Origin of the sequence: Arthrobacter sp. NEB 688 (assembly GCF_013201035.1) — a bacterium.
In the GTDB taxonomy this organism is placed as follows: domain Bacteria; phylum Actinomycetota; class Actinomycetes; order Actinomycetales; family Dermatophilaceae; genus Phycicoccus.
The window spans coordinates 3,063,174-3,120,042 of record NZ_CP053707.1 but is presented as its reverse complement, the minus strand read 5'-3'; the positions used below and the strand labels follow the sequence as shown (position 1 = coordinate 3,120,042).

Here is a 56,869-nt window from a genome sequence, read left to right as displayed (position 1 = left end):
GCCGTGGCGCGCCGGCCACGGGTGCGCCGAGCCTAGCGCCGCGGCGCCGCCGGCCGACCGCGGGGCCGGAGGGGTCACAGGGGCGACCGGTGTCGGCGACAGGTGCGGCACAGGCCCGCCCGGGACCGTGGGTGCAGATGGTCCCCCCGACGAAGGAGCACCCCATGGACCGACAGACCCGCACCCTCGCGATCGGCGGCGTCGGCATCGCCGCCGCGGTCGCGCTCGGCCTGACCGGCGCGTCGCTCGCCGGCGCCGCCGACACCACGGTGAGCACCGCCACCCCGTCGGCGTCCGCCTCGGCGGGCACCGGCACCGACGCGAACGGCGGCGGCTCGACGAGCGGCACCCTCCCCGGCGGCGGTCAGGCCGGGGGCGGCCAGGCCGGCGGCGGCATGCCCGGCGGTGGCCGCGGCGGGATGATGGACGCCGGCGGGACGCTGACCGCCGAGGCCGCGAGCAAGGCGGTGGCGGCCGCGCAGGGCGCCGTCGACGGCGGCACCGTCAGCGGCGTCCGGGCCCTGTCCGACGGCAGCTACGAGGTGACCGTCACCTCCGACGCCGGCCGCGTCGACGTCCTCGTCTCGGCGCAGTTCGCCGTCACCGGCACCGAGGAGCACGGCGGCCCGGGCGGGATGCCGGGAGCCGACGGACAGGGTCCCGACGGCGGGACGGGCACCGGGTCGGGCGACCCGAGCGACGCCAACGGCACGAGCAGCGCGACGACGACGGGCGCCGCGACCGTCTGACCTGCGGCGGCGCCCCCGAGGCACCCGCACCACGAATCCGTGTGATCTCTGGTGCGGGTGCGTCGTGTGGGGCAGACTGTGCTGCAGACAACCGGCACGCGTGGCGTGCCCGCACACGCACGACACGACCGGCTCACGGATCGAACGGCGACGTTGGGGAAGACGTCCACCGCACGACAAGGAGACCGGGATGTCAGCGATGCAGCGCGCCACCACGCGTGGAGTGGTCTACGTCCACTCCACGCCCAAGGCGTTGTGCCCGCACGTCATCTGGGCGATCGAGGGAGTCCTCGGCGTCCGCGTCAGCATGGACTGGACCGCGCAGCCGGCCGCTCCGGGGATGGTCCGGGCCGAGCTCAGCTGGGCCGGCGAGGCCGGCAGCGGCGCCCGCATCGCGTCGGCGCTGCGCGGCTGGGAGCACCTGCGCTACGAGGTGACCGAGGAGCCGAGCCCCGGCTCCGACGGCTCGCGCTGGTCGCACACGCCGCGCCTGGGCATCCACCACACCTGGACCTCGGCGAACGGCGACGCCGTCGTCAACGAGGACCGGCTGCGCGAGGTCGTCGTCCTCGCGCAGGGCAGCCCCGAGGCGGTGCAGGACATGATCGAGGAGATGCTCGGCGTCGAGTGGGACGAGGAGCTCGAGCCGTTCCGCTACGCCGGCGAGGGCGCGCCCGTCCGCTGGCTGCACAAGGTCGGCTGACGCTCGCCGCGCGCTACACCGCAGGAAGGGTCGCCACAGCAGCAGCTCCTGCGGTGTAGCCGGCACCGGGGAGCACGCGAACGCCCCCGGACCCACGTGGGTCCGGGGGCGTCGCGCGTGGTCTCAGACGCTCTTGACGACGAGCGCGACGTTGTGGCCGCCGAACCCGAAGGAGTTGTTGAGCGCCGCGATGTCGCCGTCGGGCAGCGTGCGGTGCTCGCCCCGGATGACGTCGAGGTCGATCGCCGGGTCGAGGTCGTCGATGTTGATGGCGGCCGGCGCGGTGCGGTGGTGCACGGCGAGCACGGTGAGCAGCCCCTCGAGCGCCCCGGCGGCGCCGAGCAGGTGCCCGGTCATCGACTTGGTGGCGCTGACCGGCATCCCGTCGACCGCGTCGCCGAACGCGCGGCGGATGGCGTTGGCCTCGGCCACGTCGCCGACCGGCGTCGAGGTCGCGTGGGCGTTGATGTGCACGATGTCGGCGGCGGTCAGGCCGGCGCGCTCGACGGCGGAGCGCATCGCGCGGCTGGCCCCGGCGCCCTCGGGCTCCGGCGCGGTGATGTGGTGGGCGTCGGCGGACATCCCGATCGAGGCGAACTCGGCGTAGATGCGCGCGCCACGGGCCTTCGCGTGCTCGTACTCCTCGAGGACCATGACGGCGGCGCCCTCGCCCATGACGAAGCCGTCGCGGCCGGTGTCGTAGGGGCGCGAGGCGGCGGCCGGGTCGTCGTTGCGGGTCGAGAGGGCCTGCATCTGGCTGAAGCCGGCGAAGCAGATGGGGTGGGTGGCGCACTCGGTGCCACCGGCGACGACCATGTCGGCACGGCCGTCGCGGATCATGTCGTAGCCGGTGCCCATCGACTCCGCGCCGGAGGCGCAGGCCGAGACGGTGGTGTGCGCGCCGGCGCGGGCGCCGAGCAGCAGCGACACGTTGCCGGCCGAGGTGTTGGGCATGAGCATCGGGACCGCGAGCGGGAAGACCCGGCGGACACCCTTCTCGCGCAGGTTGTCCCACTGGTCGAGCAGCGTCCACACGCCACCGATGCCGGTGCCGATGGCCACGCCGAGCCGCTCGGGGTCGACCTCGGGCGAGCCGGCGTCCTCCATGGCGGCCAGCGACGCGATGACGGCGTACTGGGCGCTCGGGTCCATCCGGCGGACCTGCACCTTCGTGAGGACCTCGAGCGGGTCCTGCGCGATGGTGCACGCGAAGTGGACCGGCAGCTCGTACCGGTCGAGCATCTCCTGGGGCAGGGGCTTGGCCCCGGACCGTCCGGCGAGGATGCCCTCCCACGTCTCGGCGATCGTGCCGCCGAGGGGCGTGGTGGCACCGAGTCCGGTGACGACGACGCGACGCTCGCTCATGGGTGCTGAAGCTCCTTGTGGGTGCGGGTGGGGACCGGCGCGGCCTCCCGGTCGGGGAGGCCGCGCCCGTGGGGTCAGCCCTGGTTGGACTGGATGAAGTTGACCGCGTCGCCGACCGTCGTGAGGTTCTTGACCTCGTCGTCGGGGATGCGGACGCCGAACTTCTCCTCGGCGTTGACGACGATCGTCATCATCGACAGGGAGTCGATGTCGAGGTCGTCGGTGAAGGACTTGTCCATCTGGACCTCGGCCGGGTCGAGGCCGGTCTCCTCGTTGACGATCTCGGCGAGGCCGCTGAGGATCTCCTGCTGGTCAGCCATGTGCTGTCTCCTTCGGTGTGGGTGTGGTGGTGCGTCGGCCCGGGTGACCCGTGGGCCCGCGGGAGTCAGGGGATGACGACGACCTGCGCCGCGTAGGACAGACCGGCGCCGAAGCCGATCTGCAGGGCGAGGCCGCCGCTCGGGATCTCGCCGTGGCGGACCATCCGCTCCATCGCCAGCGGCACCGATGCCGCCGAGGTGTTGCCTGTGTACGCGATGTCGCGGGCGATCGGGAGGTCCTCGGGGAGGCCGAGCTTCTTGGCCATCGCGTCGATGATGCGGACGTTGGCCTGGTGCGGGATGAAGGCGTCGAGCTGGGCGGCGGTGATGCCCGCCGCGTCGAGGGCCTGCTGGGCGACGGGCGCCATGCCCCAGACGGCCCAGCGGAAGACGGTCTGCCCCGCCATGCCGATGTGCGGCCACTCGAGCTGTTGCTCGTGCACGTCGATCCAGGACTCGGTCTGGGAGATGGCCTCCCACTGCGCGCCGTCCGAGCCCCAGACGGTCGGGCCGATGCCGATGGTGTCGGACTGGCTGACCACGGCCGCGCCGGCGCCGTCGGCGAAGATGAACGCGGTGCCGCGGTCGTCGAGCGAGGTGAAGTCCGAGAGGCGCTCGACGCCGACGACGAGCACGTGGCGTGCGCTGCCGGCCCGGACCATGTCCGAGGCGAGCGAGATGCCGTGGCAGTAGCCGGCGCACGCGGCGGAGATGTCGAAGGCCGCCGCCTTGCTGCCGAGCCGCTCGGCGACGAGCGGTGCGGCGGCGGGGGTCTGGTAGGGCCAGCTGACGGTCGCGACGATGACGGCGTCGACGTCGGCACCGGTGATCCCGGCCATCTCGAGCGCGGGGGTCGCGGCGAAGACGGACATGTCGATGACCGACTCGCCCTCGCCGGCGAAGCGCCGCTCGATGATGCCCGACCGCTCGCGGATCCACTCGTCGGAGGAGTCGATGCGGTCGACGATCTCGCTGTTGGGCACGACCCGGCGGGGCCGGTACCCGCCGATGCCGGAGATGCGCGAGTGGGTGGTCGCGCTCGCGGTCAGGTGGCCTGCGCCGGCCTTGGGGGTGACGGTCATGCGGAGTGCTCCTCGATGAGGGTGCGTGCGGCGTCGAGGTCGTCGGGTCCCTTGACCGCGAGCAGCTCGACCCCCTTGAGGGCGCGCTTGGCGAGCCCGACGAGCGTGCCGGCGGGAGGCAGCTCGATGATCGCGGTGACGCCGAGCTCGGCGAACCGGTCGGAGCAGAGGTCCCAGCGGACCGGGTTGGACACCTGGGCGACGATCCGGTCGAGGACCTCGCGACCCTCGGTGACGACCTCGCCGTCGCGGTTGGAGACGAGCGGGACGCCGGCGTCGGCGGGGGAGAGGTCCGCGGCCGCGGCGGCCAGCGCGTCGACCGCGGGCTGCATGTAGTGGGTGTGGAAGGCGCCGGCGACCTTGAGCGGGATGACACGGGCCCGCGTCGGCGGCTCGGCCGCCAGGGCCGCGAGGGCGTCGAGCGCGCCCGCCGCGACGACCTGGCCGGCGGCGTTGACGTTGGCCGGGGTCAGACCGTGCGCCTCGATGGCCGCGAGGACCTCGGTCGGGTCGCCGCCGACGACGGCGCTCATCCCGGTGGGGGTCGCGGCGCTGGCCCGGGCCATCTCGCGCCCGCGCAGGGCGACGAGGCGCATCGCGTCGTCCTCGGCGAGGACGCCGGCCGCGGCGGCCGCGGTGATCTCGCCGACGGAGTGGCCGGCGAGCGCGCCGACGCCGGAGGTGCCGCCGAGCGCGCGCACGGCGAGGAGGCCGGCGCCGACGAGCAGCGGCTGGGCCACCGCGGTGTCCTTGATCGTCTCCTCGTCCGAGGTCGTGCCGTGGGCGACGAGGTCGACCCCGGCGGCATCCGACAGGGAGGTGAGGTGCTCGCGGGCACCGGGCAGCTCGAGCCACGGGGCGAGGAAGCCCGGGGTCTGGGAGCCCTGACCGGGGCAGACGATGATGATCACGGGTCCCAGCCTGCTACCCGGCGGGCCCTCGCCCCGGGACGGGCGGGGACGAACCTGCCGGGCGCGTCTTGTGGGATCCCCACAAAAGCCGTCAGGTTCTGCTCAGGGTCGGGTGGGCGTGCGCCCCGCCGGGCCGAGGCGGTGGAAGGCCAGGGCGAGCCGGACGGTCTGGGCGTCGTGCGCGTCGGTCAGGTCGTAGCCGGTGGCCCTGGCGATGCCCTGGAGCCGGTAGCGCACGGTGTTCGGGTGGACGATGAGCGCGCGCGCCGTGCCCTCGACGCCGAGCCCGCCGTCGAGCCAGGCCTGCGCGGTCTCGAGCAGCGACCCGCCGCTGGGCTCGAGGAGCGGGCGGACGATCCGGGCCGCGAGGGCGTTGCGGGCCGGGAGGTCGCCGATGAGCGCCCGCTCGGCGAGGAGGTCGTCGGCGAGGACCGGGCGCGGGGCCCCCGGCCAGGCCGGCGCCGCGGTGTGGCCGGAGATCGCCGCCCGGGCCGAGCGGCCGGCGGCGAAGAGGTGCGGCACGGTCGGGCCGACGACGAGCGGGCCGGCGCCGAGGTGGGGGTCGAGGGTCTTCGCGAGGGCGACCGGGTCCTGGACGCCACCGCCGATGCAGACCACCCGCGGCCCGTGGATGGCGACGAGCAGCTCGACCCCGCGACGGCGGGCCGTGCGGTGCAGCTCGCCGAGCACGGGTCCGGTGGCACCGGAGGGGGTCGAGCCGACGACGACGGCGACGCCGCTGACCGCCCCCCAGCCGAGCGCGGCGGCCCGCGACTGCATCGACTCGTCGGCCTCGCCGCGGATGACGGCGTCGACGACGAGCGACTCCAGGCGGGCGTCCCAGGCGCCGCGCGCCTCGGCCGCCTCGGCGTAGACCTCGGCCGCGGCGAAGGCGACCTCGCGGCTGTAGCGCAGGACGGCCTCGCGGGCGAGGTCGCCCTCGCCGGGGGCGGCGATGCCGGCGATCTCGCGCTCGACGACGCCGATGCTCGTGCGCAGCAGGTCGAGGGTCTGGGCGAGGCTGATCGAGCGGGTCAGCTCCCGCGGGGCGGTGCCGAAGACGTCGGCGGTGGCCGGCGCCCGCTCCTGGTCGCCGCCGAACCAGTCGATGAAGCTCGTGATGCCGGCCTGCGCGACGAGGCCGACCCACGAGCGGTTCTCGGCGCTCAGGGCACGGAACCACTCGTGGTCGGTCTCCATCTGGCGCACCGCGGCGGCGCCGAGGTCGCCGGCGGCCCGGGCGACCCGGGCGCGGGTGTCCTGCGAGGCGGTCGGCGGCATCCCGTGAGTCTATTTGTGCGGCCCGGACAAGGGGCGTCGCACGCGGCGGGAGCATCCGGCGCGGCAGGCCCGGCGGACCTCGGGGCCCGGGACGCCCACGAGACCCCGGAACGGATCTTGGGTCTCGTGCACGTCTCGGGGTGACCCCGAGACGTGGGGGCGGGAGGGGTCAGTCGGTGCCGGACTCCATCGCCGCGTGGTCGAGCGCCTGCTCGGCCTCGCCGGACGCCTGCGGGTTGTCGGTGATCCGGTCGTAGCCACCGGCGGGCAGCTCGCCGAACAGGGTGCCGTTCTCGACGAGGAGCTGGCCCTGGTCGTTCGGCTGCTCGGCGTAGAGCTCGAGCTTGGCGCGGCTGTCGGCGATGTCGAGGTTGCGCATCGTCAGCTGGCCGATCCGGTCCTGCGGGCCGAAGGCGGCGTTCTCGACGCGCTCCATCGACAGCTTGTCCGGGTGGTAGCTGAAGTTCTCGCCGCGGGTGTCGACGAGGGAGTAGTCCTCGCCGCGCCGCAGCCGCAGCGTGACCTGGCCGGTGACGACCGAGGCGATCCAGCGCTGGATGGCCTCGCGGAGCATGAGGCTCTGCGGGTCGAGCCAGCGGCCCTCGTAGAGCAGCCGGCCGAGGCGGCGACCCTCGTTGTGGTAGTTCGCGATCGTGTCCTCGTTGTGCACCGCGTTGAGCAGCCGCTCGTAGGCGACGTGCAGCAGCGCCATGCCCGGCGCCTCGTAGATGCCGCGCGACTTGGCCTCGATGATCCGGTTCTCGATCTGGTCCGACATCCCGATGCCGTGCCGGCCGCCGATGGTGTTGGCCTCGTGGACGAGCGCGACGGGGTCGAGCGCCTTGCCGTTGATGGCGACGGGGCGACCCTCCTTGAACGCGATCGTCACGTCCTCGGGCTCGATGGCGACGGCGGGGTCCCAGAAGCGCACGCCCATGATCGGCTCGACGACCTCCATCGACTCCTCGAGGTGCTCGAGCGTCTTGGCCTCGTGCGTCGCGCCCCAGATGTTGGCGTCGGTCGAGTACGCCTTCTCCTGGCTCTGCCGGTAGGGCAGGTCGCGCTGGGTGAGCCAGGCGCTCATCTCGTGGCGGCCGCCGAGCTCGTGGACGAAGTCGGCGTCCAGCCACGGCTTGTAGACGCGCAGGTTCGGGTTGGCGAGGAGCCCGTAGCGGTAGAAGCGCTCGATGTCGTTGCCCTTGAAGGTCGACCCGTCGCCCCAGATCTCGACGTCGTCGGCCTGCATGGCGCGCACGAGGAGGGTGCCGGTGACCGCCCGCCCGAGCGGCGTGGTGTTGAAGTAGGTCCGCCCGCCGGTGCGGATGTGGAACGCGCCGCAGGCGATGGCCGACAGGCCCTCCTCGACGAGCGCCGCGCGGCAGTCCACGAGGCGCGCGACCTCGGCGCCGTACTGGCCGGCGCGGTCGGGGACGGTCTCGATCTCGGGCTCGTCGTACTGGCCGAGGTCGGCGGTGTAGGTGCAGGGGATCGCACCCTTCTCGCGCATCCACGCGACCGCGACGGAGGTGTCGAGACCCCCGGAGAAGGCGATGCCGACGCGCTCGCCGACGGGCAGGGACGTGAGGACCTTGGACATGGTGCAAGGATATACAGAACACTGCATACATCCAAACTCGTATCAGGAGCGGGGGTCCGCGGCTCCTCCCGTCGTGGCCACTCCCTCGCGACCCGCTGCGGTCCATGTCAACGGCGTCCCCGTCGAGGTGCCGGACGGCGCCCGGCGACGGGGGTCCGGCCCGCGCGTCGTGGCCCGTCTCGCCGGCCCCGTGCTGGCGCACTGGGCTCCCGCGCTGCACCGCGCCGGCGCCGAGGTCGCCTTCTGGTGCCCGCCCCGGGGTGCCTGCCTCACCGTCCAGCGCGACACGGTGGCCGACGCGGTCGCGCGGCTCCCGTTCGTCGTCGGCTTCGTGCCCTACGACGAGCGGCTCTGCCAGAGGCGCCTCGCCCCACCGCCCGACGGCCCGGGCCGGGCCTGGCTCGACGTCGTCTGCTTCTCGCACGCCGTGCGCCCGCTCGTCGTCGCGCGGCTGCGGACCCTCGGCGCCACCGTGCTGGACCAGGGCCGCAGCAAGGTGCGCATCGAGTGGCCCGGCGACCCCGCCCCGGTCCGGGACCTCGTCGGGGTCAAGCTCGTCGAGCGCCCCCGGCTGCCGCGCGCCGCGACGGCCGGCCTCGCGCCGGACCTCGGCTGGGCCGAGGCGGGGACGTGGCGCGACGACCTCGACGGCGAGGGCGAGGTGGTCGCCGTGTGCGACACCGGGTTCGACACCGGCGACCCGCGCACGGCCGTCCCCGACCTGCGCGGCCGACTGCGCCACCTGCGCTCCTGGCCCCTCGGGCCGTCCTGGACGCCCTACGTCACCAACCCCGGCGCGGACGACGGCCCGGCCGACGTCGCGAGCGGGCACGGCACCTTCGTCACCGGCGTGCTCGCGGGGGACGGGGCGCAGAGCGGTGGTCGCAACCGCGGCGTCGCCCCCGGGGCCGAGGTCGTCGTCGAGGCCATCGAGCAGTTCGTCGACGTCGCGCCCGGGCACCCCGAGGTCGGCCCGTCGCGGCACGTGCTCGCGGGGCGCCCGACCGACCTGCGCGAGCTGTTCGACGACGGCCGCCGACGCGGGGCGCGCATCCAGGTGGCGGCGTGGGGCACGCCGGCCGCGGGCGCCTACGACAACGACGCCTTCGAGGCCGACCTCTTCCTGCGCGAGCACCCCGAGTCGGTGCTCCTCGTCGCCGCGGGCAACGGCGGCTCGGACCGAGGCGGCGACCGGGTGGCCGACCCGGGGTCGGTCGAGTCGCCGGCCAGCGCCAAGAACGTGCTCACCGTCGGCGCCACCGAGGGGTCGGCGCCGAACGGGTTCCCCGGCACCTGGGACCGGCTGCAGACCGAGGGCCGGCGATTCGCCGACGCCCGGGACCGGAGCGACGCGACGAGCGGGCAGCCCGACCGGATGGCCCCGCTGTCGGCGTCCGGCCCGACGCAGGACGGCCGCCGCAAGCCCGACCTCTGCGCCCCCGGCACCAACCTCGTCGGCCCGCGCTCGACCGTCGCCACCGGCCGCGGCTGGGGGCTCGCCTCTCCGGCCCCCCACTACGTCGTCGACGGTGGCACGAGCGCCGCCGTCGCGGCCGCCGCCGGCGCCGTGGCCCTCGTGCGCCAGGGATGGCGCCGGCACCGGGGCGGGCACGCGCCGTCCGGCCCGGCGCTCAAGGCGCTGCTCGTCGTCGGGGCCGCCCCTGTCCGCAGCCGCGACGGCTCGCGCCCCGAGGACCCGCGCTGGTGCGGGCACGGCCGGGTCGACGTCGACGGCTCCCTGCCCGCGCCGGCCGACGGCAGCCGGGTGCGCATCCTCGAGAACGCCACGGCCTCGCGCGCGCTGCGTACCGGCGGCACCCGCAGCTTCCGGGTGCCCGTGCCCGACGGCGGGCGGCTGCGTGCCGTCCTGTGCTGGTACGACCTCCCGGGGGAGCGGCTCGTCTGCGACCTCGACCTCTCGCTCACCGGACCCCTCCCTGCGTCGCCGCCGGTCCACGGCAACCACGAGCCCGGCCGACCCGACCGGCCCGGCGTCCCCGACCGCGTGAACACGGTCGAGGTCGTCGACGTCGGCGGGCTGGCCGGCGGCACCTGGGTGCTCGCCGTCCACGGCGCGAACATCCCCCAGGGGCCGCAGCCCTACGCCCTCGTCGTCAGGACGTGGCCGGCGGGCTGACCTCACCCCACCCACCGCAAGGAGAGCCACCATGGCCAGCACCACCCGCCGCCGTCCGGCCAAGACGGCCGCCCGGGCCCGCACGCCCGAGCGCGAACGCACCAACACCGTCCCGGTGACCCCGGCGCCGCGCACCGCGGCTCCCGTCGTCCCGGCGCCCGCCGCGGCCCTCGCCGGCCTCGGCGCCCCCGCCGGCCTCGGTGCCGGCGTCGCGGCCGCCGACGTCAGCGGGCAGCTGCGGGCCGTCGCCCCGACCTTCGGGGACGTCCTCAAGTCCATCGGCCTCGGGGTCGCGGACTCCCAGGCCGCGCTCGACCAGGGCGTCATCGACACGGTCAACGAGCTCGCCGACACCAACATCACGGTCGTCACCGACGTCATCCAGCACCTCGACGACGACGGCCTCCCGGTCGCCGCGGACACCGAGCTCGTGAGCACCGACCTGTCGGTCCTCAACTTCTTCATGCCGACCGTGCACGAGTGGAAGCGCGTCGCGCTCTCGATGGACCTCTCGTGCGGCGCCTTCAACGAGAGCGACGGGCTGACCTTCAGCGCCAAGCAGTCCGGCGGCGGCGTCGGGGGAGCGGGCCTGTTCTGGGGCTTCCTCGGGGTCAACTACGAGTACGGCTACGAGAACACGCAGGACGTGCGGACCTCGCACGAGCAGGAGGCCAGCTGGTCCTCCGGCGAGGTGCGGCTGGACGCCATCCTCGGCCCGCGCACGACGGGCAAGCTGCCCGTGCCGAGCCAGGTGGCCATCGGCCCGCAGGTCGTGTTCTCGCAGGGGCCGGTCAAGGAGACCGCCGTCGCCGGCGCCGGGGTCAACCGCTCCGTCGACGTCGTCGTCAGCGTCCGCAAGGCCGGTGGCGACGTCAACCCCGGTGTGCCGCTGCGGATCGAGGCCGGGGGGCTGCGCACCAGCTTCTCGACCACCGCGCCGTTCACCGGCAACAGCACCAACGCGCAGGGCCAGGTGCTCGTCACCGTCACCCGCAACGTCCCGAACGCCGGCGCCGCCGGTGCCTCGGTCACCCTCGTCGCCCGCCTCGGCGCGATGAGCCAGAGCTACGCGCTCACGATCTGAGAGAGGCGATTCCCATGGCAGACACCGACGTCAGCGGCCAGCTGAACACCGCCGGCATGGCCTTCGGCGACCTCGTCCGGCTCACCGGGCAGGCCGTCGCCAGCACCCAGCAGGAGCTCAACAGGACCGCCGCGGACACCACGTCCGCGCTGTCGCAGACCCTCGTCGACGTCATCGCGGTGCAGGAGGTCGAGTACGACGACAACGGCACCGTGACGGGCGCGCAGACCTTCACCCAGAAGCTGCCGCTCATCGACGTCGTCGACCCCGTGCTCTACGAGTGGAAGCAGGTGCGGCTGCAGGGTCGGTTCTCGGCCACGCAGTTCTCGACGACCCAGTCGAGCGACACCTACGCGCATGCCAACACCGACTCGCACGGCCAGGCCGGCATCGGCCTGATCTTCGGCGGGGGCTACAACAACTTCCAGTACGACTCCACGCAGGCGCACGTCGACTCGCGCTACCGCTCCGAGAGCTCGGTCGGCCTCCTGCGGATGAACGCCATCCTCGAGCCGCGCCACGACATCGGCGTGCCGCGCCCGCGCCAGGCGGTCGTCGGCCCGTCGATCAGCATCGACGCCGGCCCCATCACGGACGTCGGCGGACCGCCCGTCCAGTCGCGGACGATGGAGGTCGTCGTCACCTACGAGAACGCCGACGGCGACCCGATCCCGGGCAAGACGCTCGCCGTCGACTCCGCCGGCGTGGCGTGGGAGTACGTCGGGGGTGTCGACCAGACCGACGGCGACGGGCAGCTGACGATCCTCCTGACGCGGACCTTCGTCGACGACGCCGCCGACCGCACCCCGGTCGACGTCGTCGTCGCGGTCCGCAAGGGCATCGTCTCCGAGTCCACGACCGTCACGTTCTGACCGTGGCCACCGGCGACCCCTCGCCGACCGCGGGGAGCGGCACCCGGCAGACCGAGCTGGGTGCCCTCCTCGCGGGCACGGTCACCGCCGTCGTCGAGGCGCAGGACCTCCTCGACGAGCACGCCCGAGCCCGGGCCGCGGAGTACGCCGCCGCCGCACCGGGCAGCCTCGCGCTGCCGCCGCTCTGGTACGCGTTCGACGAGGCGTCGGTCGACCTCGAGCTCTCGACGGAGGCCGTCCGGGTCGCGTCCGACGACGGCGGCCCCGCCCGCACCCGCCTGCTCTGCCGCACGGTCAACCCGGTGACGGTCGGCGTCTACGGGTACCGCTCCGCCGCCGGCACCCGCGTCCGGCTCACCCTGACCCCCCAGCGCGTCGCCCCGACCCCGCTCCCGGCGACCGAGGAAGGACCCCCGTCGCCATGACCCCACCCCCGGTCCGCACGACGCTCGACCCCGCGCGCCTGGCCGCGCTCGAGCGCATCGGCCTCGACCGCCTCGTGACCGTCGACGGCATCACCGGCGTCTTCACCCCCGTGACCGGCGCCGACGCCGCCACCTCCGGCGAGAACCTCGAGAAGATCGTCGACGCCCTCCGCGGCGAGCTCGCGTCCGTGCGCGCCGAGAACGCCGCGCTCGAGGAGAGGCTCGCCGCGCTCGCCGACCCGCCGCGCTCGTCCGACGACCTCGCCGACGGCCTGCAGCACGCGCTCGACGGCATCGCCGAGCGGCTCGGCACGATGGGCAACGCCACCTCGAACTTCGCCGTGCGCGAGTTCACCCTCGAGTCCAGGGTGCACGTCGACGTCACCGCCGTCGGCACCATCGGCTTCCAGTTCGTCCGCCCGGGCGAGCAGGTCAACGCCGCCGCGCTCTCGACCGTCTCGATGACCGTCGTCCCCGTCCCGAAGCCGCCGCCCGACGAGGCGCCCGCCGCCTTGGTCACCGACCGCCCGGTCGAGGAGATCGACGGCCTGACCGACGCCCAGGTAGCGACGCTGCGGGGCGCGCACGTGACGACGACGAGCGGGTTCGCCCGGCTCGCGACCCGGGCGACGGCCTCGGCGAGCCTCGTCAGCCTGCTCGGGGTCGACCGCGAGGAGCTCGGCCGGTTCACCGTCCTGGCCGGTCTGCTCGGCGTGCCGGGCGTCGACCGGACGAATGCCGCGGTGCTGCACGACGCGGGCATCACCGACGTCGCCGCGCTGGCGGCCGCCGACCCGGCCGACCTCGTCGAGCGCTACCGGGTCGCGGCGCGGCCCCGGCGGGCGCTCGGCACGACACCGAGCCTCGCCGAGGCCACCCGCTGGGTGGAGGCCGCCGCCGCGGTGACGGCCTCCCCGACCGGCTAGGGCAGCGCCCAGCGGATGGTCGTCGTCGCCCCCGACCGGGTCGGGATGCGCGTGGCGTCGGCGCGGCTCGTCGCCCCGTCGAACCACACCTCGCGCGACGTGCCGGTGGACTCGTCGAGGACGTCGGCCCGGATGACGAGCCTCCCGGCGGGGAGCTGACGTGCGCTGATCCGGTGGTCGTTGAACGAGCCGGCGTCGAAGTCGCCGATGTAGTCGCCGGAGCCGGTGAACACCTGGCCGGCGACGTAGGTCGAGGCGGCCGGCGTCCCCGGGCCGAGGACGACCTCGCCGGCGATCGTCGCGCCGGGCACGAGGTGGAAGTCCAGGCGCACGGTCTGCCGCGTGCGGACCGTGACGGGCGTGGCGGTGGCGCTCGTGCGGGCGCCGCCGGACCACTGGGGCGCGAGGTCGGCGTCACCCGGGGGCATGACGAGCGGGGTCGTGGTGCCGGCCGGGGCCGTCGCGGTGTAGCGGCCGCGCGCGTCCGTCCGGGCGTTGAAGCGACCCTCGCCCGGCCCGGCCCGGCCGGGGTTGCGACCACCGACGTAGACCCAGGCCCCCGCCACCGGGCGGCCGGCCGGGTCGGTGACGACGCCGCTCACCTGCCCGCCCTCGACGAACCGCTGGGTCCGCAGGGTGGTCGTGCGGCCGAGCTTGACCGCGACGAGCTCGGCGGAGCGCTGGGTGGACGCGTCGCGGTACCACTGCTCGACGAACGACGAGGACCGGTCGGGGTCGAACCGCACGGTGAAGGAGCCGGGCGGCAGCGCGGTGACGCGGTAGGTGCCGTCCTTGGTGCTGCAGCGCGCGCCGTAGCCGTAGAACAGCCGGGCCGAGCGGTCGCGCCACACGGAGGGGCAGACGCCCTTGATGCTCGTGTCGCCGGCGCGGGTGGCGACGCGGCCGGTGAAGACCCCGCCCTTCGCGAGCTGCGCGTCGACCACCTGGTCGGTGCCGGTGGGCACGGTGGCGGCGCGGTCGACCCGGTATGCGCCGCCGGCGAACTCCGGAGCGTAGACGGGCCGCTCGGTGCTGTCGCGGAAGAAGACGGTGAGGCCTCCGGTGGTGGCGCCCCACGGGGTGATCTCGTAGCGGCCGTCCGCGTCGGTGCACCCGTTGCCGTAGTCGTTGCCGGCCTCGTAGGCGGCCTCGTCGAGGAGGCTGGCGCAGATGCCGGGCAGCGGCTTGCCGGTCGGGTCGGTCACGGTGCCGGTGATCTTCGGGACGCGGATGAGGCTGTCGTCGACGGTGGTCGTGGCGCCGGCCACCGCGTCGAGCACGTCAGCGTCCTCGAGGGAGGTCTTCTGGTGGGCCCACTGCTCGACGGGCCAGCTCGTGAAGTGGACGACGACCGGGCCCGGCGGCACGAGCGTGCTCCACGTGCCGTCCTGGTCGGTGGAGGTCGACCCCCCGGGCAGCACGTCGCCCTGCGGGTCGGTCACCTGGACGTCGACCCACGGCGCCGGCGCGCCGTCGGCGTCGGTGAAGGTGCCGCCGACGCGCGCACCGGTGGCCAGCACGGTGTCGGCGACCCCGGGAGCGTCCACCGGGGTGGCGGAGTCGAGGTCGGTGGCGTCGTCGAACCACTCGCCGACCAGGGTGTCGGTGCCGGAGACCTCGAGCCGGTAGCCGCCGTCGGCGAGCCCGGGCAGGGCCCAGCGGCCCGCCTCGTCGGTGCACGTGGAGTCGACGTAGGAGCCCTCGACGTCGTAGGCCGAGACGCAGGTCGAGACGGGGGCGCCGGCGTCGTCGAGCACGGTGCCCTCCAGCCCGGTGCCGGCGGCGGAGGCGGGCGCCGCGGTGAGCAGCCCGGCGGAGAGGGAAGCCGCGGCGACGGCGGCGAGAACGGAGCGGACGCGCACGGCGGGGGCCTCCGGGGACGGTCGGGACCGGCCCGGACGGGCTCGGCGACCGGAAACTAGCAGCGCCGGCCGACACCCCGGTACGGCCGTTGCGAGAACTCGCAGCGAGCGGGGGCTCAGCCCTCGCCGAGGACCTCGTCGATGCGCTGCACCTTGGAGGTGAGCATCCCCGTGTGGCCGGGCCGGACGTCGGCCTTGACGACGAGCGAGACGCGCGGGTGGCGCGCGGTCATCGCCTCGGTGCACCGCTTGAGCACGCCGAACACCTCGTCCCACTCGCCCTCGAGGTTGGTGAACATCGCGTTCGTCTCGTGGGGGAGGCCGGAGGCCCGGACGATGCCGACCGCCTCCGCGACGGCCTCGGCGTAGGAGCCGGTCTCGTCCGGGCTCGCGGGGGCGATGCTGAAGGCGACGATCATCGGGCTGCTCCTGGTGTGCTCACCCGTCGAGAGTAGAGAACACGCCGCCCGCGACGGTGCGCGGGCGGCGTGTCCTGTTCACTCGACGGGTGGGACGGTCAGCTGTCGCCGCCCTCGTTGCCGGACGCGCCGGCGGTCACGTCGTGCAGGCGGTAGCGCTTGGCCGCCTCGGCCGGGACGGACGCCTCGACCTCGCCGCGCTCGGCGAGCACCTGGAGGGCGCGCACCGCCATCGACGGGCCGTCGATGTGGAAGTAGCGACGGGCCGCGGGGCGGGTGTCCGAGAAGCCGAAGCCGTCGGCGCCGAGCGAGGAGAAGTCGCCGGGCACCCACTGCGCGATCTGGTCCTGCACCGCCCGCATGTAGTCGGACACCGCGAGGACCGGACCCTGCCGCCCGGACAGCTGCGAGGTGACCCACGGGGTGGGCGCCTCCTGCTCCGGGTGGAGGAACTTCGCCTCGTCGCAGCGCAGCCCGTCACGCCGCAGCTCGTTCCACGACGTCACCGACCACACGTCGGCGGCGACGTGCCAGTCGTTGCGCAGCAGCTCCTGGGCCTCGAGGGCCCACGGCATCCCGACACCCGACGCGAGCAGCTGCACGCGCGGGGCGTCGTCACCGATGCCCTCGGTCGAGCCCTCGGCGTAGAGGTACATGCCCTTGAGCAGGCCCTCGCGGTCGAGGTTCTCGGGCTCGGCCGGCTGCGACAGCGGCTCGTTGTAGACCGTCAGGTAGTAGATGACGTTGCGCTCGTCGTCGGTCAGCGACTCGTCGGTGCCGTACATCCGGTGCAGGCCGTCCTGCATGATGTGCGCGATCTCGTAGGCGAACGCCGGGTCGTAGTGCACGACGGCGGTGTTCGTCGACGCCAGCAGCGGGCTGTGGCCGTCGGCGTGCTGCATGCCCTCGCCGGTCAGCGTCGTGCGGCCGGCGGTGGCGCCGATGAGGAAGCCGCGCGTCATCTGGTCGGCCGCGGCCCACACCGAGTCACCGGTGCGCTGGAAGCCGAACATCGAGTAGAAGACGTAGATCGGGATCATCGGCTCGCCGTGCGTCGCGTACGACGTGCCCGACGCCGTGAACGCCGACATCGACCCGCCCTCGTTGATGCCGAGGTGGAGGATCTGGCCGTCCTTGGCCTCGCGGTAGGCGAGCATCAGCTCCGCGTCGACCGGCGTGTAGCGCTGGCCGTGCGGGTTGTAGATCTTGATCGTCGAGAAGAAGCTGTCCATCCCGAAGGTGCGCGCCTCGTCCGGGATGATCGGCACGATCCGCTTGCCGAACTCCTTGTCGCGCATGAGGTCCTTGAGCAGCCGGACGAACGCCATCGTCGTGGCGACCTGCTGCTTGCCGGAGCCCTTCTTGACCTGCGCGTAGGCGGAGTCGTCGGGCAGGTGGATCGGGACGTGCGTCGAACGACGCTCCGGCACACCGCCACCGAGCTTGGCGCGGCGCTCCATCGCGTACTGGATGACCTCGTCGTCGGCGCCGGGGTGGAAGTACGGCGCGTTGTACGGGTCCTTCTCGAGCTGCTCGTCGGTGACCGGGATGTTGAGCGAGTCACGCAGCTTCTTGAGGTCGTCGAGCGTGAACTTCTTCATCTGGTGCGTCGCGTTGCGGCCGGCGAACGAGGTGCCGAGGCCGTAGCCCTTGATCGTCTTCGCGAGGATGACGGTCGGCTGCCCGGCGTGCTCGACGGCGGCCTTGTAGGCGGCGTACACCTTGCGGTAGTCGTGGCCGCCGCGCTTGAGCTTCCACCAGATGTCCTCGTCGGACCAGTCGGCGACCATCTTGCGGGTGCGCGGGTCGCGCGCGAAGAAGTGGTCGCGGACGTACTTGCCGTCGTTGGCGCGGAAGGTCTGGTAGTCGCCGTCCGACGTCGAGTTCATGAGGTGCACGAGGGCGCCGTCGCCGTCGGCGGCGAGCAGCGGGTCCCAGCCGCGACCCCACACGACCTTGATGACGTTCCAGCCGGCGCCGCGGAAGTACGCCTCGAGCTCCTGGACGATCTTGCCGTTGCCGCGCACCGGGCCGTCGAGGCGCTGGAGGTTGCAGTTGACGACGAAGGTCAGGTTGTCGAGCTCCTCCTGCGCCGCGATCTGCAGGGCGCCGCGCGACTCGGGCTCGTCCATCTCGCCGTCGCCGAGGAAGGCCCACGTGTGCTGCTGGCTCGTGTCCTTGATGCCGCGGTTGTGGAGGTACTTGTCGAACTGCGCCTGGTAGATCGCGTTCATCGGGCCCAGGCCCATCGACACGGTCGGGAACTCCCAGAAGTCCGACATGAGGCGCGGGTGCGGGTAGCTGGGGAGCGCGAGCGGCGCGCCGTCGACGACGTGGCTGTGCTCCTGGCGGAAGCCGTCGAGGCGGTCGGCACTGATCCGGCCCTCGAGGAAGGCGCGGGCGTACATGCCGGGGGAGGCGTGGCCCTGGAAGAAGACGTGGTCGCCGCCGCCCGGGTGGTCCTTGCCGCGGAAGAAGTGGTTCATGCCCACCTCGTAGAGCGTCGCGGCCGACGCGTACGTCGAGATGTGGCCGCCGACCCCGATGCCGGGCTTCTGCGCGCGGTGCACGACCATCGCGGCGTTCCAGCGCAGGAGGGCGCGGAAGCGGCGCTCGGTGTCCTCGTCGCCGGGGAACCAGGGCTCCTGCTCGGGGCCGATCGTGTTGACGTAGTCGGTCGTCGTCAGCGACGGGACGCCCACCTGCATCGACCGCGCCCGCTCGAGGAGGCGGAGCATCAGGTAGCGGGCGCGCATCCGGCCCGGACCGTCGATGACGGCGTCGAGGCTGGCGAGCCACTCCTCGGTCTCGCCCGGGTCGATGTCCGGCAGGTGCGTCGGGATGCCGTTGAGGATGGGGCCGACGTCTTCGTGGAGGGCCACGCGCACGTCCTTTCAGCTCTCGCGGTTCCGTGCCCCGGTCGGGGGCCGGACCACCCATCCTTCACCCTCGCGCGGCCCGCGTCACATCCGGGTCGGGCTACTGGACGGTACGTCCAGCCGCAGGTCACGCCGTGGGGTCGGGCACGCGGTCCGGGCGCGTGTAGAGCGAGATGCGCCCCTCCCGCGCGAAGGCCGCGAGGGTGATGCCCGCGTCGGCCGCGAGCTCGACCGCCAGCGAGGTGGCGGCGCCGACCGCGACGACGACGGGGATGCCCGCGACGGCCGCCTTCTGGACGATCTCGAAGCTCGCGCGGGCGCTGACGACGAGGACGCTCCCGGCGAGGGGCAGCTCGCGCTCGCGGGCCAGCCCGCCGATCACCTTGTCGACGGCGTTGTGCCGGCCCACGTCCTCGCGGACGGCCAGCAGGGTGCCGTCGGCGTCGGCGATGCCGGCCGCGTGGACGCCGCCGGTGCGCTCGAACGTCGCCTGGTGGGTGCGCAGCGCGTCGGGCAGGCCGGCGAGGACGGACGCCTCGACCCGCACGGTGTCGGCGGCGACGTCGAAGCGGCTCGCGGTGCGCACGGCGTCGAGGGAGGCCGACCCGCACACGCCGCAGGCGCTCGTCATCGTCTCGGTGCGCTCGCGGGCCGGGCGCAGGAGGGAGACGCCGGGGGAGAGGGCGGCCTCGACGACGTTGAAGGTCGGCGAGCCGTCGGGGCCGACGTCGGTGCAGTGCATCATCGTCGCGACGTCGTGGGCGGAGGCGACCATGCCCTCCGTCAGCAGGTGGCCGAGCGCGAGGTCGAAGTCGTCGCCGGGGGTGCGCATCGTCGTCGTCACCGGCTGACCGTCGACGCGGACCTCGAGCGGCTCCTCGACGGCGACCGTGTCGGGCCGACGGTCGACGAGGGCGCGGCCGAGGTCCACCCGCGTCCGCGGCACCCGTGTCGTCACCCGTCCCACGGCCCCATTCGAGCACACCGGCCGCCGGCGTTGCGCGGAGCGGAACACCGGGTGCCCCGCCGACGGCCCCCGGCCTAGCGTCGACGGCGTGAGCGCGACGGAGACCACGACCCCGCCAGAGGTCGGCCTGCGGGTCGACGTCGACGGCATCGGCACCAACTACCACCGCGCGGGGGACGGACCGCCCCTGCTGCTCGTCCACGGCTCGGGGCCGGGCGTCAGCGCGTTCGCGAACTGGCGCCCGGTCCTGCCGGCGCTCGCGGAGCGCTTCGACGTCGTGGCGCCGGACGTCGTCGGGTTCGGGTACACCGACCGCCCGGACGGCTTCCCGTTCACGCTCGACGCCTGGCGCGGGCACCTGCTCGGCTTCCTCGACGCGCTCGGGCTGGAGCGGGTCTCGGTCGTGGGCAACAGCTTCGGCGGCGCCCTGGCGCTCTCGCTCGCCGTCCACGCACCCGAGCGCGTGGAGCGGCTGGTCCTCATGGGCTCGGCCGGCGTGTCCTTCCCGATCACCGAGGGCCTGGACCGGGTGTGGGGCTACGAGCCGTCCGTCGCCGCGATGCGCGACCTGCTCGACCTCTTCGCGTTCGACCGCTCGCTGGCCACCGACGAGCTCGCCCGGATGCGCCACGCGGCCTCGGTGAGACCGGGCGTGCAGGAGTCGTTCGCGGCGATGTTCCCCGCGCCCCGGCAGGAGGGCGTCGACCGGCTCGCGACCCCCGAGGAGCAGCTCCGGGGCATCCGGCACCGGACGCTGCTCGTCCACGGCCGGGACGACCGCGTCATCCCGCTCGAGAGCTCGCTGCGGCTGCTCCGGCTGGTCGACGACAGCCGCCTGCACGTCTTCGGGCGCTGCGGCCACTGGACCCAGATCGAGCACGCCGACGCCTTCGCCCGGCTCGTCACGGACTTCCTCGGCGCGCCCTGAGCGGCCGGGGTCCCGGGAGCCCGTCGGGGCGCTGGGGCAGACTGGGCGCGTGCCCGACATCCCGCCGCCCGCCGTGACCGCCGACCCCGGCGCGCCCTCCGGTCCCGTCACCCTGCGCGGTGGCGACCTGCCGTGGCGGACGGTGGCCCCGCAGCTCGCGACGGTCCGGCTCATCACGCTCGGTCTCGTGCTCGTCGTGCCGCTCCTCGCGACGGTCGTCGTCGCCCTGCTCGTCACCCCGTGGGTGTGGCTCGGCACCCTCGCGCTCGTGCTCGTCGGCGGGTGGGTCGCCTGGCTCGTCGGCCGCCAGGTCAGCGCCATCTCGTGGGTCGAGCTCGACGAGGAGCTCGTCATCCGCAAGGGACGCCTCTTCCGCAGCCTCGTGAGCGTCCCCTACGGGCGCCTGCAGTACGTCGACATCCAGTCCGGGCCGCTGGCCCGCGCCTTCGGCATCGCCTCGTGCGAGATCCACACCGCCTCGCCCGAGAGCGGCGGCTCCCTGCCCGGACTGCCCACCGAGGAGGCCGAGGCCCTGCGCGCCCGGCTGGCCGCCCGCGGCGAGACGCAGCGAGCCGGTCTGTGACGACACCGGGGGGAGCGCCCGGCCCGGTCGCGGCGGGGCACGACGGGGAGGACGGGGACGGCTGGCAGCGGCTGCACCCGCTCTCGCCGCTGCTGCGCGGCGGCGTCGTGCTCATCGCCGTCCTCGGCTACGGGGTCAGCCGGCTCGTCGACTCCGTCCTCGGCTCGCTGGACCCCACGGCCGAGCCCGACCCCGGCGCCGACTACGAGCTCGCGTGGACGAGCCACCCCCTCATCGCGCTCGCCGCGCTCGTCGTCGTCATCGCCGCGGTCGCCGGCGTGGGCTGGGTCAGCTGGCGCTTCTCGCGCTTCCGGGTCGCCGCCGGCCAGGTCGAGCTGCGCACGGGCGTCCTCTTCCGCCAGCACCGCCAGGTCCGGCTCGAGCGCGTCCAGGCGGTCGAGACCACCCGGCCGCTGCTCGCGCGGCTCGTCGGGCTCAGCCAGGTCGTCGTCCAGTCGGCCGGCGGCTCGGACTCGCACCTGACCCTCGCCTTCCTCGGCGCCGACCGCGCCGAGGAGGTCCGCGCCCACCTGCTCGACCTCGCCGGGCGCTCCGACGAGGCTGTCCGGCCGGGGCACGACCTCGCCCCGGCGCCCGGGGCCCCGGCGCCCGACGGGCTGGACCCCGCGGTGCGCCGCCCGGCGGCCGAGCCCGCGGCGCTCGTCGTGGTGCCCAACGGGCGCCTCTTCGTCGCGACGATCCTCCACGGCTCGACGATCGTCCTCGGGCTGGTGCTCCTCGGGGCGGCCGTCACGGTCGGGGTCGCCGAGGCGGGGCTCGCCGTCCTCGCCGGCGCCCCGGCCCTCCTGCCGGTCGTCTTCGGCCTCGGCGTGAGCCGGGTCAAGGAGCTCCTCGTCCACGGCAACTTCTCCATCGCCCGCACCGGCACCGCCCTGCGCGTACGCCACGGCCTGACCGACCTGCGCGTCTCGACCGTGCCCGTCCACCGCGTCCAGGCCGTCGAGGTGCTCCAGCCGCTGTGGTGGCGCCCCTGGGGGTGGTGGCGCGTGCGCGTCAACGTCGCGGGGGTCCACGGCGGCGACAACGACGACGACGAGACCGTGATGCTGCCCGTCGGCACGGCCGACGAGGCGCTCGCCGTCCTCGGCGCGCTCGGCGTCCACCCCGAGGACCCGGTCCTCCTCGAGGCACTGCACGGCGACGGGGGAGAGCCCGGATGGGTGGGGCCGCCGCGGGTCGCGCGCTGGCTCGACCCCTGGAGCTGGCGGCGCACCGGCTACGCCCTCGCCGCCCACGCCGTCTACCTGCGCACCGGCCGCTTCACCCGCCGCACCACCGTCGTGCCGCACGCCCGCATCCAGTCCCTCGGCCTGGCCCAGGGGCCGCTCCAGGCGCGGCTCGGCCTCGCCAGCGCCCGGCTCGTCTCGACGCCCGGCCCGGTGGGGCCCGGCGTCCCCCACCTGCGGCAGGACGCGGCCGAGGAGCTCCTCGAGCTCGTCGGGCGTCGGGCCCGTGACGCGCGCCGGCTCGCCGGGCACCCCCTTGCACCCGGCCACGCGCCGTTGGTGGACTTTCCCCAGAACGAGCCCCGAACGTGAGAGGTTGACACCGTGAACACCCCGACGCCGCCCCCGGTAGACCCCGGGTCCAGCGCCCCCGGAGCCGTCGAGCGACTCGGCTTCGCCCCCGAGCAGGTCGTCCAGGAGTTCGGCTGGGACGCCGACGTCGACGAGGCGCTGCGCGTCGCCGTCGAGACGGCCTGCGGCGGCGAGCTCGAGGACGACGAGTACACCGGCGCCGCCGATGCCGTCCTGCTCTGGTTCCGCGAGGAGGACGGAGACCTCGGCGACGCGCTCGTCGACATGGTCGGCGTCCTCGAGGAGGGCGGCTTCGTCGTCCTGCTCACCCCGCGCGACGGGGGCGAGGTCGACCCGACCGAGATCGACGAGGCGGCCGTGACGGCCGGTCTCCACCTCGCGGGGACGTACAACGCGTCCGGCGGCTGGCGGGCCCACAAGCTCGTCGCCCCGAAGGGCGCGGCACGACGCTGACGGGGGTTGCACACCGAGGGGGGTATTCGTCACCGGTCGGCCACGACCGCCCCTCGACTGGCAGGATGGACGCATGACCCCCGCTCCGAGCCCCCTCGCCGTCGGCGACGTCGCCCCGGACTTCTCGCTGCGCGACCAGAACGGCGCCGAGGTGACCCTCTCGGAGCTCACGGCGCAGAAGAACGTCGTGGTCGTCTTCTACCCGTGGGCGTTCTCGGGGATCTGCACCGGTGAGCTCGACGAGATCCGCGACCACCTCGAGCGGTACGTCACCGACGACCTCCAGGTGCTCTGCGTCTCGTGCGACGCGGTGTTCAGCAACCGGGCCTGGGCGGACATCCAGGGCTACTTCTTCCCGCTGCTCTCCGACGCGTGGCCGCACGGCGAGGTCGCCCGCGCCTACGGCGTCCTCAACGAGGCCAACGGGGCCTCGCTGCGCGGCACCTTCCTCGTCGGGCGCGACGGACGGGTGGCCTGGACCCTCGTCAACGGCCCGGGGGAGCCGCGCGACTTCACCGCCATCCCCTCGGCCGTCGCCGCCCTCGCGGGCTGACCCCGGCCGGGCGTCCGGGCCGGCGCCGCGGACCTGCCATGATGTGCGCGGTCGGTGGCGCCGCACGGCGGCCCGCCGCCCGGGGCCTGTAGCTCAGCTGGTAGAGCGCCGCGTTTACACCGCGTCGGTCGTCGGTTCGATCCCGGCCGGGCCCACATGAGCGACGACGCCCTGACCCTCCGCGAGGTGCTCGAGGTGCTCGAGCGCCTCTACCCGCCGGCCACCGCGCAGTCCTGGGACCGGGTCGGTCTCGTGACCGGCGACCCCGACCAGCCCGTGCGCCGCATCCTCCTGGCCGTCGACCCGACGCTCGCGGTCGTCGAGGAGGCGCGCGCCCTCGGGGCCGACCTGCTCCTGACCCACCACCCGCTGCTCCTGCGCGGCGTGCACTCCGTCGCCACGACCTCGGCCAAGGGCGCGACGGTCACGGGCCTCGTCGTCGGCGACGTCGCCCTCTACGTCGCGCACACCAACGCCGACGTCGCGCCCGAGGGCGTCTGCGAGGCCCTCGCGCAGGCCTGCGGGCTCGGCGCGACCGAGGCCCTCGCCGTCGTCGAGGGCCAGGCCCTCGGTCGGGTCGGGGACCTGCCCGAGGCGCTGCCGCTGCGCACCTTCGTCGAGGGGCTCGCGCGGCACCTCCCGCCGACCGCCGGCGGCGTGCGGGTCGCCGGCCCGCCGGACGCCCTCGTGCGCCGGGTCGCCCTGCTCGGCGGGTCCGGCGACGACCTGTTCGACGAGGTGCGGGACAGCGGCGCCGACGTGTACGTGACGGCCGACCTGCGCCACCACCCGGTCCTCGAGGCCCGCGAGGAGGCTCGTGGCGGCCCCCCGTACGTCGTCGATGCCGGCCACTGGGCGAGCGAGTGGCTCTGGCTCGCCCGGGCGCAGCGGGCGCTGGGTGCGGCCCTCGGGGACGACGTGACTAGGGTGGAGACCCACATCAGCACAGTGCGCACCGACCCGTGGACCTTCCTCGTCGGTGCCGACCTTGGAGGTACCCCGTGAGAGCCGAGTCGTCCCGTCAGCAGCGGCTGCTCGACCTCCAGGCCATCGACACGCGGCTCGACCAGATCGCGCACGCACGTCGCACCCTGCCCCAGCTCGCGGAGCTCGAGGACCTCGGGGGCAAGGCCCGCCTCCTCGAGGACCAGCTCGTCCGCTCCCGCACCGAGCTCGGTGACGTCCAGCGCGAGGTCGCCAAGGCCGAGGCCGACGTCCAGCTCGTCCGCGACCGCGCGGCGCGCGACCAGTCCCGGCTCGACTCGGGCACCGGCAGCGCGAAGGACCTCCAGGCACTCCAGCACGAGATCGTCTCCCTCTCCCGCCGGCAGGGCGAGCTCGAGGAGGTCGAGCTCGAGGTGATGGAGCGCGCCGAGGCCGCCGAGCACGACGTCGAGGAGCTCGAGCGCGGGATGGGCGAGCTGACGGCCCGCATCTCGGGGCTGGAGACCGCGCGCGACCGCGAGCTCGCGCGTCTCGACGAGGAGGCAGGCCACGTCGCCGCCCCGCGCGACTCCGTCGTGGCCGAGGTCGGGGAGGACCTCGTCGCCCTCTACGAGAAGATCCGCAAGAGCTCCGGCGGCACCGGCGCCGCCGCGCTGCACCAGCGCCGCTGCGGCGGGTGCCGGCTCGAGCTCAACCCCGTCGAGATCCAGCGCCTGCGCTCCGCCGACGAGGACGAGGTGCTGCGCTGCGAGGAGTGCAACCGCATCCTCGTGCGCACGCCCGAGTCCGGCCTGTGAGCCGCCGGCTCACCGTCGAGGCCGACGGCGGGTCGCGCGGCAACCCCGGCGTCGCCGGGTACGGGGCGCTGGTGCGCGACGGCGAGACCGGCGCGTTGCTCGCCGAGCGCGCCGAGCCGCTCGGCAAGGCGTCGAACAACGTCGCCGAGTACCGCGGCCTCATCGCCGGCCTCACCGCCGCCCACGAGATCGACCCCGGCGCCCGGGTGCTCGTCCGGATGGACTCCAAGCTCGTCGTCGAGCAGATGGCCGGGCGCTGGAAGATCAAGCACGAGGACATGCGTCGGCTGGCCCTGCAGGCGCGCGACGTCGTCGAGGCCATCAAGGACGCCGGAGGGTCGGTGCGCTACGAGTGGATCCCGCGCGCCGAGAACAAGGACGCCGACGCCCTCTCCAACGACGGGATGGACGGGCTGACCGTCCGCCGCGACCACGAGGGCGGGGCGACCGGCGGTGCGACGGACGCCGCGGCGGCGCCCGAGTCCGCCTCCGGTGCGGCGTGCGCGCCGGTGCCGCGTCGTGACGGGACCCCGGTGCGGGTCGTGCTCGTCACCGAGGCCGAGGGTGGCGCGGCGCAGCAGGCCGCGCGGGCCGTCGAGCGCCTGCTCGGCGGCGCGCCCCGGTGCCTCCTCGAGGCCGGGACCGACGCCTCGACCGAGACGGCCGCCGAGGTCGGGGACGCGCTCGGTGTCGACGCCGTCGTCGACTCGGCGTGGGCCTCCGCGGACGACGCCTCCGGAGCCTGGGAGCGGGTCGTCTCGCGCGGCGGCACGACGGTCGTCGTCTGCCCGGCCCCGGTCGTCCAGGCCGCGCTCGGGCACGTCCTCGGGATGCCGGCCGAGCGCCACGAGCGGCTCGCGGCCGCGCCCGGCTCGCTGACCGGTGTCGAGGTCTGGACCGACGGCGACGTCTCGGTCGCCTTCACCAACCGCACCTGAGGGGTCGCGTTAGCGCGCCACCGTCGGCGGTCGGCGACGGTTGAGGGAGAGCCTGCTCTAGCCGAGCGCGGCGGGGTCCCAGGGCACCGCCGCGCGCGGCAGCGCCTCGGCGGTCCGGCGCGCCAGGTCGAGGGCGGACGCGGGCGGGGTGGCCCCCACGTCGAGGTCGACGAGGTGGACGACGTCCTCGACGGCCCAGGTGGCCAGCAGGTCGCCACTGGTCAGCACGTGGCCCTGGAACGCGTGGTGGCCGTCGGTGAGCGACGTCGCGGCGGCCACGGCCTGGTCGGCGACGTCGACGAGCCGGGCGACCGCCGCCGACGGGCGCCGGTGGGCGTCGGTCCGCCGGCGCTGGTCCATGAGCACGAGCACGGGGTCGGCGTCGACGCCGGCGCGGGCGTAGGCCGCCCAGTAGCCGGCCGCATCGACGGTGGCGGGGCCCGATGCGGGCCGCGCGAAGCCACCGAGCAGCTCCTCCCATCCCGCCAGGACGTGCGCGACCACGTCGAACCGGGTCCACCCCGCGCACCGAGACGGCTCGAAGAGTTCGGGCTCCGGGAGGCTGTGGACGGCGTCGACGACGGCGAGGACCGACTCGCGGAACGCGGCGAGACCCTCGTCGTGGGGGACGGTGAGCGTGGTCACCCGTCCACCCTCGCAGCGCGCGGGTCCGAGGGGGCGGGTAGGTTCGCCGCGATGTCCCTGACCCGACCGCTGACCCCCGAGGACCTCGACGACCTGCTGCCGCTGCAGGAGGAGGGTGCGGTCGCCGCACTCGGGCACATCTTCCCCCAGAAGACCCACCCGTTCCCGGCCGCCGAGGTGCGCTCGCGCTGGGTGCACGAGCTCGCGGACCCCGGCATCCGGTCGTTCGCGGCGCTCGAGGGCGGCGTGCTCGTCGGGTTCGCGGCGGTGCGGGGGTCGGAGCTGTTCCACCTCGGGACGGCCCGTGCGACGTGGGGGAGCGGCCTCGCGGGACGCCTGCACGACGAGGTGGTCGCGGCGATCGCCGCCGACGGACATCCCGTGGCGTGGCTGCGGGTGTTCGAGGAGAACCGGCGGGCCATCCGTTTCTACGAGCGGAGGGGCTGGCGGGCGACGGACGAGGTGTCGTGGTCGCTGTTCCCGCCGCACCCGGCGCTGCGACGGTTCGAGCTGCCGCTGCCCTGACGCGGGTCAGTCGCCGATGACCGCCATGCGGTGCACGTCGACCCAGCCGTCGTCGAAGCGCAGGGCGTCGCGCCCGGTCCCCTCGTGGACGAAGCCGACCTTCTCGTAGACGTGCCGGGCGCGCGGGTTGAAGGCGTAGACCTCGAGCTCGATGCGGTGCAGCCCCATCGTCCGCAGGCCGTGCTCGACGACGAGGCGGGTGGCCTCGGTGCCCAGGCCGCGGCCGCGTCCCTCGCGCCCGACGAAGGTGCGGAACCCGCAGGAGCGGTTGCCGGGGTCCCAGTCGTTGAGGACGACCTCGCCGACGACGGCGCCCGACGCGTTGTCGAGCACCGCGAGGACGAGGCGGTCGTCGGCGGTGGCCCACCGCTCGTAGATGCCGCGGAGCTCGGCGGGGTCCATCGGCGGGACCGCCTCGCCGGTGCGGTGGACCGAGCCGGTGAGCCGGGCGACCTCCGGGTCCTCGCGGACGATCGTGTCCAGGAGCGCCGCGTCGTCCCCGGTGACGGGCCGCAGCGTGACGAGCTCGCCGCGGAGGGTGGGCTTCACGCTGAACGGGGAGCTCGAGGTCATGACCGACAGCCTCCCCGCCGGGCGGCCGCGCGATCAACCGGGTTCCCCTCGTCCCCGGACGTTCGGCCGTCTGACGCCTCCCGCGGCGGTGGGCGCCCGAGATGGAGAGGTCCTCGACCCGCTGCCGTTCGCCCCACCCTCTGACGCAGTCATGACGAGCGGTCCGACCGCTCGTCCCGGTTGCCGCACGGGGTGGAGCAGCCGGCAGCGGCCGCAGGACCCCCCAGCCATCGAGAGAGCCGGTCGGTTCGAGGTGAAAGGGGACCGTGTGGTGGTCGGGTTTCACCTCGACCCCGAGACGGGGCCATCGGGTCGAGGTGGAAGGGGACCGTGTGGTGGTCGGGTTTCACCTCGACCCGGAGACTGGACCATCGGGTCGAGGTGAAACAGAACCGTCTGGTGGTCGGGTTTCACATCGACCCGACAGCGGGGCCGGCGAGGGCTGAGACGTCGCGCGGCGGGAGCGGCGGCCGTCCTACCCTCGTGGGCATGACGTACGCAGGAGACGTGACCCCGCCCGAGGCCTACGCCGCGGTGACCGGACCCGACGACGCGGTGCTCGTCGACGTCCGCACGAGCGCCGAGTGGTCGTTCGTCGGCGTCCCCGACCTCGCCGGCGCCGGCCGCGAGGTCGTCTTCGCCGAGTGGAGCCGGTTCCCCGGCGGCACCCTCAACGAGTCCTTCGTCGACGAGCTGCGCGCCGCCGGCGTCACCCCGGGCCGCCCCGTCTACTTCCTCTGCCGCTCCGGCGTCCGCTCGGTCGCCGCCGCGCAGGCCGCCACGGCCGCCGGCCTCGGCCCCGCCTACAACGTCCTCGAGGGCTTCGAGGGCCCGGTCGACCACGCCGGCCACCGCCACGTCTCCGGCTGGAAGGTCGACGGCCTGCCGTGGAGCCAGCGGTGAGCGCCCCCGACCCCGACGCCACCCCGACCTTCCGCCCGCGCACCCTCGCGGTCCGAGGAGGCCTGCAGCGCAGCGGTTTCGACGAGACTGCCGAGGCGCTCTACCTCACCTCGGGCTTCGTCTACGAGTCGGCCGCGCAGGCCGAGGCCGCGTTCAAGGACGAGGTCGAGCACTACATCTACAGCCGCTACGGCAACCCCACCGTCACGACGTTCGAGGAGCGGATGCGCCTCCTCGAGGGCGCCGAGGCGTGCTTCGCCACCGCCTCCGGGATGTCGGCCGTCTTCACGGCGATGGCCGCGCTCTGCGGGGCCGGCGACCGCGTCGTCGCCTCCCGGGCGCTCTTCGGCTCCTGCTTCGTCATCCTCGACGAGATCCTGCCGCGGTGGGGCGTCGAGACCGTCTTCGTCGACGGGGCCGACCTCGACCAGTGGCGCGACGCCCTCGCCGTCCCGACGACCGCCGTCTTCTTCGAGACCCCGAGCAACCCGATGCAGGAGCTCGTCGACATCGCGGCCGTCTCCGAGCTGGCCCACGCCGCCGGGGCCACCGTCGTCGTCGACAACGTCTTCGGCACACCGGTGTTCAGCCACCCGCTGACCCACGGCGCCGACGTCGTCGTCTACTCCGCGACCAAGCACATCGACGGCCAGGGGCGTGCCCTCGGCGGGGCGATCCTCGGCCCGAAGGAGTTCGTCGAGGGCCCGGTCAAGAACCTCATGCGGCACACGGGGCCGGCGATGTCGCCCTTCAACGCCTGGATCATGACCAAGGGCCTCGAGACCCTCGACCTGCGCGTGCGCGCGATGGCCGGCACCGCGCTGCGCGCCGCCGAGGCCCTCGAGCAGTGGCGGCAGGACGGGCGGGGCCTCGTCCGGGTCGTCTACCCGCACCTGCCGAGCCACCCGCAGCACGAGCTCGCCCTGCGGCAGCTCGAGGGCGGCGCCGGGACGGTCGTCACCCTCGAGGTCGAGGGCGGCAAGGACGCCGCCTTCGCGTTCCTCGACGCCCTGCGCCTGGTCGACATCAGCAACAACCTCGGCGACGCCAAGTCGCTGACGACGCACCCCGCGACGACGACCCACCGCCGCCTCTCGCCCGAGGACCGGGCGGCCGTCGGCATCACCGACGGGACGATCCGCGTCTCGCTCGGGCTCGAGGACCCGGACGACCTCGTCGAGGACCTCGACCGGGCCCTCGCGGCAGCGGAGGCCACGCGCACCCGGTGACCCGCAGGCTGTTAGCGTCCGGAGCATGACCTCCCGCGACGTCGTCTCCGTGCAGCGCCTCATCCCGTCCGCCCCCGAGCCGATCTTCGCGCTGCTCGCCGACCCGGCCGGTCACTCGCGCATCGACGGCGGCGGCTCGGTGCAGGGCGCACGCAGCGGCGGGCGCCGCCTCGGCCTCGGCGACCGCTTCGGGATGGACATGAAGATCGGCTTCGCGTACTCGACGCTCAACACCGTCATCGAGCTCGAGCAGGACCGCCGGATCGCGTGGCAGACCACCGCGTCGGGCCCGGCCGGCAAGGTCGTCGGCGGCCGGATCTGGCGCTACGAGCTCGAGCCGGTCGACGGAGGCACGCTCGTCACCGAGTCCTGGGACATCTCCGAGGAGGCCGCGGTGAGCAAGCCGTTCGTGCGCCGGATGGAGGGCATGACCCGCAAGAACATGGCGGCGACGCTCGAGCGCATCGAGTCGCTCGTCACGACGACGGGCTGAGCCCCTCGACGCGTCGCTCCTCGGCGACGCCGGCCATCGCCCAGCGGACGGCCTTGGTGCCGACGAGCCCCAGCACCCCGGCGGCGCCCCGCACCGGCCCGTGGACCGGCAGCCGCAGCTCGCGCCGGGCCCAGTCGGGCAGGATCGCGACCCCGCCCGACGCGAGCAGCCCGTAGCCCGCGCGCTGCGTCCACGGCAGCGGCGGGTCGAGCAGCAGGAAGCGGGCGGCGTCGCGCGCGGCGTCGGTGGCCCGCAGCACCGGGCGGTAGGACTCGAGCGCGGCGTGCAGCCCCGCGACGTCCGTCGGCACCGCGTCGGCCCCGAGCAGGCGCGCGACCACGGCGGACTGCTCGACGTAGGCGTCGGCCTCGTCGGGGTCGAGCGGGGTCGACGCGTAGCGCTGGTAGGCCGTCAGGAAGCTCCAGGCCTCGGCCACGTGCACCCACGACAGCAGGTCCGGGTCGGACGCGCGGTAGGGCACGCCGTCGTCGTCCTTGCCGCGCACCCGCTCGTGGATGGCCCGGACGCGCGCGACGGCCTCGTCGGCGTCCTCGACGGTCCCGAAGGTCGTCGTCGCGAGGAAGTGCGAGGTGCGCTGCAGGCGTCCCCACGGGTCGCCGCGGTAGCCGCTGTGCCCCGCGACACCGGCCATCGCCGACGGGTGCAGCGACTGCAGGAGCAGCGCTCCCACGCCGCCGGGGAACATCGAGGCGTCGGCGTGCACCCGCCAGACCGGGTCGTCCGGGGTGAACCGGCGCTCGCCGACGCGCCCCCAGATGACCGCCGCGCGCTCGGACGCGTCGTCGCCGGCCACCCGGGCCCGCAACGCGTTGCCGAGCCGTCGCTGTGCCTGCCTGCCGATGTCGTCGACGACGCTCATCGTCCTCCGTCCGTCGGGGGCGCCACGACGCCCGGGACCTTCTTCCTACCCGCCCAACGGCCGCGGGTACCCCCACGCTTCCGGCTGTCGAAGGTTGTGCCGCCGGCCGGTCGGCTCAGACGAGGGTGAGCGACAGCGTGGCGCTGACGACGACGAGCACCGCGCAGGCCAGCCCGGCGGGGACGAGCCACCGCCACGGGACGACGACACCGCGCGCCCGGCAGCGCTGGATCCACAGCAGCGTCGCGAGCGAGGCCCACGGCGTGACGAGCGGGCCCGCGTTGGTGCCGACGAGGAGGGCGACGAGCCGCTCGACCGACCCGGAGGCGGCGGGCTCCAGCGCGAGGTACGCCGGCAGGTTGTTGACGACGTTGGAGAGCCCGGCCCCGGCGCCCGCGAGGGCGAGGAGCGCGCCGGCGCCGGTGCCGGCGGGCAGGGCGCCCGTCACGAGGTCGGAGAGGCCGCGCTGCTGGAGCAGCTCGACGACGACGGAGATGACGACGAAGCCGGCGGCCATCAGCCAGGGGACGGGCAGCTCGCGCAGGAGCGAGCGGCCTCGCCACCACGTCGTGGCCAGGAGCACGGCCGCCGCGACGAGCGACACGAGCCAGGGCGGGGTGCCGAGCGCGAAGAGCGGCCCGAGCACGACGCAGACGACGGCGGCGACGCGCAGCAGCACGAGGTCGTGCGGCTCGGCCGGGGGCGCGACGTCGTAGGTGCCGCGCAGGCTGCGCCGGTGCAGCAGCGCGGCGAGGGCGAGCGTCACGACGACCGCGACGATGGCCGGCACCCACGACGCCTTGACGAAGTCGGTGTGCCCCAGCCCGGAGCGGCCGAGGGTGTGCAGGGCGAGGAGGTTGGTCAGGTTCGAGACCGGCAGCAGCAGCGAGCCGGTGTTGGCGATCCACAGCGTCGTCACGGCGAGCAGCCGCGGGTCGAGGCCGACCTGGGCCGCGATGGCCAGCCCGACGGGGGTCAGCAGCACCGCCGTCGTGTCGAGCGAGAGGACGATGGTCGCGCCGACGGCGAAGACCGAGAAGAGGACCCACAGCACCCAGCGCCGACCGCCCCCCATCCGCGCGACGGCGTGACCGGCGACGTCGAAGACACCGGCGCGCTCGGCGAGCTCGGCGGTGACGGTGATCGCGAGGAGGAAGACGACGACGGGGCCGAGGCGGCCGGCGAGGTCGAGGGCCTCGGCGCCGGTCACGGAGCGACCACGTCGAGCACCCACGGCGCGCCGCGACGCACCGGCTCGTGCAGCTCGGTGTCGAACCCCCGGGCCACGACCTCGGCGACGGCGGCGACCGAGCGGGCCGCGACGCCCTCGACGCACAGGTGCCGCGCGACGAGGCCGCGGGTGTGCTTGGCCATGTGGCTCGCCCCGGGGACCCGGACCTGCACCCACCGCTCGGCGACCCCGGGGCCGGGGCGCCAGGCCGCGGCGTAGGCGGCCGACCGGCAGTCGACGACCGCGCCGCGGCCCGCCGCCTCGGTCAGGGGCGCCTCGAGGGCGGGGCGCCAGTACGACGCCAGCGCACCGACCTCGGGCAGCGTCACGCCCATCGAGAGACGGTAGGCGGTGATCCGGTCGGTCGGGCGGACGGCGCCGTGCAGCGCCGAGACGACGACCAGCCAGCGGTTGGCGCGCCGGCGGGCCGCGGTGTCGAGCGAGGCGAGGTCGAGGGCGTCGTAGAGGACGCCGGTGTAGACCTGCGCCGCCGGGGTCGCCGGCAGGCGGTCGAGCGCGAGGTTGCGGGCGACCTCGTCGAGCAGGCCCTCGGAGACGCCCAGCGCGGCCGCCGCGTCGGGGGAGGCGCTCACCGCGGCGAGGTCGCGGGCGACGGCGGAGCGGGCGGGTGCGAGGTCGGGGAAGGACCAGGTGCCGGGGTCGGCCGGGCCGCCGCGGGGACGGTTCCACTTCGACTCCGACGGCGGGAGCAGGATGAGCACCGGCACAGCCTACGGACGTTAGGTTGGCTGGCATGCCGCATCCCAGGGTCGTTCTGCGGCCGACCGACGCCGACACCCCGCGCACCGTCGAGCAGGCCCTCCGGGACCGGTTCGCAGCAGTCCGCGCCGAGCTCGGTCTCGACGGCCCCTACCCCGCCGACGCCCTCGCCGAGGCCGAGCGCGTGGCGGCCGAGGCCCCCCGCGACGGGCGCCCGGACGAGACCGACGTCCCCTACGTCACGCTCGACCCGCCCGGCTCGATGGACCTCGACCAGGCCCTGCACATCGAGCGCGACGGCGCCGGCCACCGCGTGCGGTACGCCATCGCCGACGTCCCGCTCTTCGTGCGGCCGGGCGGGGCGCTCGACCGCGTGACGCGCGAGCGCGGCCAGACCGTCTACTGCCCGGACGAGCGCGTGCCGCTGCACCCGCCGGTGCTGTCCGAGGCCGCCGCGAGCCTCCTGCCCGGCGAGACCCGGCCGGCCTTCGTCTGGGACCTGCGCCTCGACGGCGACGGCGTGCTGACCGGCTCGCAGGTGCGCCGCGCGATGGTCCGCAGCCGGGCCCGGCTCGACTACGCCGGGGTCCAGGCCGACGTCGACGCCGGCACCGCGCAGGAGGTGCTCGTCCTCCTGCGCGAGGTGGGGGAGCGACGCATCGCCCAGGAGCGGGCCCGCGGGGGCGCGAGCCTGCCGATGCCCGAGCAGCAGGTGAGCGAGCGCCCCGACGGCGGCTTCACGCTCGAGTTCCGGCCGCCGGTCGCCTCCGAGGAGTGGAACGCCCAGCTGAGCCTCCTGACGGGGATGGCGGCCGCCTCGATGATGCTCGAGGGCGGCGTCGGCATCCTGCGGACGATGCCCGCGCCGACCGACGAGGCGGTCGCGCGCTTCCGTCGGGCCGCCCGCGGCCTGCGCGTCGACTGGCCCGAGGGGATGTCCTACGGCGACCTCGTGCGCGGCCTGGACCGCACCGACCCGCACCACCTCGCGCTCATCCACGAGGCGACCTCGCTCTTCCGCGGGGCCTCGTACACCGCGTTCGACGGCGAGCCGCCGGCCGAGCGCGAGCACGCCGCCGTCGCCGCCCCGTACGCGCACGTCACGGCCCCGCTGCGCCGCCTCGTCGACCGCTTCGGGCTCGTCGTCTGCGAGGCGCTGTGCCGTGGCGCCGAGGTCCCCGCGGAGGTCAGGGCGGCGCTGCCCGAGGTCCCCGGCCTGATGACCGCCTCCGACCGCACGGCGCGGGCGGCCGAGCGGGCCTGCGCCGACGCCACCGAGGCGGCCGTGCTCTCGGGGCGGGTGGGCGAGCGCTTCGACGCCGTCGTCGTCGACCACCTCGAGAAGGGGATGGAGGTCCAGCTCGTCGACCTCCCCGTCCTCGCGAAGGTCACCGGCGACCGGGCGGCCCTCGGCTCGAGCGTGTCGGTGCGTCTCGAGGCGGCGGACGTCGCGGCGGGTCGCGTCACCTTCGTCCACGACCGCTAGACTCCACCGCGGACGAGCCGGGCGGACGGTCGCGTCGGCGGGGAGACCCGCCGCCGAGGAAGGTCCGGGCTCCGAAGGGCAGGATGGTGGCCAACAGCCACCCGGGGTGACCCGCGGGACAGTGCCACAGAGAAGAGACCGCCGGCCGCGCGCGAGCGGGGCCGGTAAGGGTGAAACGGTGGTGTAAGAGACCACCAGCGGCCTGGGTGACCAGGTCGGCTCGGTAAACCCCATCCGGAGCAAGCCCAGACAGGATGCGTTCGAGGGCGGCCCGCCCGAGCATCCGGGTAGGGCGCTGGAGGTGGTCGGCAACGGCCACCCGAGATGGATGACCGTCACCGTGCGACCGGCGACGGCGCACGGCACAGAACCCGGCCTACAGCCCGGCTCGTCCCCCGGCGGGTCTGTGACCAGCGGTTTTCCCCGACCCGCGATGCGGGATCCCGGCCTGTCGAAGGTTAGGCTGCCGATGTCCCCCACGGAAAGCAGGCGTACCGGTGCCCGGTGACCCGGCGATCGACCTCGGTCTCGCGCGAGAGCGCGTCATGGCCGCGACCCGCGAGCTCGACGGCGGCGCGGTCCGCGACGTGCTGCTCGACGCGCTGCTCGTCTCGGGGGTCGACGACACGGTGACCGGCGTGATCATGCCGGTGCTCAAGGAGGTCGGTGACGACTGGGAGGCCGGGCGCCTCGGCGTCGTCCACGAGCACTTCGTCTCCAGCGCCTTCCGCGGCGTCCTCGGGGAGCTGCGCCTGCCGGTCTCGGGGCCGCAGGCACGCACGGTCGTCCTCGCCTGCCCCCCGCGCGAGCTGCACGACCTGCCGCTCGAGCTCTTCGGCGCGATGCTCCACGCCCGGTGGTGGCGCGTGGTGAGCCTCGGCGCCAACTCCCCGATGGCCGCCATCGGCGAGGCCGCGCGCTTCCTGCGGGCCGACGCCGTCGTCCTCGCCGGCGTGCGCCGCACCGCCTTCGACGCGCGGATGCCCTCGCTCGTGCGCCTCGCGCGCTCGGTCCCCCTCTTCGTGGCGGGGGAGGGCGCCAAGGCGCTCACCGACTGCCCGCCCGAGGTGTCGGTCCTGCCGGACGACCTCGTCGCGGCCGCCGACCTCGTCGACGCGCGCGTGCCCCGCCAGGCCGAGGACGCCGCCGCCACGTCGGGCTCCCGACGCGACGACGACGCGGAGCCCGCGCTGGGCTGAGCAGCCCCTAGCGTGGGCCCATGCGGATCACCCACCTCGGCCACGCCTGCCTCCTCGTCGAGTCCGCGGGCACCCGCCTGCTCATCGACCCCGGCACCTTCGCCGACGACCTCACCGGCGTCCGCGACCTCGACGCCGTGCTCGTGACGCACCAGCACCCGGACCACCTCGACCTCGACCGGGTCCCCGCGCTGCTCGGGGCCAACCCGCGCGCGCTCGTCCTCGCCGACCCGGGCAGCGTCGAGGCCCTCGCGGGCGCCGGCATCGAGGCGCAGGGCCATGACGGCCCGACGCGCGTCGGCGAGGTCACCGTCACGCCGGTCGGCGAGGTGCACGCCCTCATCCACGACGACGTGCCCCGCATCCCCAACGTCGGGGTGCGGCTCGACGCCGACGGCGAGCCCTCGCTCTTCCACCCGGGTGACGCCCTCGACGCCGACCCCGGTCCGGTCGACGTGCTGGCCTTCCCGCTGCAGGCTCCGTGGGCGCGCAGCCGCGACATGACCGCCTTCCTGCGCCGGCACGCGGCGCCCCACGCCGTCCCGGTCCACGACGGGCTCCTCCAGCCGCGCGGGCGCGCCCTCTACCTCGGCCAGGCCGGGCAGCTCGGCAGCCCCGACACCCGCATCCACGACCTCGCCGGGGCGGGCGCGACGGAGTTCCGCGCGGGGGAGTAGCCCGGGCTCAGGCGGGGACGGCGGCCACGGCGAGCAGGAGGGCGGCCAGCAGCCCCAGCGCGGCGCGCGCGTGGTTCGCGCGCGTCCACGGGCCGGCGTAGGCCGACCACGCGCGGTCGCCGTCCGCGGGGTCGGCGGCCTCCAGCCGGTCGTTGAGCGGCACGTTGACGACACCGGTGACCGCGAAGGCCACGACGGCCAGCACCGCGCCCGCGACCGCCGGCACGACCCGACCCCCGGAGACGAGCGCCGCCACCGCGCCGACGACGGCGAGCACGGTCGAGCCGACGAGCAGCGCCATGAAGGCCGGGGTGGGCGCGCGGCGGTTGACGGACTGCATCGCCCGGACCGCGTCGGCCGCGGGCAGGTCGCCGAGCGCGCGCATGACGAACGTCGAGAAGGCGACGAAGACGCCGGCGTTCGCCGCGACCGTCACGGACGCGACGACCAGGACCCACCCCGTCCCGGTCACGGCTCAGCCGGTGTGGCGACCGTGGCGGCGCTGGCTGGCCGTCGCGAGCACCGCGGCGCCGATGATGCCGGCCTTGTTGCGCAGGACCGCCGGGACGATCGGGGTGCGGATGTCGAGGAGCGGCAGGAACTCGTCGGAGTCCTTGGAGACGCCGCCGCCGACGACGATGAGGTCCGGCCAGATCAGGTCCTCGAGGACGCGGTAGTAGCGCTGGAGGCGCTCGGCCCACTCGGCGTAGCTGAGGTCCTCGCGCGTCTTGGCCGAGCTGGCCGCCCGCGTCTCGGCGTCGTGGCCGTCGATCTCGAGGTGGCCGAGCTCCGAGTTCGGCACCAGCACACCCTCGTTGAAGATGGCGGTGCCGATGCCGGTGCCGAGCGTCGTGAGGACGACGAGGCCGTCGTGCCCCTTCGCCGCGCCGTAGTTCAGCTCGCCGACGCCCGCGGCGTCCGCGTCGTTGACGACGACGACGTCGTGCTGGAGGCGGTCCTCGAGGAGCTTCTCGATCTCGCAGCCGATCCACGACTTGTCGATGTTCGCCGCCGTCTTGACGACGCCGTGCTGGACGACGCCGGGGATCGTCACGCCGATGGGGGAGTCGCTGCGGACCTCGTCGAAGTGGTCGACGACCTGCGCGATGACGTCGCAGACGGCCTCGGGGGTCGAGACCGCCGGGGTGTCGATGCGCAGCCGCTTCTGGGCGAAGGTGCCGGACTCGAGGTCGACGGGAGCGCCCTTGATGCCGCTGCCGCCGACGTCGATGCCGAGGGGGTGTCCGGTGGTCATGCTGCGCCTCCCAGCGTGAGGATCTCGGGGCCGTCCTCGGTGATGAGGACGGTGTGCTCGAACTGTGCCGAACGACGGCGGTCCTTCGTCACGACCGTCCACCCGTCGTCCCACATCTCCCACTCGTGGGTGCCGAGGTTGAGCATCGGCTCGACCGTGAAGGTCATCCCGGGCTCGATGACGGTGTCGTAGGAGGGGGCCGCGTCGTAGTGGGGGACGATCAGGCCGCTGTGGAACGCGGTGCCGATGCCGTGGCCGGTGAAGTCGCGCACCACCCCGTAGCCGAAGCGCTTGGCGTAAGACTCGATGACCCGGCCGATGACGTTGATCTCGCGGCCGGGGCGCGCGGCGCGGATGCCGCGCATCATCGCCTCGTGCGTGCGCTCGACGAGCAGGCGCGACTCCTCGTCGACGTCGCCGACGAGGTAGGTGGCATCGGTGTCGCCGTGGACGCCGTCGACGAACGCGGTGATGTCGATGTTGACGACGTCGCCGTCCTCGAGCCGACGGTCGTCCGGGATGCCGTGGCAGACGACCTCGTTGACCGAGGTGCACAGCGACTTCGGGAAGCCGCGGTAGCCGAGGGTCGAGGGGTAGGCCCCGTGGTCGAGCAGGTACGCGTGCCCGACGCGGTCGATCTCGTCGGTGGTGACGCCCGGCGCGATGACGGCGGCGGCCGCAGCCATCGCGTCGGCGGCGATGCGCCCGGCGACCCGCATCCGCTCGATCGTCTCCGCGTCCTTGACCTCGGGCCCCGTGTACTGCTGCGGGGCAGGGCGGTCGACGTACTCGGGCCGGGCGATGCCGACGGGGACGTCGCGGCGCGGCGACACCGTGCCGGGGGCCACGCTGGCATGGGTCAGGGGCATAGGTTGGAGTCTAGGCAGTGCGCCCCGGCGAAGGAGAACCCGAGATGTCTTACTGGTACAACGTCGACACCGGCCAGGTCGAGACGGACGCGAACCGCAGCCAGGACGCCAACGTCCTCGGCCCGTACGACACGCAGGAGGCGGCCGAGGCCGCCCTGCAGAAGGCGCGGGACAACTCCGAGCGCTGGGACGCCGAGGACAAGGAGTGGGACGAGCGCGGGACCTCCGGGTCCTGACCCGTCCTGACCCTCCGCTCAGCCGCCGAGCCTGCGGTGCACCGAGAGCGCGTAGTCGCTGCCCGGGGTGAAGGGTGAGCGGTCCCACCCGCCGAAGCGGCCGATGAACGACAGCCCCGCGGCGCGGGCCCAGCGGTCGTAGTCGGCGGGCGACACCGCCGCGGCGCCGTCGGGCAGCGAGCCCTCGAGGGAGAACCCGGCGACGAGGTGCCCGCCGGTGGTCAGGTGCGCCGTGAGCCGCTCGAGCACCGCGGCCAGGGTGCCGTCGGCGAGGAACGGCACGACGTTGCCGGCCAGGACGACGACGTGGAACTCCTGCTCCGTGCGCAGGTCGAGCGTCGCGAGGTCGGCGACGACGAAGCGCGTGCTCCGGTCCTCCTCGGCGAGGGCGACGAGGTCGGGGTCGGCGTCGACCCCGACGGCGTAGTGGCCGAGGCGGGTCAGCTCGCTCGCCACCCGCCCGTAGCCGCACCCGGCGTCGAGGACCCGCGAGGGCGGGGGCGCGAGCTCGGTGACGAACCGGGCCTCGCCGTGCAGGTCGCGACCGGCGGCGGCGAGGTCGAGGAAGCGCTGCCGGTAGGCGAGGGCCGCCTCCGGGCCGTGCTGCGTGGCCGACCAGCGGGTCGGCGGCCCCGGTCGGGGCGGGGGCGGGCTCGTGCTCCACATGTCGCTGCGACGCTCCTGCTCGGGGTCCGGGTTCCCGGTCACGACTCGAACGAGTGCTCGGCCGCCGGGAAGGTGCCCCCGGCCACGTCGTCGGCGTAGGCGCGCGCCGCCCCGAGCAGCTCGCCGCGCAGGTCGGCGTACTTCTTGACGAAGCGCGGCGCCCGCCCGCCGCGCAGCCCCGCCATGTCCTGCCAGACGAGGACCTGCGCGTCGCAGCCGGGCCCGGCGCCGATGCCGATCGTCGGGATGCGCAGCGCGGCCGTGACCTCGGCCGCGGCCGGCGCGGGGACCATCTCCATGACGACGGCGAAGCAGCCCGCCGCCTCGAGCGCGAGCGCGTCGGTGAGGAGCTTCTCGGCGCCGGCGCCGCGGCCCTGCACCTTGTAGCCGCCGAGCACGTGCTCGCTCTGCGGGGTGAAGCCGATGTGGCCCATGACCGGGATGCCGGCGCGGACGAGGAGCTCGACCTCGGGGACCATCGCGGCGCCGCCCTCGAGCTTGACCGCGTGCGCCATCCCCTCCTTCATGAACCGCGTCGCCGTCGCGAGGGCCTGCTGCGGGCTGGCCTGGTAGCTGCCGAACGGCAGGTCGGCGACGACCATCGCGCGGCGGGCCGAGCTCGTGACGGCCCGGACGAGGGGCACGAGGTGGTCGACCGTCACCGGCACCGTCGTCTCGAAGCCGTAGACGTTGTTGCCGGCCGAGTCGCCGACGAGGAGGACGGGGATGCCGGCCTCGTCGAAGATCTCGGCCGTGTACATGTCGTAGGCGGTGAGCATCGCCCAGCGCTCGCCGCGCTCCTTCATCGCCAGCAGGTGCGGGACCCGGACGCGACGCTGCGGAGCGGCCTGCGCCCCGGTGCCGTAGGGGGCGGTGGACTCGGGTGCGGGGGACCCCGCGGCCTGCTCGCTCATGGCCCGATCGTAGGCCGCGACCTCTCGCGCTCCTTGACGAAGATTTTACCTTTGCGTGGTCAAGTCCGGAGGGAGTGCGAATCGGTCTGCGGCACAACGACGTTGATACCGATAGTGACGTCCTCGGACGGACCCCTGCGTGCGGTCCGAGGGCCTTCGCGCCGAATAAACCCCCGCCTGACCCTCGATTCGCGCGAGTTCCTGTGGTTACGTCCACCCTGCCCTGCGCTGACAGGACACGGGGCGAAAACACATGGAGGAGATCTCGTGAAGAGACGACACGTGAACGTGGTGTCGGGTGTGGCAGTGGCGGCGCTCGCGCTGACCCTGGCCCCGACCACGGCACAGGCGGTCCCCGCCGGGGCGGATGCCCCGGAGAAGGGCTCCGCGAAGAAGCTCGACAACCTGCCCAACCCGCTCGCCGAGGCCCAGGCCGCGCTGCGCGAGGAGGCCGTCAAGCAGCTCGTGGCCGGCAAGGCGCAGACCAGGACGATCAACGGCAACCGCGTGATCGAGGTCAAGAGCAAGGCGGGCGACACCAACCGCAGGGGTGCGGGCGCCGGCAAGACCAAGTACGTCAACTACCCGGTCGACCGCGAGGAGGACATCTTCACCGTCCTCGTCGACTTCGGTGACAAGGTGAACTCGGCCACGGGCGGCGACGCCGGCCCGGTGCACAACCAGATCCCGAAGCCCGACCGCAAGAACGACAACTCGACGTACTGGCTCGCGGACTTCAACCGCCAGCACTACCTCGACATGATGTTCGGCAACGGCGAGTCCTTCAAGGACTTCTACCTCAAGCAGTCCAACGGGCGCTTCCTCGCCAAGGGTGACGTCTCCGACTGGGTCAAGGTGCCCTACAACGAGGCCCGCTACGGCTCGAACAAGTACTCGGACGCCACGACCTACTGGCCGTTCGTCAAGGACACCGCCCAGGCCTGGTACGACGACCAGAAGGCCGCCGGCAAGACCGACGCGCAGATCAAGAAGTACCTCGCCCAGTTCGACAGGGTCGACCGCTACGACTACGACGGCGACGGCAACTTCAACGAGCCCGACGGCTACATCGACCACTTCCAGGCCATCCACGCCGGTGAGGGCGAGGAGGCCGGTGGCGGTGCGCAGGGCGAGGACGCCATCTGGTCGCACCGCTGGTACGCCTACTCCACCGACCAGGGCAAGACCGGCCCCACGGGCAACAAGCTCGGTGGTGTGCCGCTCGGCGACTCCGGCATGTGGATCGGTGACTACACGACCGAGCCCGAGAACGGTGGCCTCGGCGTCTTCACGCACGAGTTCGGCCACGACCTCGGCCTCCCGGACCTGTACGACACCGCGGGTGGCGACAACGGCACCGGCTTCTGGACGCTCATGTCCGGTGGCTCGTGGCTGAACCACGGCAAGGACTCCATCGGCACGACGCCCGGCTACATGGGCCCGTGGGAGAAGCTGCAGCTCGGCTGGCTCGACCCGGTGGTCGTGCCCTACGGCCAGGACACCACCGTCAAGCTCGGCTCCGCCGACAAGGTGACCGCGAGCGAGGCCCAGGCGATCATCGTGCCGCTGCCCAAGCGCACGGTCGTCACGAAGAAGAACACGCCGCACTCCGGCCAGGGCGAGTGGTGGACCGGGCTCGGCAACGACCTGTCCTCCACCCTGACCAAGGACGTCGACCTCACCGGGGCGACCTCCGGCTCGGTCGAGGCGTTCGTCTCCGGCACCATCGAGGTCGACTACGACTACCTCTACGGTGAGGTCTCCTCCGACGGCGGCGCCACGTGGACCCCGGTCGGCGACGGCATCGACGGCTCGCTCGACGGCGACACCGACAGCGCCCTCGCGTGGACCAAGGCGAGCTGGGACCTCTCGGCCTGGGCCGGCAAGAACGTCAAGTTCCGCTTCCGGATGGCCACCGACGGTGGCGTCGCCTCCGAGGCGTTCGTCGACGACATCACCACGAAGGTCGGCACCATGACGACCACCGACGACGTCGAGTCCGGCGCCGGCGCGTGGACCGCCAAGGGCGGCTTCGAGATCATCAACGGCACCACCGAGCGTCAGGTGCAGGACACCTACTTCGCCGAGAACCGCACCTACAGCGGGTACGACAAGACCCTCAAGACGGGTCCGTACAACTTCGGCTGGAGCAGCACCCGTCCCGACTGGGTCGAGCGCTTCCCGTACCAGAACGGCATGCTCGTCTGGTTCGCCAACGGTGAGTACGGCGACAACAACACCAGCGCCCACCCGGGCGGCGGGCAGGTCCTGCCGGTCGACGCGCGACCGAACCCCGTGGCGTTCGCCGACGGCAGCCTCCTCGGCAACCGTCGTCAGCCGTTCGACGCCACCTTCGGCCTCGAGCGCACGGACCGCGTGACGTTCCACAAGAACGGCTCCGCCTCGACGGTGCCGTCCTCGAAGGGCATCGCGACGTTCGACGACCGCAACCCGACGAAGTACTGGTCCTCGCTCAACCCCTGGAACTCGACCAAGGTCGCGGGCTCGGGCACGACGATGACCGTCAAGAAGGCCACCAACGGTGGCCGGACGCTCATGGTCAAGGTCGACTTCAAGTGACCTGACGAGCACCCTGCTCACACGTGAGGGGGCCCGGGCGAGACGCCCGGGCCCCCTTCGGTGTCCCGTCACCCCTGTGACGCACGGATGCGGCAGGACGCTGCGCACGGACCGTCAGCAGGAGTTCGTCCTCCGCACCATCGAAGAGCGTGACACCCGGTTCGTCCGGCTGCGGTTCACCGACGTCCTCGGCACCCCCAAGTCGGTGGCGGTCGCCCCGGCCGAGCTCGAGGGCGCCTTCGCGGGCGGCAGTCGCCAGGAGCGTGCGGCCACCGCAGCACACGGCCGCCGGATCACGCGTCGGACGGGGCGAGACACGGAAACCTTGACGGATGCTGGGAACCGGCCAGAAAAATCCTGTTCCCCCCCTCGCCAACCGGCGCGAGCCCGTCTAGGGTCCGGGTGGCAGTGCAGCCGCGAAACGCCGTGGCCTGCACGGTCCCACACACACCATCGCAGGAGGACCACGTGCGCAAGACCGCCGTCGGGCTACTGAGCGTAGCCCTGGCCACGGGACTCGGGACGGCACTCGCCGGACCGGGGATCGCGGCCAACAAGCCAGCCCTCCCCGCCTCGGAGCCGTCGAAGGCCACCCCGAGCGACTCCCTGCCCGACCCGATCGCGGACAAGCAGTCCGAGATGCGCCAGGCAGCCATCTCGTCGGTCCTCAAGGGCGAGGCGAAGCCGCGGACGATCAACGGCAGCACGGTGGTCAAGGTGGGCAAGACCGCATCGGCCGCCACCGCGGCCGGTCAGGGCGCCCGCAGCCTCCAGCAGGCGGGGTCCCAGAAGGACCAGTACGTCGAGCTGTCCCGCGAGAGCACCGACCAGCTCTTCGTCCTCGTCGTCGACTTCGGCAACGAGCGGCACCCGGACTACCCGGACCAGGACACCAACGCGAACATCCCCGGCCCGTCGCGCTTCAACGGCCCGGCGTTCAACGAGATCCCCGAGCCGAACCGCGCGGTCGACAACAGCACGGACTGGCACCCCACCTACGACCGGGCCTACTACCAGGACCTGTACTTCGGCTCGGGCAAGGTGACCGGCCGTGAGTCGATGCGCCAGTACTACGAGCGCCAGTCCTCGGGCCGCTACTCGGTCGCCGGCATGGCCACCGACCCCGTCAAGGTGCGGTACAACGAGGCCCGCTACGGCCGCAGCGACGGCTACCCCTGCGCCTCCAACGTCTGCAGCAACACGTGGAACCTCGTCCAGGACGGCATGAACGCCTGGGTCGCCCAGCAGAAGGCCGCCGGCAAGTCGAACGCCCAGATCAACAACATCCTCAAGAAGTTCGACATCTGGGACCGGTACGACAAGGACGGCGACGGCAACTTCAACGAGCCCGACGGCTACATCGACCACCTGCAGATCGTCCACGCGGGCGGCGACCAGGCCGACGGTGACCCCTACCAGGGCGAGGACGCCATCTGGTCGCACCGCTGGCGCGCCTTCCAGACCCCGAACCCGGCCGCTCCCTACCCGGCGCTCGGTGGCACGCAGATCGGCACGAGCTCGGTCTGGGCCGCGGACTACACCGTCCAGCCCGAGAACGGCGGTCTCTCCGTCGTCGCGCACGAGTACGGTCACGACCTCGGCCTGCCGGACCACTACGACACCTCGGGGCCGTCCGCGGCCAACGAGAACCCGGTCAACTGGTGGACCCTCATGGCGCAGAGCCGTGTCTCGGCCGCGGGTGACAACGCCCTCGGCTCGCGCGCGGCCGACCTCTCCGCGTGGGACAAGCTCCAGCTCGGCTGGCTCGACTACGAGGTCGTCGTCCCCGGCCAGAACCGGGTGCTCGACATGGGCCCGCACGAGTACAACTCCGCCAAGCCGCAGGCCGCGGTCGTCGTCCTCCCGGACAAGACCGTGACCAACGACCTCGGCGCCCCCTTCGCGGGCACCAAGCAGTGGTACTCCGGCGCCGGTGACGACCTGAACTCCACGATGTCGCGCTCCCTCGCCGTCCCGGCCGGGACGACCACCCTGTCCTTCCAGGCGCGGTGGAACATCGAGGACTGCGGTCCGGACGCCTGTGACTACGCCTTCGTCGAGGTCGACGACGGCACCGGCTACAAGGCCATCGCCGGCAACATCACGACCGCGGCCGAGGGCAACGGGATCGACGGCGAGCAGGCGGCCTGGACCCTGGCGACCTTCGACCTGTCGGCCTACGCCGGCAAGACGGTCAAGGTGCAGGTCCGCTACTCCACCGACGGTGCCGCCCAGGGGACCAACCCCGACGCGCCGTCCGGCATCTTCGTCGACGCCCTCACGGTGACCAACGGCAGCACCACGCTGCTCGAGGACGGCGCGGAGAACGGCGCCAACGGCTGGACCCTCTCGGGCTTCTCGGCCGTCGGTGCCAGCACCTCGGCGGACTACGCCCGGTACTACATCGCGAGCAACCGCGAGTACGTCGCGTACGACCGGTACCTCAGGACCGGCCCGTACAACTTCGGGTTCCCGGACCGGCCCGACCTGGCGGAGCACTTCCCGTACCAGAACGGCCTGCTCATCTCGCTGTGGGACACCTCGCAGTCCGACAACAACACGAGCCAGCACCCCGGTGAGGGCCTCGTGCTGCCGATCGACGCCCACCCGACGACGATCTACAACCTGGACGGGCAGCCCTGGCGGCCGCGCATCCAGATGTACGACGCGACCTTCGGTCTGCAGAAGGCCGACTCGTTCACGCTGCACAGCGCGAGCACCGGTCGGGCCAGCTACGTCCGTGGCCAGGCCGCGCAGCCGCTGTTCGACGACAGCAACCCGGCGCGCTACTTCAAGACCGACCAGCCCACCGGTGGCGTGACGGTCGCGGGCAGCGGCACGAAGATCCGGGTCCTGGCCGAGACCGGCACGTCGGTCAAGGTCCGGTTCGACACCCGGGCGGTCACCCCGTAACGCGGGAGGACCAGCACCACCCTCGACGGGCGGTGGGTCGGAGGTTCGCCTCCGGCCCACCGCCCGTCGGCGCGTCACGCACGCGTCACGCGCACGACCCACGGATGCGGCAGGATGCTGCGCATGGACCGTCAGCAGGAGTTCGTCCTCCGCACCATCGAAGAGCGTGACATCCGGTTCGTCCGGCTGTGGTTCACCGACGTCCTCGGCACCCTCAAGTCGGTGGCGGTCGCCCCGGCCGAGCTCGAGGGCGCCTTCGCCGAGGGCATCGGGTTCGACGGCTCGGTCATCGAGGGCTTCGCCCGCGTCTACGAGTCCGACATGCTCGCCAAGCCGGACCCCGCGACCTTCCAGGTGCTGCCGTGGCGCGGCGAGAGCAACGGCACCGCCCGGATGTTCTGCGACATCACGCTGCCCGACGGCACGCCGAGCATGGCCGACCCGCGGCACGTGCTCCAGCGGGCCCTCGCCAAGGCCGCCGACATGGGCTTCACCTTCTACACCCACCCCGAGATCGAGTTCTTCCTCCTCAAGCAGGGCTGGGTGCCCGGGGAGCGGCCGGCCCCGATCGACACCTCCGGGTACTTCGACCACACCCCGCACGGCTCGAGCGCCGACTTCCGCCGCGCCGCGATCACGATGCTCGAGGAGATGGGCATCTCGGTCGAGTTCAGCCACCACGAGGCGGCCCCGGGCCAGAACGAGATCGACCTGCGCTACGCCGACGCGCTGACGACGGCCGACAACATCATGACCTTCCGGACGGTCGTCAAGGAGGTCGCGCTCGAGCAGGGCATCTACGCCTCGTTCATGCCGAAGCCCTTCGCCGAGCACCCCGGCTCGGGGATGCACACGCACATGTCGCTCTTCGAGGGCGACACCAACGCCTTCCACGAGCCCGGCGCCCCGTACCAGCTCTCGAAGGTCGGGCGGCAGTTCATCGCCGGCCTGCTGCACCACGGCGCCGAGACGGCGGCCGTCACCAACCAGTGGGTCAACAGCTACAAGCGCCTCTGGGGCGGCGGCGAGGCGCCGGCGCACCTCACGTGGGGCCACAACAACCGCTCGGCACTCGTCCGGGTCCCGATGTACAAGCCGGACAAGGGGCAGAGCACCCGCGTCGAGGTGCGCAGCATCGACACCGCGTGCAACCCGTACCTCACCTTCGCGGTGCTGCTCGCGGCCGGGCTCAAGGGCATCGAGGAGGGCTACGACCTGCCGCCGGAGACCGAGGACGACGTGTGGAGCCTCACCGATGCCGAGCGGCGCGCGATGGGCATCCAGCCGCTGCCGGCGAGCCTGTCCGAGGCCATCGAGGTGATGGAGTCGAGCGAGCTCGTCGCCGAGACCCTCGGGGAGCACACGTTCGACTTCTTCCTGCGCAACAAGCGGGCGGAGTGGTCCGACTACCGCAACCAGGTGACCGCCTTCGAGCTCGAGCGCTACCTGCCCGCGCTCTGAGGCCCGGCCCGTGAGCTCCCGCGCGCCCGAGTCCGTCCCGGCGGGGATCGCCCGCCTCGGCTTCGCCGACCCCCGGCGGGCCAACGCGCTGCTCGACGACCCCGCGGTCGCCGACCTCGCGGGGGACCCCGACCGGATCGAGAGCGGGGGCCTGAGCCAGTCGCTGGCCCGCACGGCCGACCCGGACGCCGCGCTGCTCGGGCTCGTGCGCTTCATGGAGGCGGTCGCGGCCGAGCCGGCCCGGCGCGCCGAGGTCGTCCGGGTGGTGGGTTCGAACCCGGTCGCCCGGCACCGGCTGCTCGCGGTGCTCGGGGCCTCGACGGCGCTGGCCGACCACCTCGTCGCGCACCCGGAGCAGTGGACCACCGCGACGGACGCGCGCCAGGTGCCCGCCGCGGAGCGCGTGCGACGGCTCGTCGCGCAGGTCGCGGAGCCGGGCGGGCTGACCGGCGCGGACGCGCTGCGCATCGGCTACCGCGAGCAGCTCATCGGCATCGCCGCGCTCGACCTCACCGCCGACGACCCCCTCGAGGTGCTGCCGGCCACGGCGGAGGCGCTCGCCGACCTCGCGGCCGCCGCCCTCGAGGCGGCCCTGCACCTGGCCCGGGCCGAGGTCGGCCCCGGCGCCGAGCGCACCCGGCTCGCGGTCGTCGCCATGGGCAAGACCGGTGGGCGGGAGCTGAACTACATCTCCGACGTCGACGTCATCTTCGCCGCGGAGCCGGCGGAGGGGGTGGCGGAGGAGGAGGCGGTCGCGGTGGCGACGGACCTCGCGACGCGCCTGATGCGGCTGTGCTCCGCCTCGACCGGCGCGGGGTCGCTGTGGCAGGTCGACCCGGCGCTGCGGCCCGAGGGCAAGAACGGGCCGCTCGTGCGCACCATCGCCAGCCACCGGGCCTACTACGAGCGCTGGGCCAAGACCTGGGAGTTCCAGGCGCTGCTCAAGGCCCGCCCGGTCGCGGGTGATGCCGAGGTGGGGGCCGCCTACTGCGACGCCGTGCAGCCGATGGTGTGGCAGGCCTCGACCCGTGACCACTTCGTCGACGACGTCCAGGCGATGCGCCGCCGGGTCGAGGAGCACATCCCCAAGGCCGAGGCCGACCGGCAGATCAAGCTCGGGGCCGGCGGTCTGCGCGACGTCGAGTTCTCGGTCCAGCTGCTCCAGCTCGTCCACGGCCGCGCCGACGAGTCGCTGCGCACCGCGACGACGCTCGAGGGGCTCGCCGCGCTGTCGGCCGGGGGCTACGTCGGCCGCGAGGACGCCGCGGTCCTCGAGAACGCCTACCGCTACCTGCGGGCCCTCGAGCACCGCATCCAGCTGCACCGCCTGCGCCGCACCCACCTCATGCCGACGAGCGAGGACGACCTGCGCCGGCTCGGCCGCTCGATGGGGCACCGCACGGCGCCGGCCGCGGCGGTGCTCGACCAGTGGCGCGCGCGGCGGCGCGAGGTGCGCCGGCTGCACGAGCGCATCTTCTACCGGCCGCTGCTGTCGGCGGTGGCGCGGCTCTCCGACCAGGACGTCCGCCTGACGCCCGAGGCGGCCCGGGAGCGCTTCTCCGCGCTGGGGTTCCGCGACCCGGCGAACGCGCTGCGCCACCTCGAGGCCCTGACCGGCGGCGTGAGCCGGCGCTCGGCCATCCAGCGCCAGCTGCTGCCCGTCATGCTCGGCTGGTTCGCCGACGAGGCCGACCCCGACGCCGGGCTGCTCGCGTTCCGGCGGATCAGCGAGGAGCTCGGCTCGACGCACTGGTACCTGCGCCTGCTGCGCGACGAGGGGTCGGCGGCAGAACGGTTGGCGCACACGCTCGCCCGCAGCCGCTACGCCGCCGCGCTCCTGGAGCAGGCGCCCGAGTGCGTGCAGTTCCTCGGCGACTCCAGCGGCCTGACCCCGCGCTCGCGCGACGACGTCCTGCGGCGGATGCGCTCGGCCGCCGGGCGCAAGGACGACGCCGAGTCGGCTGTCCTCGCCGCCCGCGTCATCCGCCGCTCCGAGCTCTTCCGCATCGCCGTCGCCGACCTCGCGGGCACGCTCGGCCCGCTCGACCTCGGCGCCGCGATGACCGACCTCACCTCGGCCCTGCTCGAGCTGGCCCTCGAGGTGTGCCTGCGCGAGGTGGTGGGCGACGGCGAGCCGCTGACCCGGCTGCTCGTCGTCGGGATGGGCCGGCTCGGGGGCCGCGAGCAGGGGTACGGCTCGGACGCCGACGTGCTCTTCGTCCACGACCCCCTGCCCGGCGCCGACGAGGTCGCGGCGCAGGCCCAGGCGATGGAGGTGGTGCGCCGGCTCGTCGCGATCCTCGGGCGCCCCGGGCCCGACCCCGTCCTCGACGTCGACGCCGGGCTGCGACCCGAGGGCAAGCAGGGGCCGCTCGTGCGCTCGCTCGCCTCCTACCGCGAGTACTACGCGCGCTGGTCGCTCGTCTGGGAGGCGCAGGCGCTGCTGCGCGCCACCCCCGTCGCCGGGGACCCCGACCTCGCCGACCGCTTCCGGGACCTCGTCGCCCCGATCCGCTGGCCGCAGGGCGGGCTCGACGCCGGCCAGGTGCGCGAGATCCGCACGCTCAAGGCGCGGATGGAGTCGGAGCGGCTCCCGCGCGGCGCCGACCGCAAGACGCACTTCAAGCTCGGGCACGGCGGCCTGTCGGACGTCGAGTGGGTCGTGCAGCTCGTCCAGCTGCGGCACGCCCACGAGCACCCGGAGCTCCGGACGCCCTCGACGCTCGCCGCGCTCGAGGCGGCGGCGTCGCTCGGCCTCGTCGACGCCGAGCACGCGTCCGCGCTCGCGGCCTCGTGGCGCCTGGCGTCGGCGATGCGCAACGCCGGGGTGCTCTTCCGCGGCAAGGGCGTCGACTCGGTGCCGACCTACGACCGGGACGCCGACGGCGTCGCCCGCATCCTCGGGATGGAGTCGGGGACGGCCCAGGACCTCGCCGAGCGCTACCGCCGGGTGGCCCGTCGGGCACGCGCGGCGTTCGAGGCCGAGTTCTACGACGCCTGAGGACATCCTTCGACACCCCCGCGCGGGCTGTCGGGAGGTCGTGGCATGCTTCGGCCGTGGCATCGACTCCTGGTGTCCCTGCAGGTCAGGGCGGCGCGGTCTTCGCGGAGGCGACGTTCGACATCGCCTCCGGGCGCTGGTCGTGGTCCCCCGAGATGTACTCCCTCATCGGGGTGCGCGACGTCGGCGGCGACCCGTCCGTGCTCGTCTTCGAGCGGATGCACCCCTCCGACCGGCCGGTCGTCGCGCAGGTGCTCGAGCAGGCGGTGCGCGACCCGGGGCCGTTCGCCGGCCAGTACCGGCTGCGCGACGACGAGGGGCGGGAGCGCACGATCGCCTTCGTCGGCGACGTCCTGCGCGACGCCGCGGGGGAGCCGACCGCCCTGCGCGGGGTCGCCTTCGACGTGTCGCGCGCCAGCCGCCAGGTCTCGGCCGAGGCGGTCGCGGCGGCGACGGCCGACCGCGCGGCCATCGAGCAGGTCAAGGGGGCGGTGATGTTCGCCTACGGGCTCGACCCCGACGCCGCCTTCGGGCTGCTCTCGCGGTACTCGCAGCGGGGCAACGTCAAGCTCGCGACCATCGCCTCGCGCGTGACGGGGCTGCTCGCGACCCAGACCGAGCCGGGCACCGAGCGCTCGCTCCTCCAGGTGCTCGAGCAGGCCCTGCGGCCGCCGCGGCGCGCCGAGCAGGCCGACGACGGCGAGGCCGAGACCGGCTGAGCCGGACGCCCGCCGGCTGTCGAACCTCGGCTCGGGGCACCCGCGCCCCGAACCTAGACTGGAGGGCATGTCCGAGCGCCCGACCCCTGCCGTCCCCCGCCTCGACCTGCGCGGACGCCGTCCCGGCCTGCGCGAGCTGCGCACCGCCCTGCCGCGCGCGGAGTTCGACGTCGAGGCCGCCCTCGCGGCGGTCCGCCCCATCGTCGAGGACGTCCGCGACCGGGGCGCCGCCGCGCTCTACGAGGCCGCCGAGCGCTTCGACGGCGTGCGACCCCCGGCCCTGCGCGTGCCGGCGGACGTCATCGCCCGTGCGGTCGAGACCCTCGACCCGGTCGTGCGGGCCGCCCTCGAGGAGTCCATCCGTCGCGCGCGCCTCGTCCACGCCGACCAGCGCCGCACCGACACGACGACGCAGGTCGCCGACGGCGGCACCGTCACCGAGCGCTGGGTGCCCGTCGACCGGGTCGGCCTCTACGTGCCGGGCGGGCTCGCCGTCTACCCGAGCAGCGTCGTCATGAACGTCGTGCCGGCCCAGCTCGCCGGCGTGCCGGGGCTCGCCGTCGCCAGCCCGCCGCAGCGCGACCACGGCGGGTGGCCGCACCCGACGATCCTCGCGGCCTGCCAGCTGCTCGGCGTCGACGAGGTCTGGGCGATGGGCGGGGCGCAGGCCGTCGCCGCGTTCGCCTACGGCGTCGAGGACGGCGACGACGTCTGCGAGCCGGTCTCGCTCGTCACCGGCCCGGGCAACATCTACGTCGCCGCGGCCAAGCGGATGCTCAAGGGGCTCATCGGCATCGACGCCGAGGCCGGCCCGACCGAGATCGCCATCCTCGCCGACGCCACCGCGGACGCCGACCACGTCGCGTCCGACCTCGTCTCGCAGGCCGAGCACGACCTGCTGGCCGCGGCCGTGCTCGTGACGGACAGCCCGGAGCTCGCGGCGTCCGTCGAGGAGGCGCTCGAGCGCCGCGTCGCCGCCACGAAGCACACCGAGCGGGTCGCCACGGCGCTCGCCGGCCGGCAGTCGGCGATCGTGCTCGTCGACGACGTCGAGGTGGGCCTGGACGTCGTCAACGCCTACGCGGCCGAGCACCTCGAGGTCATCACCGCCGACGCCGCCGCTGTCGCGGCGCGCGTGACGAGCGCCGGGGCCGTGTTCGTCGGCGCGTGGTCGCCGGTCAGCCTCGGGGACTACTGCGCCGGGTCGAACCACGTCCTGCCGACCGGCGGGTGCGCCGCGCACAGCAGCGGCCTGTCGGTGCAGTCCTTCCTGCGCGGCATCCACGTCGTCGAGTACACGCAGGACGCCCTGCGCGAGGTCGGGGCGCACGTCGTCTCGCTCGCCCGCGCCGAGGACCTGCCCGGCCACGGCGAGGCCGTCCTCGCGCGCGTCCCGGAGGTCGAGCCCGGCGCCTGACCGATGAGTCCGGTGGCCGGCGCCGGTCGGTCCTCGTGAGCGGGCCGGCCGGCCCGCCGCCGACACCAGGAGTCACCGTGCCCGACCTGCGCCCCGCCACCGCCCGCGTCATCGACCTGCTCGACGGGGTCGGCGAGCAGCACCTGTCCGCGCCGACCCCGATGGGCCCCGATGTCACCGGTCTGCTGCACCACCTGACCGGGCTGGCCCTCGCCTTCCGCGACGCCGCGGGCAAGGTCCAGGGCCCGACGACCGGCACGCCACCCGCGCCGGTCGCCAGGCCCCTGCCCGACGGCTGGCGGGCCGATCTCGTCGGCCGGCTGGAGGAGCTCGGGCGGGCGTGGGGCGAGCCGTCGGCCTGGACGGGGATGACCCGCGCGGGCGGGGTGGACCTGCCGGGGGAGGTGTGCGGCCTCGTCGCGCTCGACGAGGTGCTGCTGCACGGGTGGGACCTCGCGGCGGCCACGGGGCAGCCCTACGCGCCGTCGGACGCCGAGGCCGAGGCCGTGCTCCCGATCGTCACCCCGCCGGACGACCCCGAGCGGGCGGCCGCCGAGCGGCGGGGGATGTTCGGGCCGGCGCTCCCGGTGCCGGAGGGGGCGAGTGCCTTCGAGCGGGTGCTGGCCCTCGCCGGGCGCGACCCGGCCTGGGCGCCCCCGGCGCGCTGAGACGCCCCGCCCAAGCCGATGGCGCCCGGCCCCGCTGAGGTGGTCGTGAGGAGGCCGGGCTGTTCTCCGCGTGACCTGCGCTGCTCCGCGTGCGACCGCACCCGGACCTGCGCATCTCGCCCGCAGGACGGCGACGCGGTCGGCGAGCGCGACCAGAGCACAGCATCGGACCGGACGCCGGAGCCTGGCCGGGTGGCCGCGACACGCCACGACATGTGGGTGCGGCGTGCGGTCGGTGGCACCACATATGGTTTCTGTCGCAGCTGGTCCTCGATCCGCCCCCGGGCGGTGAGAGGGGCAAGAGGGAACCCGGTGTGACTCCGGGACTGCCCCGCAGCGGTGAGTGGGAACGACCCCCGTCAGACAGCACTGGGCCTTCGGGCCTGGGAAGCGACGGGCAGTAGGCGGCGCGAGCCGGGCCCACGAGTCCGAAGACCTGCCAGTCGCGCCGTCCCCACCCGGGGGCGGCACCTTTCGCGGTCTCGTGGGACGGCCGACGGAGGGCAGGTGGGTTCCCGGGGGACGGCGCACGACGGCTGCCCACCCGGCGCTCGCGTCGCTCCTCGTCACCCCCCGCGCGGCTCGCGGCAGGCTCATCGAGCTCGCGAGGAGAGAGCATGACCACCACCGCCCAGGGCCCCGCCCCGGCGACCACGACCCCCGACCAGCCGGCCCCGGGGTCCCACCGCACCGCGATGCGCGTGCGCAAGCGCGACGGCGACACCGAGCCCGTCGACGTGACGAAGATCGTCCGCGCCGTCGAGCGGGTGAGCGACGGCCTCGAGGAGGTCGACCCGCTACGCGTCGCGACCCGCACCATCAGCGGCCTCTACGACGGCGCGACGACCGCCGAGCTCGACCGGCTCTCGATCCAGACCGCCGCCGAGCTCATCGGCGAGGAGCCCGAGTACAGCCGCCTCGCGGCGCGGCTGCTCGCCGGCTACGTCGACAAGGAGGTCCGCGGCCACGGCGTCGCGTCCTTCAGCCAGTCGGTCGCGCTCGGGCACGCCGAGGGCCTCATCGGCGACGCGACCGCGGAGTTCGTCGCGGCCAACGCCGTCAAGCTCGACCGCGCCGTCGACCCGGCCAATGACCGGCTCTTCGAGTACTTCGGGCTGCGGACCGTCTGCGACCGCTACCTGCTGCGCCACCCGACGACCCGGCTGGTCCTCGAGACGCCGCAGTACTTCCTCCTGCGCGTCGCGTGCGGGCTCGCGACGAGCACCCGCGAGGCGCTCGAGCTCTACCGGCTGATGGCGCGCCTGGACTACCTGCCGAGCAGCCCGACCCTGTTCAACTCCGGCACCCGCCACACCCAGATGAGCTCCTGCTACCTCGTCGACAGCCCGCGCGACGAGCTCGACTCCATCTACGAGCGCTACCAGCAGGTCGCGCGCCTGTCGAAGTTCGCCGGCGGGATCGGCATCGCGTTCTCCCGGGTCCGGGGCCGCGGCGCCCTCATCCGCGGCACGAACGGGACGAGCAACGGCATCGTCCCGTGGCTGCGGACCCTCGACGCCAGCGTCGCCGCCGTCAACCAGGGTGGCCGCCGCAAGGGCGCCGCCTGCGTCTACCTCGAGCCGTGGCACCCCGACGTCGAGGAGTTCCTCGAGCTGCGCGACAACACCGGCGAGGACGCCCGGCGCACCCACAACCTCAACCTCGCCAACTGGCTGCCGGACGAGTTCCTGCGCCGGGTCGAGGCCGACCAGATGTGGAGCCTCGTCGACCCGAGCGAGGTGCCCGGGCTCACCGACCTCTGGGGCGAGGAGTTCGACGAGGCCTACCGCGCCGCCGAGCGCGAGGGCCGGGTCGTGCGTCAGCTGCCCGCCCGCGAGCTGTGGGGCCGGATGATGCGCACCCTCGCGCAGACCGGCAACGGCTGGATGACCTTCAAGGACGCCGCCAACCGCGCCTGCAACCAGACGGCCGAGGCGGGCCAGGTCGTCCACCTCTCCAACCTGTGCACCGAGATCCTCGAGGTGAGCAGCGACGAGGAGACCGCCGTCTGCAACCTCGGCTCGGTCAACCTCTCGCACCACCTGACCGCCGACCGCACCGACGTCGACTGGGCCCGGCTGCGCACGACCGTCCGGACGGCCGTGACCTTCCTCGACCGCGTCGTCGACGTCAACTACTACCCGAGCGAGCAGGCGGCGGCGTCCAACCCGCGCTGGCGCCCGGTCGGGCTCGGCTACATGGGCCTGCAGGACGTCCTGTTCGCCCTGAGGCTGCCGTTCGACTCGCCCGAGGCGCTCGACCTCTCGACCCGCCTCGCCGAGGAGGTGCTGCTGACCGCCCTCGAGCGCTCGAGCGAGCTCGCCGCCGTCGACGGCCCGCACCCCGCGTTCCGGCGCACCCGGGCCGCCCGCGGCGTCCTCCACCCGGACCACTTCGACGTGACGCCGACCCAGCCGGAGCGCTGGGACCGGTTGCGCGAGAACGTGGCTGCGCACGGGCTGCGCAACAGCCTCGTCGTGGCCATCGCCCCGACGGCGACCATCGCGTCGATCGCCGGGTGCGGCGAGTGCATCGAGCCGCAGGTCTCCAACCTGTTCAAGCGCGAGACGCTCTCGGGCGAGTTCCTCCAGGTCAACGGCCACCTCGTGCGCGAGCTCAAGGCGCGCGGGCTCTGGACGGCCGAGACCCGCGACGCCGTCAAGCGCGCCGAGGGCTCGGTGCAGGGCCTGACCGACCTGCCGCAGGACGTCCGCACGCTCTACCGCACCGCGTGGGAGCTGCCGCAGCGCGCGCTCATCGCGATGGCCGCCGCCCGCCAGCCCTACGTCGACCAGAGCCAGTCGCTCAACCTCTTCATGGCGAGCCCGACCATCGGGAAGCTGTCGTCGATGTACCTCCACGCGTGGAAGTCGGGCCTCAAGACGACGTACTACCTGCGCTCGCGGCCGGCGACCCGCATCCAGCAGGCCACCGTCTCGGACGCGCGGCCGGCCACCGTCCCCACCACCCCCGTCCCGACCGACGAGGAGGCCCTCGCCTGCTCGCTCGAGAACCCCGAGAGCTGCGAGGCCTGCCAGTGACCACCCCCGCCACGACCCCGACCCCCGTCCCCGCCGGCCACGACGCCCCCCGGCTGCTCGACCCCGGCATGAGCCTCACGCTGCGGCCGATGCGCTACCCGCACTTCTACGACCGCTTCCGCGACGCCATCAAGAACACGTGGACGGTCGAGGAGGTCGACCTGCACTCCGACCTCGCGGACCTGCGGCGGCTCAGCGACGCGGAGCAGCACCTCGTCAAGCGCCTCGTCGCG

52 protein-coding genes, 1 tRNA gene, 1 other RNA gene, 1 pseudogene and 1 riboswitch (1 of these 56 running past the window's edge) are annotated in these 56,869 nt (G+C 74.1%); of the genes and pseudogenes, 35 read left to right on the top strand and 20 right to left on the bottom strand.

Translation table 11 applies throughout. The annotated features are described in order from the left end of the window. The first annotated feature begins 164 nt into the window (after positions 1 to 164). Positions 165 to 749: a hypothetical protein gene (locus tag HL663_RS14665; RefSeq protein WP_173029057.1), complete on the top strand. Its 585-nt coding sequence runs from the start codon at positions 165 to 167 to the stop codon at positions 747 to 749. Between the two features lie 199 nt (positions 750 to 948). Then, entirely contained in the window at positions 949 to 1,452 is a 504-nt protein-coding gene (locus HL663_RS14660; protein ID WP_502709048.1) for a DUF3145 domain-containing protein, read from the top strand. 123 nt (positions 1,453 to 1,575) lie between these two features. On the opposite strand, the gene fabF is transcribed toward HL663_RS14660, so the two are convergent. From fabF to argG, 6 genes are all read right to left on the bottom strand, one after another. Next, positions 1,576 to 2,817, bottom strand: coding sequence for a beta-ketoacyl-ACP synthase II (gene fabF / locus HL663_RS14655; protein WP_173029055.1), 1,242 nt, complete (start codon positions 2,815 to 2,817; stop codon positions 1,576 to 1,578). Between the two features lie 74 nt (positions 2,818 to 2,891). Beyond that, the gene (locus HL663_RS14650) at positions 2,892 to 3,137 is read right to left on the bottom strand and encodes an acyl carrier protein (RefSeq protein ID WP_173029054.1); all 246 of its coding nucleotides are present in this window, start codon (positions 3,135 to 3,137) and stop codon (positions 2,892 to 2,894) included. A gap of 65 nt (positions 3,138 to 3,202) precedes the next feature. Then, positions 3,203 to 4,219 carry a beta-ketoacyl-ACP synthase III gene (locus HL663_RS14645; RefSeq protein WP_173029053.1) on the bottom strand — a complete coding sequence of 339 codons (1,017 nt, stop codon included), beginning with the start codon at positions 4,217 to 4,219 and terminating at the stop codon, positions 3,203 to 3,205. Next, positions 4,216 to 5,130, bottom strand: coding sequence for an ACP S-malonyltransferase (locus HL663_RS14640; RefSeq protein WP_173029052.1), 915 nt, complete (start codon positions 5,128 to 5,130; stop codon positions 4,216 to 4,218). The genes HL663_RS14645 and HL663_RS14640 overlap by 4 nt, the downstream gene beginning before the upstream one ends. 102 nt (positions 5,131 to 5,232) lie before the next feature. Beyond that, a complete protein-coding gene (locus tag HL663_RS14635) occupies positions 5,233 to 6,411 on the bottom strand; it encodes a PucR family transcriptional regulator (RefSeq protein ID WP_286175670.1) in 1,179 nt (392 codons plus the stop codon). Positions 6,412 to 6,580: 169 nt separating this feature from the next. Next, positions 6,581 to 8,008 carry an argininosuccinate synthase gene (argG, locus tag HL663_RS14630; RefSeq protein WP_173029051.1) on the bottom strand — a complete coding sequence of 476 codons (1,428 nt, stop codon included), beginning with the start codon at positions 8,006 to 8,008 and terminating at the stop codon, positions 6,581 to 6,583. Between the two features lie 73 nt (positions 8,009 to 8,081). Here argG and HL663_RS14625 point away from each other — a divergent pair, with 73 nt between their 5' ends. The 5 genes from HL663_RS14625 to HL663_RS14605 are packed head-to-tail and all read left to right on the top strand — an operon-like array spanning position 8,082 to position 13,452. Next, positions 8,082 to 10,145: a S8 family serine peptidase gene (locus tag HL663_RS14625; protein ID WP_173029050.1), complete on the top strand. Its 2,064-nt coding sequence runs from the start codon at positions 8,082 to 8,084 to the stop codon at positions 10,143 to 10,145. 31 nt (positions 10,146 to 10,176) lie between these two features. Beyond that, on the top strand, positions 10,177 to 11,229 hold the full coding sequence (locus HL663_RS14620; protein ID WP_173029049.1) for a hypothetical protein: 1,053 nt from the start codon (positions 10,177 to 10,179) through the stop codon (positions 11,227 to 11,229). Between the two features lie 14 nt (positions 11,230 to 11,243). After that, positions 11,244 to 12,101, top strand: a complete 858-nt coding sequence (locus HL663_RS14615) for a hypothetical protein (RefSeq protein WP_173029048.1) — start codon at positions 11,244 to 11,246, stop codon at positions 12,099 to 12,101. A 2-nt stretch (positions 12,102 to 12,103) separates the two neighbouring features. Next, positions 12,104 to 12,526 carry a hypothetical protein gene (locus HL663_RS14610; RefSeq protein WP_173029047.1) on the top strand — a complete coding sequence of 141 codons (423 nt, stop codon included), beginning with the start codon at positions 12,104 to 12,106 and terminating at the stop codon, positions 12,524 to 12,526. Next, positions 12,523 to 13,452, top strand: a complete 930-nt coding sequence (locus HL663_RS14605; RefSeq protein ID WP_173029046.1) for a DUF4332 domain-containing protein — start codon at positions 12,523 to 12,525, stop codon at positions 13,450 to 13,452. The genes HL663_RS14610 and HL663_RS14605 overlap by 4 nt, the downstream gene beginning before the upstream one ends. On the opposite strand, the gene HL663_RS14600 is transcribed toward HL663_RS14605, so the two are convergent. The 4 genes from HL663_RS14600 to fdhD all read right to left on the bottom strand — a co-directional run bounded on the left by HL663_RS14600 (position 13,449) and on the right by fdhD (position 19,579). After that, positions 13,449 to 15,314 carry a carboxypeptidase-like regulatory domain-containing protein gene (locus tag HL663_RS14600; RefSeq protein ID WP_173029045.1) on the bottom strand — a complete coding sequence of 622 codons (1,866 nt, stop codon included), beginning with the start codon at positions 15,312 to 15,314 and terminating at the stop codon, positions 13,449 to 13,451. The genes HL663_RS14605 and HL663_RS14600 overlap by 4 nt on opposite strands. A 116-nt stretch (positions 15,315 to 15,430) precedes the next feature. Next, on the bottom strand, positions 15,431 to 15,733 hold the full coding sequence (locus HL663_RS14595) for a thiamine-binding protein (protein WP_173029044.1): 303 nt from the start codon (positions 15,731 to 15,733) through the stop codon (positions 15,431 to 15,433). Between the two features lie 98 nt (positions 15,734 to 15,831). Then, complete coding sequence (gene aceE / locus HL663_RS14590; RefSeq protein WP_173029043.1) at positions 15,832 to 18,615, bottom strand: pyruvate dehydrogenase (acetyl-transferring), homodimeric type; 2,784 nt, start codon at positions 18,613 to 18,615, stop codon at positions 15,832 to 15,834. Positions 18,616 to 18,739: 124 nt separating this feature from the next. Then, the gene (gene fdhD, locus HL663_RS14585) at positions 18,740 to 19,579 is read right to left on the bottom strand and encodes a formate dehydrogenase accessory sulfurtransferase FdhD (RefSeq protein WP_216842577.1); all 840 of its coding nucleotides are present in this window, start codon (positions 19,577 to 19,579) and stop codon (positions 18,740 to 18,742) included. A gap of 88 nt (positions 19,580 to 19,667) precedes the next feature. Between fdhD and HL663_RS14580 the strand changes: the two genes are divergently transcribed. From HL663_RS14580 to HL663_RS14540, 9 genes are all read left to right on the top strand, one after another. Beyond that, positions 19,668 to 20,507, top strand: a complete 840-nt coding sequence (locus HL663_RS14580; protein WP_173029041.1) for an alpha/beta fold hydrolase — start codon at positions 19,668 to 19,670, stop codon at positions 20,505 to 20,507. Positions 20,508 to 20,556: 49 nt separating this feature from the next. Then, positions 20,557 to 21,090, top strand: coding sequence for a PH domain-containing protein (locus HL663_RS14575; protein WP_286175668.1), 534 nt, complete (start codon positions 20,557 to 20,559; stop codon positions 21,088 to 21,090). Beyond that, a complete protein-coding gene (locus tag HL663_RS14570) occupies positions 21,087 to 22,649 on the top strand; it encodes a PH domain-containing protein (protein ID WP_173029040.1) in 1,563 nt (520 codons plus the stop codon). The genes HL663_RS14575 and HL663_RS14570 overlap by 4 nt, the downstream gene beginning before the upstream one ends. A gap of 12 nt (positions 22,650 to 22,661) precedes the next feature. Further along, on the top strand, positions 22,662 to 23,102 hold the full coding sequence (locus tag HL663_RS14565; protein ID WP_173029039.1) for a DUF3052 domain-containing protein: 441 nt from the start codon (positions 22,662 to 22,664) through the stop codon (positions 23,100 to 23,102). Positions 23,103 to 23,175: 73 nt separating this feature from the next. Next, the gene (locus HL663_RS14560; RefSeq protein WP_173029038.1) at positions 23,176 to 23,655 is read left to right on the top strand and encodes a peroxiredoxin; all 480 of its coding nucleotides are present in this window, start codon (positions 23,176 to 23,178) and stop codon (positions 23,653 to 23,655) included. Between the two features lie 82 nt (positions 23,656 to 23,737). Continuing rightward, positions 23,738 to 23,810: transfer RNA gene (locus tag HL663_RS14555), tRNA-Val, on the top strand. A gap of 1 nt (position 23,811) precedes the next feature. Continuing rightward, positions 23,812 to 24,660 (top strand): Nif3-like dinuclear metal center hexameric protein, encoded by an 849-nt coding sequence (locus HL663_RS14550; protein ID WP_173029037.1) that lies wholly within the window; start codon positions 23,812 to 23,814, stop codon positions 24,658 to 24,660. Next, the gene (locus HL663_RS14545; RefSeq protein WP_173029036.1) at positions 24,657 to 25,397 is read left to right on the top strand and encodes a zinc ribbon domain-containing protein; all 741 of its coding nucleotides are present in this window, start codon (positions 24,657 to 24,659) and stop codon (positions 25,395 to 25,397) included. The genes HL663_RS14550 and HL663_RS14545 overlap by 4 nt, the downstream gene beginning before the upstream one ends. Continuing rightward, the gene (locus tag HL663_RS14540) at positions 25,394 to 26,335 is read left to right on the top strand and encodes a reverse transcriptase-like protein (RefSeq protein WP_173029035.1); all 942 of its coding nucleotides are present in this window, start codon (positions 25,394 to 25,396) and stop codon (positions 26,333 to 26,335) included. Before HL663_RS14545 ends, HL663_RS14540 begins: the two co-directional genes overlap by 4 nt. A 57-nt stretch (positions 26,336 to 26,392) precedes the next feature. On the opposite strand, the gene HL663_RS14535 is transcribed toward HL663_RS14540, so the two are convergent. Then, a complete protein-coding gene (locus tag HL663_RS14535) occupies positions 26,393 to 26,980 on the bottom strand; it encodes a maleylpyruvate isomerase N-terminal domain-containing protein (protein WP_173029034.1) in 588 nt (195 codons plus the stop codon). A 51-nt stretch (positions 26,981 to 27,031) separates the two neighbouring features. Between HL663_RS14535 and HL663_RS14530 the strand changes: the two genes are divergently transcribed. Beyond that, positions 27,032 to 27,505: a GNAT family N-acetyltransferase gene (locus HL663_RS14530; protein WP_173029033.1), complete on the top strand. Its 474-nt coding sequence runs from the start codon at positions 27,032 to 27,034 to the stop codon at positions 27,503 to 27,505. Positions 27,506 to 27,511: 6 nt separating this feature from the next. Here the strand turns inward: HL663_RS14530 and HL663_RS14525 are convergent, their stop codons facing one another. Then, positions 27,512 to 28,078: a GNAT family N-acetyltransferase gene (locus HL663_RS14525; protein ID WP_173029032.1), complete on the bottom strand. Its 567-nt coding sequence runs from the start codon at positions 28,076 to 28,078 to the stop codon at positions 27,512 to 27,514. Positions 28,079 to 28,567: 489 nt separating this feature from the next. On the opposite strand from HL663_RS14525, the gene HL663_RS14520 reads away from it, so the two are divergent. From HL663_RS14520 to HL663_RS14510, 3 genes are read left to right on the top strand one after another with little or no spacing between them, the layout of a single operon-like run. Beyond that, positions 28,568 to 28,981: a rhodanese-like domain-containing protein gene (locus HL663_RS14520; protein ID WP_173029031.1), complete on the top strand. Its 414-nt coding sequence runs from the start codon at positions 28,568 to 28,570 to the stop codon at positions 28,979 to 28,981. Continuing rightward, positions 28,978 to 30,210, top strand: coding sequence for an O-succinylhomoserine sulfhydrylase (locus tag HL663_RS14515; protein ID WP_286175664.1), 1,233 nt, complete (start codon positions 28,978 to 28,980; stop codon positions 30,208 to 30,210). Before HL663_RS14520 ends, HL663_RS14515 begins: the two co-directional genes overlap by 4 nt. Before the next feature lie 25 nt (positions 30,211 to 30,235). Then, on the top strand, positions 30,236 to 30,703 hold the full coding sequence (locus HL663_RS14510) for an SRPBCC family protein (protein ID WP_173029029.1): 468 nt from the start codon (positions 30,236 to 30,238) through the stop codon (positions 30,701 to 30,703). Here HL663_RS14510 and HL663_RS14505 read toward each other — a convergent pair. From HL663_RS14505 to HL663_RS19190, 3 genes are all read right to left on the bottom strand, one after another. Next, positions 30,687 to 31,583, bottom strand: coding sequence for an oxygenase MpaB family protein (locus HL663_RS14505; RefSeq protein ID WP_173029028.1), 897 nt, complete (start codon positions 31,581 to 31,583; stop codon positions 30,687 to 30,689). The two genes, HL663_RS14510 and HL663_RS14505, sit on opposite strands and share 17 nt — an antisense overlap. A 115-nt stretch (positions 31,584 to 31,698) precedes the next feature. Continuing rightward, positions 31,699 to 32,793 (bottom strand): ArsB/NhaD family transporter, encoded by a 1,095-nt coding sequence (locus tag HL663_RS19195; RefSeq protein WP_216842576.1) that lies wholly within the window; start codon positions 32,791 to 32,793, stop codon positions 31,699 to 31,701. Next, positions 32,790 to 33,536 (bottom strand): YaaA family protein, encoded by a 747-nt coding sequence (locus HL663_RS19190; RefSeq protein ID WP_216842575.1) that lies wholly within the window; start codon positions 33,534 to 33,536, stop codon positions 32,790 to 32,792. The genes HL663_RS19195 and HL663_RS19190 overlap by 4 nt, the downstream gene beginning before the upstream one ends. A gap of 32 nt (positions 33,537 to 33,568) precedes the next feature. Here HL663_RS19190 and HL663_RS14495 point away from each other — a divergent pair, with 32 nt between their 5' ends. The 4 genes from HL663_RS14495 to HL663_RS14480 all read left to right on the top strand — a co-directional run bounded on the left by HL663_RS14495 (position 33,569) and on the right by HL663_RS14480 (position 36,896). After that, on the top strand, positions 33,569 to 35,020 hold the full coding sequence (locus tag HL663_RS14495) for an RNB domain-containing ribonuclease (protein WP_173029026.1): 1,452 nt from the start codon (positions 33,569 to 33,571) through the stop codon (positions 35,018 to 35,020). A 13-nt stretch (positions 35,021 to 35,033) separates the two neighbouring features. Beyond that, positions 35,034 to 35,415: RNase P RNA component class A (gene rnpB, locus HL663_RS14490), an RNA gene on the top strand. 102 nt (positions 35,416 to 35,517) lie between these two features. Then, positions 35,518 to 36,219: a cobalamin B12-binding domain-containing protein gene (locus tag HL663_RS14485; RefSeq protein ID WP_173029025.1), complete on the top strand. Its 702-nt coding sequence runs from the start codon at positions 35,518 to 35,520 to the stop codon at positions 36,217 to 36,219. 20 nt (positions 36,220 to 36,239) lie between these two features. Beyond that, positions 36,240 to 36,896 (top strand): MBL fold metallo-hydrolase, encoded by a 657-nt coding sequence (locus HL663_RS14480; RefSeq protein ID WP_173029024.1) that lies wholly within the window; start codon positions 36,240 to 36,242, stop codon positions 36,894 to 36,896. A 7-nt stretch (positions 36,897 to 36,903) separates the two neighbouring features. Here HL663_RS14480 and HL663_RS14475 read toward each other — a convergent pair whose 3' ends face one another. The 3 genes from HL663_RS14475 to map are packed head-to-tail and all read right to left on the bottom strand — an operon-like array spanning position 36,904 to position 39,020. Then, entirely contained in the window at positions 36,904 to 37,368 is a 465-nt protein-coding gene (locus tag HL663_RS14475; protein ID WP_173029023.1) for an anthrone oxygenase family protein, read from the bottom strand. 3 nt (positions 37,369 to 37,371) lie between these two features. Further along, entirely contained in the window at positions 37,372 to 38,151 is a 780-nt protein-coding gene (gene ppgK / locus HL663_RS14470) for a polyphosphate--glucose phosphotransferase (protein ID WP_173029022.1), read from the bottom strand. After that, positions 38,148 to 39,020, bottom strand: coding sequence for a type I methionyl aminopeptidase (gene map / locus HL663_RS14465; protein WP_173029021.1), 873 nt, complete (start codon positions 39,018 to 39,020; stop codon positions 38,148 to 38,150). Before map ends, ppgK begins: the two co-directional genes overlap by 4 nt. A 44-nt stretch (positions 39,021 to 39,064) precedes the next feature. Between map and HL663_RS14460 the strand changes: the two genes are divergently transcribed. Continuing rightward, entirely contained in the window at positions 39,065 to 39,256 is a 192-nt protein-coding gene (locus tag HL663_RS14460; protein WP_173029020.1) for a methionine aminopeptidase, read from the top strand. Positions 39,257 to 39,274: 18 nt separating this feature from the next. On the opposite strand, the gene HL663_RS14455 is transcribed toward HL663_RS14460, so the two are convergent. After that, the gene (locus HL663_RS14455) at positions 39,275 to 39,964 is read right to left on the bottom strand and encodes a class I SAM-dependent methyltransferase (RefSeq protein WP_216842574.1); all 690 of its coding nucleotides are present in this window, start codon (positions 39,962 to 39,964) and stop codon (positions 39,275 to 39,277) included. Then, positions 39,961 to 40,836 (bottom strand): 3-methyl-2-oxobutanoate hydroxymethyltransferase, encoded by an 876-nt coding sequence (gene panB / locus HL663_RS14450; protein WP_173029019.1) that lies wholly within the window; start codon positions 40,834 to 40,836, stop codon positions 39,961 to 39,963. Before panB ends, HL663_RS14455 begins: the two co-directional genes overlap by 4 nt. Positions 40,837 to 41,103: 267 nt before the next feature. Here panB and HL663_RS14445 point away from each other — a divergent pair, with 267 nt between their 5' ends. The 10 genes and pseudogenes from HL663_RS14445 to HL663_RS14400 form a co-directional block, all read left to right on the top strand. Further along, a complete protein-coding gene (locus tag HL663_RS14445; RefSeq protein WP_286175658.1) occupies positions 41,104 to 43,416 on the top strand; it encodes an immune inhibitor A domain-containing protein in 2,313 nt (770 codons plus the stop codon). 100 nt (positions 43,417 to 43,516) lie between these two features. Next, positions 43,517 to 43,666, top strand: a pseudogene (locus tag HL663_RS19400) (glutamine synthetase); the annotation flags it as partial. Positions 43,667 to 43,884: 218 nt separating this feature from the next. Then, positions 43,885 to 46,329 carry an immune inhibitor A domain-containing protein gene (locus HL663_RS14435; RefSeq protein ID WP_173029018.1) on the top strand — a complete coding sequence of 815 codons (2,445 nt, stop codon included), beginning with the start codon at positions 43,885 to 43,887 and terminating at the stop codon, positions 46,327 to 46,329. Positions 46,330 to 46,452: 123 nt separating this feature from the next. Then, positions 46,453 to 47,790: a type I glutamate--ammonia ligase gene (glnA, locus tag HL663_RS14430; RefSeq protein WP_173029017.1), complete on the top strand. Its 1,338-nt coding sequence runs from the start codon at positions 46,453 to 46,455 to the stop codon at positions 47,788 to 47,790. Positions 47,791 to 47,800: 10 nt separating this feature from the next. After that, complete coding sequence (locus HL663_RS14425; protein ID WP_173029016.1) at positions 47,801 to 50,791, top strand: bifunctional [glutamine synthetase] adenylyltransferase/[glutamine synthetase]-adenylyl-L-tyrosine phosphorylase; 2,991 nt, start codon at positions 47,801 to 47,803, stop codon at positions 50,789 to 50,791. Between the two features lie 56 nt (positions 50,792 to 50,847). Continuing rightward, entirely contained in the window at positions 50,848 to 51,510 is a 663-nt protein-coding gene (locus HL663_RS14420) for a PAS and ANTAR domain-containing protein (RefSeq protein ID WP_173029015.1), read from the top strand. 67 nt (positions 51,511 to 51,577) lie between these two features. Beyond that, on the top strand, positions 51,578 to 52,927 hold the full coding sequence (gene hisD / locus HL663_RS14415; protein WP_173029014.1) for a histidinol dehydrogenase: 1,350 nt from the start codon (positions 51,578 to 51,580) through the stop codon (positions 52,925 to 52,927). A gap of 77 nt (positions 52,928 to 53,004) precedes the next feature. Continuing rightward, positions 53,005 to 53,595: a TIGR03086 family metal-binding protein gene (locus tag HL663_RS14410; RefSeq protein ID WP_173029013.1), complete on the top strand. Its 591-nt coding sequence runs from the start codon at positions 53,005 to 53,007 to the stop codon at positions 53,593 to 53,595. Between the two features lie 247 nt (positions 53,596 to 53,842). Further along, a riboswitch (cobalamin riboswitch) is annotated at positions 53,843 to 54,053 on the top strand. Positions 54,054 to 54,212: 159 nt separating this feature from the next. Beyond that, entirely contained in the window at positions 54,213 to 56,636 is a 2,424-nt protein-coding gene (locus HL663_RS14405) for a ribonucleoside-diphosphate reductase subunit alpha (protein WP_173029012.1), read from the top strand. Further along, positions 56,633 to 56,869 carry the beginning of a ribonucleotide-diphosphate reductase subunit beta gene (locus tag HL663_RS14400; protein WP_286175657.1) on the top strand. Its footprint extends 813 nt past the window's final position, so the window shows 237 of its 1,050 coding nt (coding positions 1–237); the start codon lies at positions 56,633 to 56,635; its stop codon lies off the right edge, out of view. The genes HL663_RS14405 and HL663_RS14400 overlap by 4 nt, the downstream gene beginning before the upstream one ends.

Bases quoted from the DNA above. Each gene is read 5' to 3' on its own strand.
- HL663_RS14665 (WP_173029057.1), top strand. From the start codon at position 165: ATGGACCGACAGACCCGCACCCTCGCGATCGGCGGCGTCGGCATCGCC.
- HL663_RS14660 (WP_502709048.1), top strand. From the start codon at position 949: ATGCAGCGCGCCACCACGCGTGGAGTGGTCTACGTCCACTCCACGCCC.
- fabF (WP_173029055.1), bottom strand. From the start codon at position 2,817: ATGAGCGAGCGTCGCGTCGTCGTCACCGGACTCGGTGCCACCACGCCC.
- HL663_RS14650 (WP_173029054.1), bottom strand. From the start codon at position 3,137: ATGGCTGACCAGCAGGAGATCCTCAGCGGCCTCGCCGAGATCGTCAAC.
- HL663_RS14645 (WP_173029053.1), bottom strand. From the start codon at position 4,219: ATGACCGTCACCCCCAAGGCCGGCGCAGGCCACCTGACCGCGAGCGCG.
- HL663_RS14635 (WP_286175670.1), bottom strand. From the start codon at position 6,411: ATGCCGCCGACCGCCTCGCAGGACACCCGCGCCCGGGTCGCCCGGGCC.
- argG (WP_173029051.1), bottom strand. From the start codon at position 8,008: ATGTCCAAGGTCCTCACGTCCCTGCCCGTCGGCGAGCGCGTCGGCATC.
- HL663_RS14620 (WP_173029049.1), top strand. From the start codon at position 10,177: ATGGCCAGCACCACCCGCCGCCGTCCGGCCAAGACGGCCGCCCGGGCC.
- HL663_RS14615 (WP_173029048.1), top strand. From the start codon at position 11,244: ATGGCAGACACCGACGTCAGCGGCCAGCTGAACACCGCCGGCATGGCC.
- HL663_RS14605 (WP_173029046.1), top strand. From the start codon at position 12,523: ATGACCCCACCCCCGGTCCGCACGACGCTCGACCCCGCGCGCCTGGCC.
- HL663_RS14595 (WP_173029044.1), bottom strand. From the start codon at position 15,733: ATGATCGTCGCCTTCAGCATCGCCCCCGCGAGCCCGGACGAGACCGGC.
- HL663_RS14560 (WP_173029038.1), top strand. From the start codon at position 23,176: ATGACCCCCGCTCCGAGCCCCCTCGCCGTCGGCGACGTCGCCCCGGAC.
- HL663_RS14550 (WP_173029037.1), top strand. From the start codon at position 23,812: ATGAGCGACGACGCCCTGACCCTCCGCGAGGTGCTCGAGGTGCTCGAG.
- HL663_RS14530 (WP_173029033.1), top strand. From the start codon at position 27,032: ATGTCCCTGACCCGACCGCTGACCCCCGAGGACCTCGACGACCTGCTG.
- HL663_RS14525 (WP_173029032.1), bottom strand. From the start codon at position 28,078: ATGACCTCGAGCTCCCCGTTCAGCGTGAAGCCCACCCTCCGCGGCGAG.
- HL663_RS14520 (WP_173029031.1), top strand. From the start codon at position 28,568: ATGACGTACGCAGGAGACGTGACCCCGCCCGAGGCCTACGCCGCGGTG.
- HL663_RS14510 (WP_173029029.1), top strand. From the start codon at position 30,236: ATGACCTCCCGCGACGTCGTCTCCGTGCAGCGCCTCATCCCGTCCGCC.
- HL663_RS14505 (WP_173029028.1), bottom strand. From the start codon at position 31,583: ATGAGCGTCGTCGACGACATCGGCAGGCAGGCACAGCGACGGCTCGGC.
- HL663_RS14495 (WP_173029026.1), top strand. From the start codon at position 33,569: ATGCCGCATCCCAGGGTCGTTCTGCGGCCGACCGACGCCGACACCCCG.
- HL663_RS14480 (WP_173029024.1), top strand. From the start codon at position 36,240: ATGCGGATCACCCACCTCGGCCACGCCTGCCTCCTCGTCGAGTCCGCG.
- ppgK (WP_173029022.1), bottom strand. From the start codon at position 38,151: ATGACCACCGGACACCCCCTCGGCATCGACGTCGGCGGCAGCGGCATC.
- map (WP_173029021.1), bottom strand. From the start codon at position 39,020: ATGCCCCTGACCCATGCCAGCGTGGCCCCCGGCACGGTGTCGCCGCGC.
- HL663_RS14460 (WP_173029020.1), top strand. From the start codon at position 39,065: ATGTCTTACTGGTACAACGTCGACACCGGCCAGGTCGAGACGGACGCG.
- panB (WP_173029019.1), bottom strand. From the start codon at position 40,836: ATGAGCGAGCAGGCCGCGGGGTCCCCCGCACCCGAGTCCACCGCCCCC.
- glnA (WP_173029017.1), top strand. From the start codon at position 46,453: ATGGACCGTCAGCAGGAGTTCGTCCTCCGCACCATCGAAGAGCGTGAC.
- hisD (WP_173029014.1), top strand. From the start codon at position 51,578: ATGTCCGAGCGCCCGACCCCTGCCGTCCCCCGCCTCGACCTGCGCGGA.
- HL663_RS14405 (WP_173029012.1), top strand. From the start codon at position 54,213: ATGACCACCACCGCCCAGGGCCCCGCCCCGGCGACCACGACCCCCGAC.